This window comes from Pseudomonas sp. SDO5271_S396 (genome assembly GCF_054071795.1).
In genome coordinates this window covers 1-52,068 of sequence record NZ_JBSVWB010000047.1, presented here as the reverse complement: position 1 = coordinate 52,068, position 52,068 = coordinate 1, and the positions used below count along the sequence as shown (strand labels likewise).

The following is a 52,068-nucleotide window of genomic DNA, read 5'->3' as shown; positions in this document are numbered from 1 at the left end:
CCAGTCAACATCACGGTTGAATGTCAGACAGCATTCGCGAGCAAGCCCGCTCCCACAAAAGGCCGGTGCAATCATTGGGTCAGGTAATCTCGGCGGAGACGGGAGCATCCAGGCCCATGGCATGCAGGCGCGCGTAGTAACCGTTCTGCGCCAGCAACTCGCTGTGGGTGCCCCGCTCGACAATCCGGCCATCGTCCATGACCAGGATCAAGTCGGCCTTCTCGATGGTGGACAAGCGGTGCGCGATCACCAGGGTGGTGCGGCCCTGCATGACGTTGTCCAGCGCTGCCTGGATATGCCGCTCGGACTCGGTATCGAGGGCCGACGTGGCTTCGTCGAGAATCAGCAACGGGGCGTTCTTGAGCAACGCACGGGCGATCGCCAGGCGCTGGCGCTGGCCACCGGAAAGCAGCACGCCGTTTTCACCGACCGGCGTGTCGAAGCCCTTGGGCAACTGGTCGATGAAATCCTTGGCATTGGCGTCCGCCGCCGCCGCTTCAACGTCCGCGCGCGGCGCGCCCGCCAGGTCACCATAGGCGATGTTATTGGTCACGGTGTCGCTGAACAGGGTCACATGCTGTGTCACCTGGGCGATGTGCTTGCGCAGGTTGAGCAGCTTGTAATCCTCGATCTCCACACCATCAAGCAGGATGTCACCGCTCTCGTGGTGATAGAAGCGCGGGATCAGGCTGGCCAGGGTCGACTTGCCGCTGCCGGAGCGTCCGACCAACGCGATCATTTGCCCAGGCTCGGCGGTGAAGCTGATGTCCTTGAGCACATGACGCTCGGTGCCAGGGTAGGTGAAGTTCAGGTTGCGCACTTCGAGACGACCGCTGACCTTGTCGCGCTCGACCGTGCCCTGGTCGACCTCGACCTCTTCGTCCAGTTGTTCGAAGATGCTCTCTGCACCGGCCACGCCTTTCTGGATCGTCGAGCTGACTTCCGACAACTGACGGATCGGCTTGGGCAACAAACCGGCCAGGGTGATGTAGGCCACCATGTCACCGGCAGATGCATCGCCGCGCAGGTAAAGCACCAGGAACATCAGCACGGCCATGGCGGTGTAGATCACCAGTTGCAGCGCCGGGGTGTAGATCGCCCCGGTGCGGGTCATGCGCAGTTGCTTGTCGGTATTGCTCTGGCTGGCCTTGAGAAAGCGCTTTTCCTCGTACACTTCGCCGCCGAAGCTGCGTACCACGCGGTAGCCCTGGATGGTCTCGGACGCCACGTGGGTCACATCACCCATGGCCACCTGGATTTTCTTGCTCTGCTTGCGGAATTTCTTGCTGGCCGTGCTGACCATCACCGCGATCAGCGGCAGGATGGCGATCATCACCAGCGTCAGGCGCCAGTTCATGAACAGCAGGGAAGCAAACAGAAAGACCACCGTCATGCCTTCGCGAATCACCACTTTGATCGCATCGGTCGCCGCCCCCGTGACCATGGTCACGTTGAACGTGATGCGCGAGATCAGGTGCCCGGAGTTGTGGTTGTCGAAATAGCGGTTGGGCAGGGTCAGCAGGTTGTTGAACAACTGCACCCGCAAGTCATGCACCAGCCCCAGGGAAACCTTGGCCAGCAGGTAGTTGCCCAGGAACGAACCCAGGCCCTGCCAGGCCGCGATCAGGATGATCAGCAGCGGCACGGCCTGCAGCAATTGCAGGTCACTGAGGAAGGGCACACCGGGGAACAGCACGGCTTCCGGGTTGGACAGGCCGTCGACGAAATATTTGAGGATGTAACCCAACATCGGCTGGGTCGACGCGAAAATCAGAAATCCGATGATACTCATCGCGAACAAGCCCATGTAAGGCTTAACGTAGCTGAGCAGGCGGAAGTATATTTTCAAGCTCGAAGGGCTTGCGCTCGGACTGGAGTCGGTCATATCACGCGGCGTTTTGAAAAAGGAGGCTGACTTTAGCACAGCTTCTCTGTTGTACTTGCACCCCGCATGACCCTCAATCCGGCTCGATCCGACCGGCGACATTAAATAGCCACTACTTTAAGATGGTCGGCTCTCTCTATTCTGGAACGGCTTTTTCGTATGCATTCCAAGCGCCTGATCTATGGCTCAAATCGCGTTTTCGACTTCCTGGTCCTCTGGATTCTGCCCATTGGCTTGTTATTGCTGCTGAGCTCGCTGTTCTTCGTCACCAATCGCAATGTGTTGCACAAGTTCTATTACGCTCTTTTCAGCGCCCCGACCCTGATATTGCTGTGCCTGCGGCCCAGGGAATTCAAGGAGTTGCTGCGAGAGCCCCTGGCGATCGCGTTCCTGGTGTTTTCCGCCTGGGCATTGACCAGCCTGCTATGGAGCCCGGAGCCCACCGCCGATACCGACCTGTTCAAGCGGCCGCTGCACACCTTCATGCTGTTCGCCGGTTGCGGGCTTCTGCTGCATTACCGCAACGATGTGTTCAAACCGGTCTTCTTCAGCGCCGCGGTGATCGCATTGGTGGTCTGCGTGTTCAACCTCGTGGCATTCGTGAAAGATTATTCACCCGACATGCGCATGATCGGCGGCCGCGGCGCACTCGATAACCCGCTGCTCAGCTCCCACGTATTCGGCTTTTTCTGCGTTTACTGGCTGTACGTCTGCATGACGACACGCCGCTTGCAGGTGCTGTGGTTCAGCCTGCCGGCGTTGGCAGTGATGACCGCTGCCATCCTCGCAACCGGTTCGCGCACCCCGTTGGTGGCGCTGGTGCTGACCGTTCTATGGCTGGCACTCGTCAACCGCAACCGGCGTTCGGCGCTGCTGCTCGCCGGAATGGTCGCAGGTGCAGCAGGATTGTTGCTGTTCTACCCCGAACTCATCACCAACCGTGGCAGCTCCTACCGCTTCGAACTCTGGACCATGTCACTGCAACGCATTGCCGAACACCCCTGGATCGGACACAGCTACGACTCCGAGTTGTACTTGACGCTTTCCCAGGGTACCGAGCTTCGCGAGCCCCACAGCTTTGCCCTGGGCGTGCTGTATTACATCGGCATCATCGGGTTTATCCCATGGATCTTCATGATTGGCTGGGGCTTCTATAAAAGCTTCAAGGAGCGGGCACAACCGCTGTTCATCCTGGCTTCGTCCCTGCTGGCCTACGGCATCGGCGCCGGCCTGACCGAAGGCGGCGGCATCCTGTCACGGCCCAAGGAACACTGGTTCCTGCTGTGGATCCCGCTGGCGATCATCGCCGGCCTGAGCATTGCCCAGCGTCGTCGCAGCGTGTTGCGCCTGCCGGTGCAAAACCTCAAGCCCGAGGCGTTCGAACAGCTGTGCAGCGACGCCCATGTGATCGAAGCCGATGGCCTGGGCCCGAAAGTCCTGCGTCTGGAAGACGGCCGCTTTCTCAAGGTGTTCCGCGCGCGCCGCTGGTACACCTCGGGTAGCTTCAACCCTTATTCCGAGCGGTTTGCCAGCAACTGCGAGCAATTGCGCACCCTGGGCATCCCGACACCGCAGATTCTCGATCTCTATCGCCTGCCTGACGGCAGTAGCGCAGTCAGCTACGCGCCCCTGCCCGGCCTGACCCTGCGCCAGGCCCTGCAAAGCCTGGACAGCAGCCTGCGTGAGTCGCTGATCGAGCGCTTCGGCCGCTTCATGGCGCAACTGCATGAGCGCGGCGTGTACTTTCGCTCGTTGCACCTGGGCAATGTGCTGCTGATGGAGGATGGTGAGTTTGGCCTGATCGATGTGGCCGACCTGCGCGTCTTCCCGTCACCGCTGCGCCACGCGCTGCGCCAGCGCAACCTGCACCATATGCAGCGCTATCCGCAGGACCGCAACTGGCTGTTCGAAGCACACTTCGAACAACTGGCCAAAGGCTACGCATCGGTGGCAAGCCCAAGCGCTACCGCCAGGATTCGCGAACATGTGCTGACCCTCAGCCAGCCCGCCGCCTGAACAAAAAAGGCGACTATCACCGCTGATAGTCGCCTTCTTCATGTCTACCGTCGCCTCAACGGCGCAGCGGTTTCAGATACAACCGCACCAGTCCGCGAAAGGTCTTCTTCCCCCAGAACTTCAACGGGATCTGCTTGAGGATCTCCCGCGCCAGCGGCCGGTCACGGTCGGCGGTCTTGAGGAACATCGAGTTCAGAAAGTTGTAGCGCACGGCATCGTAGGCCGGGTGTTCGCTGAACTTTGCATAGGTCTTGAGGATGTTCTGGATCATGTAGCGGTGATTCTTGTAGGTGTTGCTGGCGTGCTGCCGATACTGCGCCATCACCACGCCGAGGGCGTCGATGGTGTAGCCGGCCGCCGTGATCTTCAGCTGGATCAGCAAGTCTTCCAGAGGAATCAGCGGGTCGAAACCACCCACCTCCTCCAGCGCCTCACGGCGAATCAACATGGTCGGCGCAGGCGGAAAAGGCTTGCGATCCATGAACATGTCGTCGAAGTCCAGGCTGCGAAACGGCACCTCACGACGCTGTTTCTTTTCCGGGTGCAGGTTGCCAGCACCGTCGATCAGCTCGATGTTACCGGCGCAGATACCGACCTTTGGCTTGTCCGCCATGTACGCCACCTGTGTGGCGATGCGGTCTGGCAGCATGATGTCGTCGGAGCCGAACGGTGCGATCAAGCTGCCCTTGGCCCGAGCGATCGCGCCGTTGAGTGTCGCCGTCAGTCCCTGGTTCTGCTGCACCTGGAAATCAAAGCCGTGTTCAGCCTGCAAGCGCTGGATGCGCTCCACACTGTCATCTTTGGACCCGTCATCCACCACCAGCAATTCGATATGCGGGTAGGTCTGGCCGAGCACGCTGAGAATGCTCTGCTCGATGTACTGGCCGTGGTTATAGGACGCGATGATTACCGAGACCAGGGGTTGTTGCTGAGTCATGCTCTACCTGCTTCCTTCAAACCGGTTTCAATCAGTTGCCGGTACTTTTGCTGGAACTCATCCAGTCCGTGGTTTTCTTCCAGATAACGGAAGACCTGTTCACCCTTTGCACGCAGCTGTTCATCGCTCATCGCCAGGTAAGTATCCAGGGCTGCCGTCAGTTGTGCGACGTCGCCAGGCTCATGGGACAAACCGCCCGCGCCCTCGACCAGCGGCAACATGGCGGGCCCGTTGGAGGCGATGACCGGCAGGCGTCCACTCATGCCTTCCAGCAGCGCCAGGCCCAGACCTTCCAGTAACGACGGCATGGTCCAGATATCGAACGCGCGCACATATTGCATGCCATCTTCTCGGAACCCCAGCAAATGCGCGCGACCGGTCAGCCCCAGGCGCTCGATGTCCCCACGCAGGTCGGCTTCCGCGCGCCCGGAGCCGATAATGCCAACCTGGGCGTTGGGGTACTTGTCCTTGAGGCGGGCGAACGCTTGCAACAAATGCGTATGCCCCTTGATCGGCACCAGGCGCCCAAGGGCCCCGATAAGGCGGGCCTCCTGGGGTAAGCCAAGCGCAAGCCGCGCCTGCTCACGCGGCAGTTGCAAGGCTTCGGCCTGGGGGATGTCGATGGCGTTGGTCACAAAGGTCGTGTTCTCGCGCGTGAAACCGCAACCGAGACCGATCAGATAATCCCTGACCGCCGCCGATACCCCGACAAACCGCCAGGCCGGGCTGACCAGGCGACGGGTCTGCCGACGGCGATAGGCGCGGTCGTACTCGCCAAAACCGTGGGAGATACCGATGCACAACGGGATCTTCAACCAGCGGTTGAGCGACAGCATCATGTTCACTGACTTGAAACGGTTGCAGATCACCACGTCGAACCGCTGCTCGCGGCAGTACTTGTAGATCTGCCACATGGCGCCCAGGCGAATACCCTTGAGGGCCTTTTCGGGAAACTCGAAATACTTGGAATGGTCCGCCACGCTCAACGGCTGGCCCGGTTGCGGACGACCGCTGAGAAAGGCAGAGGTCACCTCGAAACGCTCAGTCGGCAACGATTTGACGATCTGCTCTCCGAGATCGGCGAAGTCATTGACCTTGACGTTGTAGTCCGGCTGTAACTGCAACACTTTGAAACGAGGTTTCATAGCACTCCATGGGGCAATCAGGCTGCGGGCGGCAGCCCAACGAAAAGATAAAGACTCAGTCCTGCTTCAGGACCCAAAGCAGTTCGTGACGCCGCACAGCCTTGCGGAAGAACTCATTCTCCCCATAAGGCGATGGGCCACGACCTGCCAGCACGCGCTGCAACAGACGGCGCACACGACGCTTGAACGGCGGGCGCGGCTGCAAGTCATGCATCATGCCCAACGCCATGGCCTTGTCCTGCTGGCGGCGCAACGATAGCACCCGGCAGCACGGCTCCAGCACTTGATCAGTATCAAACTGTGGCGGCAAGGCCACTCCCGCACCGGAGTCGCCCATGGGCCAGCGGTCATTATCGTGCAGATGGTTGGCGTAACCGAGCAGCGTGCTCGGTTGCCATTCAAGCCCTTCCAGCGCCTCGACCACCGCCGTATGTGCGTAGATGTGGTCCGGGTGCGGGTCAAGCACCGGCGTCGGCAGCACAATCACCTCGGGGCGCGCCTTGAGCAGCAGCGCCCGAAGGTCTGCAATCAGATTGAGCCAGGTCGGCGCGCCATCGACATCGCCCGGCAACGGGAATGCGTTGAACCGGCGGAACAGCCGTGTATCGTCCATGCCCGCCTCGCGGGAGGCCTGCGGCTGATCCGGCGTGGCGCGCATTGCCGGCAGTTGCAGGCAAAAATAGCCCAACTGCACGCAGTGTGCCTCGGGAACCCCCGCCCAACGCGGTACGGCAATGCTGTCCCAGGCGCGCAAGAGCCCCTTGGTCCGCGCAGCGTCGGCCTTGGGCATGCCCATCTGCTGATAGTGTTCGGCCTCGATCTCACCCGCCGTCAGCGTCACGATCCAGCTTTCATCCGCCTGGCCATACAGATCGAAGGCGGCCAGCTCGGCATCATCGGCATGGGGCGCGATCACCATGACCCGCTGGCGGGCGTAATCCGGTTGACGGAACACCCACAGGGTGAGGTCGCCGACCACGCGGCAGTAACGGCTGCGCAGGCTCAACTCACCGGCGGCCAGTGCCTGCGCCGAGCCCGTGAGGTTCAGGTAACGTTTGCCAGCCACCCCACGTTCGAACACTTGCCGATCGCCGGACAACTCCACCGCAGGGTCGAGAAAACGCCCCAGCCAGGTGCTTTTAAGCTGCACTTCGACGATCAGCGTCTCATCGCCTTCCAGGCTCAGCGGCGCCTGCGCAACCAGACGGCCGGCCGCCAGGCGCAAGGGGGTCGACTGGCTGTCTGCCGGGAAGCGGTACTGGTAATCCTCCTGGGGCGAATAGAACAGATGGTCGGCAAACCAGGCTTCGTGGGCGGCCCACAACACCACCGCCAGCACCAGCGGCAGCCACCAGGCCACCAGCACGCCCACCACCACCAAGCCCAGCAAGGCGACCAACAGCGCCACACGTTTGTTGCGCCGGTGGCGCTTGAGCAATTGCTGTTTACGGCTCATAGGCTGAACACCGGCACGGGGTTGCACCACCGCTCTTTGTATTCACGGTCGGCGCGGCCAAAGGAAAAACGCAGGGGTTTATTCAGTGCGCGCGCCTGTTCCCAGGCACTTTGCGTGTTGAGGAAGCTCAACACACTGCCGGGGCTGAAAGCGCGGGTTTCAGGGTCGACTCCGCCGTTGACGTACTCGATGCTCACCCATTCGGGCGCTTCGACGCGGTACACCAGTTGCACAGCAATGGGCGCCTCGTTGAGAAACAGCACCGAGCCGATCAAAAACTCCTTGAGCAGCTCCAGCACTTCGGCCAGGCGCTCGGCACCGGTAGCCGCAAATCCCCAGCGCCGCTGGAACAAATCGCAGTAGATCGCCGCCAGTTCAGCGCTGGAAAACTCGCTCACCGCCCGCACCACGCCGCCCGCCTCTTCCAGCAAACGCAATTCGCGGCGCTGGTTGTAGCGAAACTTCTTCGACAGGTCTTCAGGGGTACGCGCCATGGCCAATTGCTCGGCCTGGGGCTTGAGGGTGCTGATGCGTCCTTCATTGAGCGCCGACAAGTAGCGCCCACGGTGGCGTACGGGCACCTGCGCCTGGGCAGCAATCGGCAGGATGATCTCGGCATTGCCCAGATCGAACAGGCCTTTCTTGCCGTTGCGCTTGAGCACGTCCTTGGACAGCGCGAGGTCGCGACCCCAGGTGGCAATCGCGCCCTTGAGTTCGCCATCCTGTTCCCAGCCCAGGTACCGCACCGGAATCTGCGCCAGGTCCGCCAGCCGCTCGACGATCAGGGGATGGGTCGCCACGCTGCCGCCAAAACGCTGCCAGGCCTGGGCGTAAACCTCGGCCTCGACAGGCGCCCAGCCACGTTCACGCCAGCCCTGGAAGCGGTTCAGCATTTAGACCACAGCGTCATAAGGGTCCACGCCGTCCTTGACGACCAGGATGTCTTCCATGATCAGGTACTGCAGGTCGGAGCCGAAGAACATGTTCAGCGCGTCGGTCGGCGAGCAGATCATCGCTTCGCCGCGACGGTTGAGCGAGGTGTTCAGGGACACACCGTTACCGGTCAGCACTTCCAGCTCTTTCATCATGTCGTAGTAGCGCGGGTTGTATTCGCGCTTGAGCACCTGGGCGCGGGACGTACCGTCTTCGTGCACCACTTCCGGCACGCGGGTCTTCCACTCTTCAGCCACTTCAAAGGTGAAGGTCATGAAGGGCGCCGGGTGATCGACCTTGATCATCTGCGGGGCCACGGTGTCGAGCATCGATGGGCAGAAAGGCCTCCAGCGCTCGCGGAACTTGATCTGGTGGTTGATACGGTCCGCCACGCCGGTGGCGCTTGGGCAACCGATGATCGAACGACCGCCCAACGCACGCGGACCAAACTCCATGCGGCCCTGGAACCAGGCCACCGGATTGCCGTCGACCATGATCTTGGCGATGCGCTGGGGCATATTCTCGATCTTGCGCCAGTTCGGCTTGCTCTCGTGCCTGGCGCACGCGGCAATCACGTCTTCGTTGCTGTAGGACGGGCCGAGGTAGACGTGTTCCATCTTTTCCACCGGCACACCCCGGGCATGGGACACATAGGCCGCCGCGCCCACCGCGGTACCGGCGTCGCCGGACGCCGGCTGTACAAACAGCTCTTTCACGTCGTCACGGGCGATGATCTTCTGGTTCAGCTTGACGTTCAGCGCGCAGCCGCCAGCGAATGCCAGCTTGCCGGTTTCCTTGAGGATGTCGCCCAGGTAGTGGTCGATCATCTGCAAAGCCAGCTTCTCGAACAGTGCCTGCATGCTGGCCGCGTAGTGGATGTACGGTTCGTCGGCGATGTCGCCTTCGCGTTTCGGACCCAGCCACTCGATCAGCTTCGGCGAGAAGTAGAACCCCTTGCCCTTCTCTTTATAGCGACGCAGGCCGATGACGTTGGCGTACTCGGTGTTGATCACCAGTTCGCCGTTCTCAAAGGAGGCGAGGCGCGAGAAATCGTATTTGCTGGCATCGCCGTACGGCGCCATGCCCATGACCTTGAACTCGCCGTCGAGCATCTCGAAACCGAGGAACTCGGTGATTGCGCCGTACAGGCCGCCCAGGGAGTCCGGATCGTAGAACTCCTTGAGCTTGTGGATCTTGCCGTTTTCGCCGTAGCCGAAGAACGTGGTGGCGTACTCGCCTTTACCGTCGATGCCGAGGATCGCGGTTTTCTCCTGGAAGCCGGAGCAGTGGTAAGCACTGGAAGCGTGGGCCAGGTGGTGTTCAACCGGTTCGATCTTGATTTTCTTCGGATCGAAGCCCAGTTGCTCCAGGCACCAGACGATCTTGTTGCGATAGCGCTTGTAACGACGGTTGCCCATCAGGATCGCGTCGAGGGCGCGGTCCGGGGCGTACCAGTAACGCTTGGCGTAGTGCCAGCGCGCCTCACCGAACAGGCTGATCGGAGCGAACGGGATCGCCACTACGTCAACGTCGGAAGGCTTGATGCCGGCCTGTTCCAGGCAGAACTTCGCCGACTCGTAGGGCATGCGGTTCTTTGCATGTTTGTCGCGTACGAAGCGCTCTTCTTCGGCGGCCGCAATCAGCTTGCCGTCGATATACAGGGCTGCGGAAGGATCATGGCTAAGGGCGCCGGACAGGCCAAGAATCGTCAATGCCACAGGGGTCTAGCCTCTTTTAGTCTGCATGCAGGCGGGTTGCGCCTGAAAAAAGTGTGCCTCTCGCCTGGGCGAGAAACAGCTAAAGGGCGGGATTATAGCGTAAACAGGCGGCGTGATGATCTAGGGAATGTAGTGGCCCGTTGTCACTGCCCCGAAGCGGCGATATCCCTCAGACAGACGCCTCCATCCATCGCGTGAGAAAAATCCGAAATGGTAAAAATCGACCCAGCCACTAAACTCGCGCCCTTTTGCGCGTTTATGACCTATGCGCCACGGACTTCGGCTGCCCATGAAAACCCTCGCCCGCCTCACCCTGCTGCTACCTGGCCTGCTCGCACTGAGCGACCCGATATGGGCCGATGACGCCCCGCTGATCCTCGACCCCAGCGTCGTCACCGGCTCGCGCAGCGCCAGCCCGACCTTTGACCTGCCGTATTCGGTGGACGGTATCGATCGCGAACAGATCAGCGACGGTCAATTGGGTATCAACGCCTCCGAAGCACTGGCCCGTGTGCCCGGCCTGGTGGTGCAGAACCGCCAGAATTATGCCCAGGACCTGCAAATATCCTCCCGGGGCTTCGGCGCCCGCTCGGCGTTTGGCGTGCGCGGCATCAAGCTGATTGCCGACGGCATCCCCGCCAGCACTCCGGACGGTCAGGGCCAGGCGGCCACCTTCAACCTCGATACCGCCGAGCGCATCGAGGTGCTGCGCGGCCCTGCCGCCACGTTATACGGCAGCAATGCCGGCGGGGTGATCCAGATGTTCTCCCGCGATGGCGAAGGCCCGCCGCGCATCGGCGCCGAAACCCTGGTGGGCAGCGACGGCCTGAATAAAAACCACCTCACCGCCGAAGGTGCGGCGAACGGCGCCGGTTTCGTGCTCGACGCTTCGCGCATGGACACCGACGGCTACCGCGACCACAGCAGCGCGCGCCGCGACCAGACCTTTGCCAAGCTCAACGTCCAGCCGGATGACGACAGCACACTGGCGCTGATCTACAGCAGCCTGGAGCAGAACGGCACTCAGGACCCGCTGGGGCAGACCTGGGCCGCGTACAAGGCCGACCCGCGCTCGGTGGCACCGGCGGCGCTGCAATACAACACGCGAAAAAGTATCGATCATCAGCAAATCGGCATGAATTACGTGCGCTATATCGGCGATGCGACCCTGCAGGTGAATGCGTACACAGGGCGTCGGAGCGTGATTCAGTACCTGTCGATCCCGAGCGGCACTGCCGCCGATAAACGCGGCGGCGTCGTCGACTTCGAGCGAAAATTCTACGGCGGTTCCGTCCACTGGCTGCAATCCATTGCCAGCGCTCCCGGCGACCTGACCCTGATCACCGGCCTCGACTACGACCGCAGCCAGGATGACCGCCAAGGGTATTCCAATACCGTCAACGGCGTGCACGGCGTCAAGGGCGCCCTGGGTCGCGATGAAATCGACACTGCCACCAGCCTCGACCCGTTCGTGCAGGCCAACTGGCTGCTCGGCGACTGGACCCTGCAAGCCGGCCTGCGCCACAGCACCATGACCATGGACGTGGATGACCACTTCCTCAGCGACGGCAATGACAGCGGCAACAAGACCTACCAGAAGAACACGCCGTCAGTCAGCGTCATGTATGCCTTCACCCCGGACCTGCATGGCTACGTCAGCGCAGGCAAGGGGTTTGAAACCCCGACCCAGGCCGAGTCGGCGTATTCCAGCACCGTCAACGGTTTCAACTTTGCGCTCAAGCCATCGGTCAGCAAACAATATGAAATCGGCTTGAAAGCGCGTGTCGGCCAGGACACACGCATCAACGCGGCGCTGTTCCAGATCACCACCGAGGACGAGTTGGTGGTGCAACAGTCCTTCGGCGGTCGTACCACCTACCAGAATGCCGGCCGCACCCTGCGCCGGGGCTTCGAACTGGGCATCGAAAGCCGGCTCAGCGCACAGTGGGCCGCCAACCTCGCCTATACGCGCCTGCAAGCGACCTACGACAGTGACTTCGTCAGCGGCGGCGCGACCGCCGTCGATAAAGGCAACGACTTGCCGGGCGTGCCGCAGACCACCTTGTTTGCCGAGTTGAGCTGGAAGCCCCGGGACTGGGTCAGTACCGCCCTCGAAGGCCTGTACCGCAGCCAGGTCTATGTCGAAGACACCAACACGCAACGCGCCGCACCCGGCTACAGCGTGTTCAACTGGCGCGCCCGCTTCGAGCAGAAGGTCGAACACTGGACCTTCCACCAGACCCTGCGCCTGGACAACCTGCTCGACCGCCAATACGTCGGTTCGGTGATCGTCGGCGACGGTAATGGGCGCTACTACGAAGCCGCGCCGGGGCGCTCGTGGTATGCGGGGGCAGGCGCCGAATACCGCTTCTGATCAGTACCGCTCCAGCAGGCGTCGACTGGCGAAGCTGAAAGTCAGCACGATAAAGATCAACACACCAGTGGCCACCTGCTGCCAGTAGAAATTCCAGCCGATCAGCAGCAGGCCGTTGGCGATGACATTGATGAACAGCACGCCGAGCAGGGTACCGGGGATATTGGCTCGGCCTTGGCGGCTCAAGGTGGTGCCGATGAACACCGCACCAATCGCGTTGAGCAGAAATGCATTGCCGGACAATGGCACATAGGCGCTGACCGTCGAGCTGAGCAACACCCCCGCCACACCGCAGGCCAGCGCCGTCGCCAGCGCCACGACGGAGACGATCCGTCGCATCGACAACCCCGAGTAATACGCCAGCAAGGGCTGGGTGCCCTGGGCCAGCAGTTCGCGGCCCAGACGACCCCGCGCCAAAGTCAGGCCGTAGAACAGCGCCAGCCCCAGCACAATGAGCAAAGGCGTCAGCCCCGTCAGCTCGGGGGCCAGGCCCTGGGCGATGTAGATCGGCTGGCCACCGTCCGACAGCAATTGCTGGGCACTGGTACCGATAAACAACGTGCCCAAGGTGGCGAGAAACGGACTTATCCGCAGCCCGGCGATCAAACCGGCGTTGATCCCCCCCACCAGCAGCGCAGCAGCCAGTGCGCCCGAAGCAGCGAGCGCCCAGCCGTGCCCGGCATTGAGCAGCACCACGAAGCTGAAACTGGCGAAATCCAGCGCGGTGCCCACTGACAAGTCGATACCGCCAGCGGCCACGGCATAGGTCATGCCGATGGCGACAATCGCCAGCAGCACAAAGTTGTTCAGCACCAGGCTCTTCAGGTTGCCGCCACTCAGGAACCCCGGTGCCTGCACGGCAAATACCAGCACGATCAGCGCAAACACCAGCGGCAAGGTCAATGGCAACAGCGTGCGCAGCTTCATGATCGGGCTCCCCGGCTTAACGCACTGGAAGCCGCCACCACCAGCAGGATCAATACGCCCTGCACGCCGTTGACCCAGAAACTCGACACATTGAGCAGTTGAAAGCCGTTGATCAAAAAACCGATCAACAACGCCGCCAACAACGTGCCCGGAATACTCGCGATCAGCCGCCGGGAAAACACCACGCCGAGAAAAGCGATGGCCACCACCGACAACAGCATGTCCCCGGAGCCCGTTGTGCTGCCGCTGAAGAACGCCGCCGAACACAAGGCCGCCACCGCCGCGCAGACACCCGACAACGCGTAACTCGACAACACGTAGCCCGGCACGCGAATACCTGCCGCTTGCGCCGCCTGCGGGTATTCACCCACCGCATGCAGGCGCAAGCCGTAGGCGGAATGCTGGATCAGCAAGGTCAGCACACCGGCGCTGATCAGCAGCACCCAGGCCAGGGCCGGTACGCCCAGCCAGGTTCCGCCACTGAGCAGGTCCAGCAGCGGCGAGTCGGTGGACACCACGGTATTTTCCGTCAGCACCAGTTCCAGCCCGGCCACGACATTCATGCTTGCCAGGGTCGCCAGCAACGGCGGCAAGCGCAGCACCACCACGGCCAGGCCATTGACCAGGCCCACCGCCAGGCCACACCCCAGGGTCAATAACACGGTGAAACCCAGCTCCAGACCGCTGTTGTTGAGGCGACTGAACACCGCCGCGCACAAGCCCAGGTTGGCCGCCAATGACAAGTCCAGCCCGCCGGCCACCGCATTCGAGCCGCCGCCGATCATCACGCACGTCAGCCCGAACGCCAGTACACCGAGGATCGCTGATTGGCTGAACACATTGGCCAGGTTGCCCAGCGACAGAAAGTTCGGCGCCGCCAGCGCAAACCCCGCCAGGATCACCAGAAAAGCCCCCGCCGAACCCCGTCGCAACAGTGCCTCAAGCATGCTCGACCTCCTGCACGGGTGCAGCCGGTACTGACACGGCACCCGTGGCGCAGGCCAGCAACCGGTCGCTGTCGACCTCCCCCGCGCGGAACTCACCGGCAATCTCGCCGCGGTGCAACACCACGATTCGATCACTGATGCCGAGCAATTCCGGCAAGTCCGATGACAACACCAACACCGCCGCGCCCTCTTCGACCAAACGCCCGATCAATCGATAAATTTCCACTTTGGCGCCGACGTCCACGCCCACACACGGCTCATCCAACAGATACACCGCCGAGCGCCGACTCAGCCATTTACCCAGGGCGACTTTCTGCTGATTGCCGCCGCTGAGCTGGCTGACCGCCGCGTAGGGCCCAGGCGCCTTGATGGCCAGCTCGTCGATCAAGCGCAGGCTTTCTGCGTGCTCCTTGCGGCGGCTCAATACGCCACCGCGACTGAACCGCGCGAGCCCTGCCAGCGTGAGGTTTTCCAGCACCGACAACACCGGAGAAATCCCTTGGCTGCGACGCTCTTCCGGCACCAGGGCAATGCCGGCCGCGATCGCCTGGCCGGGCGAACGCAGGCGCACCAACCGCCCATCGAGCTGAATGCTGCCGCTGTCGGCGTGCACTACGCCAAACAACGTCTTGAACAACGCCTTGGCCCCCGAACCCACCAGCCCTGTCACGCCAACGATTTCACCGCGGCGCACCTCAAGGTCAATCTGCCGGTAGCGCCGCGCCAGGCTCAGCCCGCGTACCTGCAACAACGGTTCGCCCAACTCGACTCTGGCCTTGGGGTACATCTCTTGCACTTCACGGTTGACCATCAGCCGCGCAATTTCTGCGCTGGACGTCTGCCGAGGCGCCACCACCGCCACATCCCGGCCATTGCGCAGCACCGTGACTTCATCGCACAGGCTTTCGATCTCTTGCAGGTAATGGGAGATGTAGAGAATCGACAGCCCTTGCTCGCGCAATCGTTTGACAATGCGCAACAACTGGTCGACTTCACGCTTGACCAGCGCCACGCTGGGTTCGTCGAACACCAGGATTTTCGGCTGGCGAATCAGCGCCCGGGTGATTTGCAGCACCTGGCGTTCGGCACTGTTCAACTCGTCCACCAAGGCGCCGGCAGGCAACTTCAGATCAAAATATTCCACCAGCAAGCGCTCTGCTTCACGCTGCTGTCGACGCCGGTCCACAAACGGCCCCCAGCGCAGTTCATGCCCGAAAAACAGCGCCTCGCCCACGGTAAAACTTGCGGGCAACAACCGTTCCTGATGGATGAACTGCACGCCCAGCGCGTCTACCTGGCGCGGTGACAACGTTGCATACGACTGCCCGTCGATACTCACCTGCCCTGCGTCTGCCTTGTGGATACCCGCCAGGATCTTGATCAGGGTCGACTTGCCTGCACCGTTCTCGCCTACCAGACCGTGGATGGTGCCGCGCTCGACCTTGAGGCTGGCATCGTCCAGCGCCAAGGTGGCACCAAAGCGTTTGTGCAGATTCTGCAGGTGCAGCGCCGTCATCAGTCACCCCGCAGTTGCTGGACCTGTGCCAGGTTGGCGGCGGTGGTCAGCAAGGTGGGGACATGGGTCTCCTTGGGCAAGTCCCGCTGACCGGCCAGGTAACGCGCCACGTTCTGCACGGCGGTCTTGCCGATCAGTGCCGGTTGCTGCGCCACCACGGCGCCGACCGGCGAATTCGCCTGCCCCAACAGCGCCAGCACTTCCGGGGTACCGTCGACGCCATAGGTCTTGATCTCGGTGCGCTTGGCATCGATCAACGCCTTGCTCGCGCCCAGTTGCGGAATATCCCAGGCCGACCAGATCGCCGACACGCTGCCCGCCGGGTATTTGTTGAGTAACGCCGACACTTGGGAGTAAGCGTCCTGCACGGTATTGGGGATGACGTCGCGCAGCTCCGGCTGGATGATTTCCAGCTGCGGGTAATCCTTGAGCGCCAGCTTCAACTGGTCATAACGGATCGCGCACACGGGTACGCCGTAAAAGCCATTGAATACCAGGATCTTGCCCTTGCCGCCGGCATCCTTGATCAACTGATCGGCCAGCGCTTTGCCAGTGGCGACGTTATCCGAGGTGGTGTTGTTGAGGCTGTATTGCGACGGCGCATCGATGGTGAACAACGGGATGCCGGCCTTGCTGATGCGCTTGAGCCAGGGGTCGATCACGCTAAGGGTGCCCAGGGTCTGGATCACCGCGTCGGGTTTCTGGGTGACCACGGTTTGCAACTGAGTCACCAGATTCTTGTCATTGCGCCCGGCATCGAGGGTGATGGGCGTGCCGCCCAAGCGCTTGATCTCATCGACCTGCGCCTGGAACGCCTTGATATCGAAGTAGTGACTGGTACCCGTCATGCTCACGGCGATGCGCTTGCCAGCCAGGGACGGCACGGCATCATCACCCTCTGCGGCGAGAGCTGCGCCGCTCAGCAAAAGGGCAGTGCCGAGGCAGATCAAACGGGAAAACGAGGAAAGGCGGGAAGGCATACAGGGCTCCTGAGCCACCGGTGAAAGGGTTCACCCGATGGCATTGCAGAGCCCGTGCCAGGATTTTTATCGTGTTAAATCAGCAGGATAAAAAGAGTGAATGAACATTGACTGTCATTCCTGAGCACAACTGCCCGATCAGTGTTGCCCACGCAACACTTGCCACTGCTAATTCACATCCCAGGTTTCACAGGGCTTATACATTGCGACTAAATCGCCTGCGTTGACACTCAAAAATCGCAAGCATAGGATCGGGCACAAATGGACTGGGGGATCCCGGTCGGCGCTATAGCCTCGGTGAGTTTCATCGGGGCTTTTCGCTTTCTGCAGCGGGGAAAACCTTCAACCCCCAATTTTCAAAACCCTCGCCGACCCTGCTTCGCCCTCCACTGCAGTAGAACTTGCGTTTGAGTACATCAAAGGCACGGTTTTCCTGGCCCCGCCGTAGAACGCTCATACCTATGGGTCTCGCGACGAGATCTGCAAGTTGCAGCCCCGTGGAGTTGACCTGCTTGGTCGCGAACACGATATCGAGCGGCAGGCAATGACCCAAGCGATTGGCTCCGGCGCACATCCGACGAAACTCCAACTCAAGCTCGTTATCTTCTTTACGTCCTCGGCGCTCGAAAATCACATGAGTCAGTGCGTTCTGCTGATTTTTCTCTTGGAGAAACTCGTGAAGGGTCTCAAGGCAAAACCCCAGCGCCAGATGGTAGGGGTTATGGACTGGGCCTTGCTGCTCCCGAAGAGCGGCCTTATCAATCACGCAACTGATCAGAACGAAATTGCTCGACTCAATGATGCTGGTCAGTTCTTCGAGGAAAGCATGTTTGTGCTGGCGAGAAACGAAAACGTTTGAGAAGGCCCCCTTTTCCTTGCGAATTTCCAGCTCATGCAGGCCAACAAGATCATGGCCCATATGATTGAACTTAAACTTTTGAAGGGCAGGGATGACCTTCTCGCAGTAATGCCGCTTATGGAAAACACAGAAGGCCAAAACAAACATGGGATAGTGGGCATCCAACGTCTGCATTCCATGATCACCACTTTCATCCACGTACACGACGAAGTCGCTGACCCCCCCTTTGGGTGGCTTCACTGCAATATCGTCTGCAACGCGCTCAGCCTCAGTCTCACTTTCAAACAGGATGAACTGAGAGAAGGTTAATTTTTCATCTGCCATGGGATGCCCAATCCTGTTGTTTGCGTGTTCTCCGAGTCACGCATCAACATTCATATTGCCCTGCGGCCTTGCTACAGAGGGCCACCAGACTGACTTTCTTTAGGCAGCCGCTGATCGATCAGTTGGTACAACGCGCTGCTCTCAGGCCAGTTGCGCATGAACCGCGCGCGGTCCTTGGCGTACGCCGGGGCGAAGCTGGCGTCGGAGCTGTGCTGACACATGGCATCCAGGTCGATCAGCGACCAGCGATCCGTATCCCAGAACAGGTTGTGGCCTTTGAAATCACCATGGCTGATGCGCTCGCGGATCAGTTCGGCGAAGAGGTGATCCAGGGCCAGCAGTTCGTTTTCCGGCGCATCACCGCTTTCGACGTAGGGCGCGAAACGCTCGATGATGTCCGGGCCCGTGATGAGTTCGGTCACCAGGTAGGCACGGCTGCGCAGCCAGAAAAAGCGCTTCTCCAGCACCGCCAGCGGCTTGGGCGTGGCGATGCCGAGAAACGCCAGGCGATTGCCTTCGCGCCAGGAATGCCAGGCCCGGCTCGGGCGCCAGAAGCGCTTGAGCCAATGTACGAAACCCTTGATGTTGTAGCGTTTGATCACCAAGGCACGCCCTGCTACCTCGGCCTTGGCCACCGTCGCGGCGCCGCCGGTCTTGAAGAGATGACCCTGATCGAGCAACACATCGGCCTGCTCGAGCACCGGCAGCATCGCGGCTTCTTCCTCGCGACGGATAGCACGCAAGGCAAACGGCCCGCGCAGCACGCTGAACAGCGTGCACTCGCGGCCAACCTTGCTCAGAAAGTCCTTCAGGCGCCAGGCACTCACCTTGCGCACCTGCTTTTCCAGGGCCTCCAGCGGCAAGGCATGTTCGCCGTTGGCCAGCAGGTAATACACCAGCAACTCTTCGGTAAACGGTTCGAGGTTCTTCGGCAACTGGGCGAAAAACACCCCGAGGTTTTCCAGCACACGGTTGCGCGACAGCGGCTTGCCGGCTTCTTCGACTCGAATCCCCGCGCCATCGATCAAATACAGCTTGCCGTCCTGGCGCAGCAGGTTGTCCAGGTGAAGGTCTTCCTGCCACAAGCCCTGGGTATGCATCCGGGCAATCGCGCCCAGCGCTTCGGCCAATACGGCCGTTTGCTCGTCAGCCAACGGCGGCAGGTGTTCAACGGCCTGCCAGGCATCGGCCAGGCTTTCGGCCCCCTCGATAAATTCGAACAACAGCCAACCGCCCTCGCCTTCCTGCAAGCCGTCGGCCAGCAGCAATGGCGTGGTCAGGCCCTGTTCGGCCAGCAGGCGCACGCCCGCTCGCTCACGCTGAAAATGCCGCGCGGCTTTATTGCCCACCAGCAGCTTGGCCAGCACCGGGCGACCGCGCCAGACCGCAGCGCCCACGTAGCGTTCGCCCGGCAACACGCGCAGCAGGTTCAACAGCTGCAACTGACCGGGGCCCGCCGCATCGGCAAGCTCCAGGGTCAAGGGCAAATGGGGGGTGCGACCGGCAGTTTTCAGCTCGGACAAACGCATCAACGGTTTTCCTTGTGGCTACGGCGGGCGTTCAGGCGCTGGTACCAGGTAGCTACCAGCGAGCTGTCCGCGGGCTGCTCCAGATAAGCGGCCAACAGTTGGCGCACCTGGGCATCCGACCATTGTGGCGCGCGACGCAACAACGGTTCCAAATCCTTGACCCGATCACGCCAGCCGAACAGCAGCGGGCGGGTTTTCTCCAGGTCGATCAACTGCGCGGCGTAACCGTCACCGCTGGCCTGCATGAAAATATGCTTGGGGTAGAAACAGCCATGCACTTGGCCCACGCTGTGCAGCCGACGCGCCAACTGGCCGCATGCCGACAGGATCGCCTGCTGCTGGGCATCACTCAGCTGCGACCACTGCTCCAACAAGGAGTCGAGGTCACTCCAGCCGTCCAGGGCACGGGTCAGCAGCATCGCGTGGCGCTCGCCATTGACCTTGCGCTCGCCGAAGAACGCCGCCTGCAACGCCGGGATACCCAGTTCGCGGTAGCGGCTGATATTGCGAAACTCGCGGGCGAAACTCGGCTCGCCAAAGGGCCGGTGCAGGGTGCGCGTCAGGTAGTTGCTCTGGCGCTTGAGGTAGTAGCCCTGACCTTCAAGCTCCAGGCGAAACACGCTGCTCCAGCCACCACGACTGGTGTTCGGCTCGTCCACCGCATCCAGTTGCTTGGCCCACAGAGCATCGAACGTAGCCAGGCCGTTGCGCTCCAGCAGAGCACGGTCATCGGCCGCCAGGAAGTCACTCATTCGCGTCCCTCGAAAAACTTCACCACATGGCGAATTCGCTGTTTGTCTGACGCCGTCAGGTGCGTGCGCTGGCGATATTGCATGTAGAAACGCAGGCGCTGGGTGGCCGACAAATGATACTTGGCGACCTTGTCCAGGCACGCCAGGTCCTTGGTAATGCGGTATTTGAGCCAGAAGCCGCGCCAGAAATCACCGTTGGGGCAATCGATCAGATACAGGGTCGACTGGTCGTCGATCAGCAGGTTGCGCCACTTCAGATCGTTATGGGTGAAGCGGTGCTCGTGCATGGTGCGGGTGTATTCGGCGAGCTGACGGCTGACCACATCGACCCACTTGGGGTCCTTGAGGCGGGCGTCATGGCGCTCGGCCAGGGCCGACAGGTCTTCGGTTTTAGGCAGTTCGCGGGTGATCATCGCCCCACGGTCGTAGGCCAGGCCCTTGCGTTCCAGCCCCCAGGCCACCACGTCGGCGGTGGGAATGCCCCATTTGGCGAAACGCTTGAGGTTCTGCCACTCGGACTTCACCCGAGGCTTGCCCAGGTAACGGCGCAGGCCCTTGCCGGCGCCGGTGTAACGCTTGACGTAGTAATTGACCCCGCCGCGCTGCACCCGGATTACTTCCGACAACGGGTCGCGGGTCAGGCGCTCGCCTTGCAGGGCGAACACGGCCTCGAGGCTTCCGAAATCATCCGCCAAGGCGGCATAGGCAGGTTCCAGGTTCCAACCCGCCATCAGATCGCATCTCCGTAGCGTTGCTTGCGTGCATACAGCTTGTCGGCCTTGCGTTGCAGCAGATTCAGGGAGGCCGATTGCTCGGCCAGAATCTGGCGCAGCGGCTGGCGGAAGTAGCCCTTGAGGAAGCGCAGCTTGTCGTGGCGGGTCAGGCCGATTTCCAGCGCCGAGTAGTACAGCGCGGAAAGGTCCTTGTCGCGCCAGCGCAGCGGCAGATGGGCACGCAACTGGGCACGGTGCAGGTCAATCACCGACAGCTTGATGCGGTTCGCGTCGATGGGCCGGGCGGTGTCCAGCAGGAAGTGGCACAGGTAGCAATCGCGATGGTTCACGCCGCCGCGATGCATCTCGCCTACCGTGTGGGCCAGCGCTGCCGTCAGCGCGTGACGCAAGGCCGGCGCAGGCCGCTCGGTGGCCCAATGGATTGTCAGGTCTTCGAGGCTGATGGTCGGTGCCAGCTCTTCGGTAATGATGAACGAATGCTGGTCCGCCGGGTTGCTGCCCTTCTCGCCAAAGGCCACGCCGGTCATGGTTGGCACACCGAGTTCCTGCAAGCGATGGATGGCAGCCCATTCCAGGCCGGCGCCCAACACCGGCAGCTTGGCGGTGATCAGGTTCTTGAAGATCTCGCCCCAGCCAATGCCCCGGTGGATCTTGACGAAATACGGGCGGCCATCCACCACGGTACGCAATGTGCGGCGCGCCGCCAGCTCACGAAACACTTCGCCTTGCAGCTTCTCGACCTCGGCGAAGGCGTCACGCCCGGCCCAGAGCGTCTTGAACGGTTCGGCAAGAATCAACTTCATCGGTTCGGCTCCGCCAGAATCACATCCGCAGCGTGCTGCGGCATGCTGTAGAGGTCGGCCGTCTCGGCGAAGGCCAACCCATTGCGGCCCCAGGCCGCGCGCTGTGCAGTGTCGGTGAGCATGTGCGTCAGGTATTGGTTGAGCTGGCTCTGTTCGAACGGCTCATCCAGCACCAACCCACTATCGGCCTCGGCGATGTAATGGGCATAACCACACACCGCAGAGACCAGCACCGGCAACCCGGCCACCAGGGCTTCGAGCAAGACGGTGCCGGTGTTCTCGTTGTACGCCGGGTGGATCAACAGATCGGCGCCCAGCAGGAAACGCGGGATATCGCTGCGCCCTTTGAGGAACTGCACGTTATCGCCCAATCCCAGGGTTGCACTTTGCAGCTGAAATACTTTGGGGTCGTCCTGACCGATTACAAACAGGCGCGTACGTTTTTTAAGCTCCGCAGGCAGCGCGGCCAAGGCCTTGAGGCTGCGGTCGACGCCCTTGGTCTTGAAGCCCGAGCCAATCTGCACCAGCAGCAGGTCATCGTCACCCAGATTGAATTCCTGGCGGAAACCTTCGCGGATTTCAGCCGCATTCGCCGGTGCACGACGATCCTGGGCAATGCCCGGCGGCAGCAGGTGGAAGCGCTCCAGCGGGGTGTCGTAGTGCTTGATGAACAAGGGCTGCTGCACTTCGGAAATCATCAGGACTTCGGTTTTGGCGTCCCGGGCGAACACCGCGCGCTCGTACTCGGCAAAGTGCTTGTAGCGACCAAAATAACGGTACAGCCCATGGCGCAGGTTTTGCGCCTTGTCTTCGAAGCAGCCGTCGGCGGCGTAGTACACGTCCAGGCCGGGCATTTTGTTGAAGCCGATCAGGCGGTCCACCGGGCGTTTGGCCAGGTCGCCTTCCATCCACGCGCTGAGTTTTTCGTTGCGTCGATGGTTGAAGAACGCCTTGACCGGTGCCACCAGCACTTCGAAACCAGGCGGAATGTCACCCTCCCAAATCAGCGTGTACACACGAATCTGGTGGCCGCGCTGCTGGCACTCCAGGGCGATGCGCATGAAGTCGCGCTGCAGGCCACCGAAGGGGAAATATTTGTACAGCACAAAAGCCAGTTGCATCAGTGCAGCTCCTCAGCCAATAACAACGTGCTCAGTCGGCTTGCCACACGCTCAGGGTTCAGACGCGTGAAGCACAGGGGCGACTCGCGCTTGATGTCGAACCGACGCAAGTCGTCGGCCGTCGGTTGATAGGTACAGGTTTTTTGCAGGCACGGCGCACAGGGAAAATCGCTGCCCAGGTGAATCTGGCCCTTGCCGTAGGCACCGGTAAGGCCCGGGTTGGTGGGGCCGAACAGGGAAATGGTCGGCACATCCAGCGCGGCCGCCAAGTGACCGAGGCCGGTGTCCACCGCCACGCAGGCGCGAGCGCCGGCCAGCACGCGGGCGACGCCGGCCAGGTTCAATTTGGGCAGCACTTCGGCATTGGGCAGGCCGCGCGCCAGGCGTTCGGCGCGGGCCTTTTCGTCGGCATTGCCCCAGGGCAGTTTCACGTCGACGCCCAAGCGTTCCATACGCTCGGCCAGCTCGCGCCAGTAGGCTTCGGGCCAGTGCTTGGTGTCCCAGGTGGTGCCGTGCAACAGCAGGACAAAGGGTTTCTTCGGCGGCAGCCCCGGCAGCTTGTCAACGCTCAAGCCATAGTCGCCCAAGGCCTTGGGCAGGTCATAACCCAGGGCCACGGCGAACAGTTGGCGCAGACGCTCCACCGCATGTTGCCCACGGGCCACGGCCAGGCGGCGCGAGTAGAAGCGCGCGGCGATGGGTTCGCGGGCAGAGTTTTTGTCGAAACCCGCCACCGGGGCCCGTACGTAGCGGGTCAGCCAGGCGCTTTTCAGCAGGCCCTGGGCATCGATCACCAGGTCGTACTTGGTCGACTGGATGCGCTGCTTGAAACGCCGCCATTCGCCGCTCTTGAGGGTCTGCCAGATATTCTTGCGCCAGCGGCGGATCGCCACCGGGATCACCTTGTCCACCGCCGGGTGCCAGGTGGGGATCTCGGCAAAGCCTTCTTCCACCACCCAGTCGAATTGAATACCGGGAATCGCCCGCGCGGCGTCGGTGAGGGCCGGCAAGGCATGGATCACGTCGCCCAGGGATGAGGTCTTGATTACCAGAACCCGCAACTTAACGGACCTCGACCACGGAGCCCTGCAACCGTTGCAAGGCATCGTTCACCGGTTGCGGCAGCATCTGGCGCAGGCAGTTGTAGTGACCGAAACGGCAAGTGCGCTCGAAGCACGGGCTGCAATCCAGCCCCAGGCGCACCACTTCGACCTTGTCGGCCAACGGCGGGGTGAACCCCGGCGAAGTGGAGCCGTACACCGCCACCAGCGGACGGTTCAGGGCGGCGGCCACGTGCATCAGGCCGGAGTCGTTGGACACCACCGAATCGGCGCAGGACAGCAAGTCGATGGCCTCGGCCAGGGACGTATCGCCGCTGAGGTTCACCGCCTCCTCGCGCAGGCCCGGGATCAGGCGCTGACGGATGTCTTCGCCCACCGAATGGTCGTTTTTCGAGCCGAACAGCCACACCTGCCAACCTTCGCGGATCTTGGTTTCGGCAACCTTGGCGTAGTGCTCCGAGGGCCAGCGCTTGGACTCGCCAAACTCGGCGCCAGGGCACAGCGCCAGCACCGGACGATCCAGGGTCAGGCCGAACTTGGCCAGGGCCGCGTCACGGGTCACCGGGTCGATCTGCAAGCTGGGACGCGGGTAAGGCGTGGGCAGTTCGGCGCCCGGCTCGTAGGCCAGGGCCATGAAGCGCTCGATCATCAAGGGGTAGCGCGCTTTGTCCAGGGTGCGCACGTCGTTGAGCAGGATGTAGCGGAACTCGCCGCGCCAGCCGGTGCGTTTGGGGATGCCGGCAAAATACGGCACCAGCGCGGATTTGAGCGAGTTGGGCAGCAGGATCGCCTGGTCGTACTGGCCGGCCAGGGACTTGCCGATACCACGACGGGTCGCCAGTTCGAGCGCGCCATGGCCGAGCGGAAAGCTCAAGGCCTTGCGGACTTCGGGCATGCGCTCAAGGATCGGCCGGCTCCACTCGGGGGCGAGCACGTCGATCTGGCAGTCCGGATGACGCTGGCGCAGGCACTGGAACAGTGTCTGTGCCATCACCATGTCACCGACCCAACTGGGCCCAACGATCAGAATATTCATGTAGTTTCCACAAACGATGCGGGGAGGCTTATGCCTCCCCGCCTCGATAATTACTGTAGGTCGCGGTGGGCCAGGGAACTGCTTTGTTTGGAACCAGACTTAATCTGGGAGCGGGCTTTTGTGGGAGCTGGCTTGCCTGCGATGGCATCACCTCGGTGCAACTGATACACCGAGGCGCCTGCATCGCGGGCAAGCCCGGCTCCCACAAAAGCCAACCTCAACATAAGCCAGGCCCACATTTAATCGAGTTTCAGCTTAACCCCAGTTCTTTCCAGATTCGCATCACCTGGCGCCGTTCATCGGCAAACTGGTCCCCGGGCACCGTACCGGCTTCGTTTTGCAAGGCCTGGCGGTGGGCGGCGGAACGGTAGGCCTTGTACACCTCACGCAGCAGGTGGGCATCGGCGGCGGACATCAGCCCGACCTGCTCCAGGCCCTCCAGGATGCGGATATTGTCGGTGTAGCGCAGCAACGAAGGATGTTGCGCAGACCACGCCAAAGCCGCGTATTGCACCATAAATTCAATATCGACGATACCTCCGGCGTCCTGCTTGAGGTCGAACGCCGCCGCGGGCTCGAAGGCATTGGCGCCGGTACCCGCCGCCGTGGCCTTGGTGCCCAGGTTGTCGCGCATCTTGGCGCGCATCTCGCTGACCTCCTGGCGCAGCTTCTCCAGGTCCCGCTGCTGCCCCAGCACATTGGCCCGCACCTGCTCGAACGCCTGGCCCACATCCTGACTGCCCACCAACACCCGCGCACGAATCAAGGCCTGATGCTCCCAGGTCCAGGCTTCATTTTGTTGATAGCGGTCGAACGCACCCAATGAACTCACCAACAAGCCCGACGCCCCGGAAGGCCGCAGGCGCATATCCACCTCGTACAACTGGCCGGAGTTGGTCTGGGTGGTCAGCAGATGGATGATCCGCTGGCCCAGACGCGTGAAGAACTGCGCCCCGTCGATCGGCTTGGCCCCGTCGGTTTCCGCCTGGGGGTCGCCGTCATGGATAAACACCAGGTCCAGGTCGGAACCATGCCCCAGTTCGATCCCGCCGACTTTCCCATAACCGACAATGATGAACCCGGGATCGCACAGGGTGCCGTCCAGGCGCTGCGGCGAACCGTGGCGCGCCACGGTCTGGCGCCAGGCCAGGGCCAGCACTTGTTCGAGGATGGCTTCGGCAAGCCAGGTGAGGTAGTCGCTGACCTTCATCAACGGCAGGCTGCCGGCGATTTCCGACGCGGCCACCCGCAGACGGTGAGCCAGTTTGAAGTGACGCAGGGCTTCCATCTGCTGCTCAAGGTCGTCCTCGGGGATGCGCGTGAGGCGCTCGCGCAGCTCGGCAGCCAGTTCCGGCGCCAGCGGAGGCTTGAACAGGCGGCCTTCGTTGAGCAATTCGTCCAGCAACAGCGGGAAACGGGTGATCTGCTCGGCAATCCACGGGCTGGCGGCGCACAAGGTCAGCAGGCGGCGCAGGGCGTCGGGGTTTTCCGTGAGCAGCACCAGGTAGGCGGAACGGCGCGCCACGGCTTCGACCAGCGGCAACACACGCTCCAGCACCAGGTCCGGGTTGGCATGTTCGACGGCCTGGGCGAGCAGGCGCGGGATAAACGCATCCAGCCGCTCACGCCCCAGGCGTTGCATGGCGCGCAGTTGCGGGCTGCTGCGCAGGCTGCCGAGCGCCTTGAGTGCCTTGGGCGCATCGGTAAAACCGCCTTCGGCCAATTGTCGGCAGGCGGCCTCTTCATCTTGGGATTCTTCCCACAAAGGCAACCACTCTCCGCCCACGACCAACTCGCTTTCTTCGCCCTCTTCTTCGTCAGGATCGGCGATCACCTGGCGGAAATGCCAGTCTACCCGGCCCCGCCAGTACATCAGGCGCTCATGAAACGCGGCCCAGTCTGCAAAGCCGAGCATAAAGGCAATACGCGCCTGATCTTCAGGGCTGTCGGGAAGCATCTGGGTCTGGCGGTCGGCGATGGCCTGGATCGCATGTTCGGTGTAGCGCAGAAACTCGTAGCCTTCACGCAGCTCGGCGATCACCGCCGGCGGCAGGTAGCCCTGGCCCTCCAGGGTGCCGAGCACCTTGAGCAAAGGCCGTTGCTGCAGGCTCAAGTCGCGGCCACCGTGAATCAGTTGGAACGCCTGGGCGATGAACTCCACTTCACGAATGCCGCCCGCGCCCAACTTGATGTTGTCGGCCATGCCCTTGCGCCGCACTTCCTGCTGGATCAGTTGCTTCATCGTGCGCAACGCTTCGATGGCGGAAAAATCCAGGTAACGCCGATAAACGAAGGGCCGCAGCATCTCCAGCAGCTGCGCACCGGCCACCTGGTCGCCAGCGACCACGCGCGCCTTGATCATCGCGTAGCGTTCCCAGTCGCGGCCCTGGTCCTGGTAATACTGTTCCAGCGCGTTGAAGCTGAGCACCAGCGCGCCCGACGAGCCGTAAGGACGCAGGCGCATGTCGACGCGGAATACAAAGCCGTCGACGGTCATGGGGTCGAGGGCCTTGATCAGTTTTTGCCCCACGCGGATAAAGAACTCCTGGTTATCCAGCGGGCGCTTCACGCCGACCGTCTCGCCGCCTTCGGGGTAGGCGAAGATCAAGTCGATATCCGACGACAGGTTGAGTTCCACCGCACCCAGCTTGCCCATGCCGAGGATGACCATGTGCTGCGGCTCGCCGCTGCGCCGCCCGGTGGGCGTACCGAACTGCACGCAATGGCGCTGGTACAGCCATTGATAGGCCTGGTCGATACTGGCGTCGGCCATGTCGGAGAGGTCGCGGCACGTTTGCACCAGGTCGGCCTGGCGCGTCAGGTCGCGCCAGATGATGCGCACTTGCTGGCGCGTGCGCTGGCGACGCAATACCCGGCCCAACGCCTCTTCGGTGTCGACCTGCTGCACAGCGCCCGCGAACTGGCCACACAACTCGCCCGGTGCATAACTGCGGTCCAGTTCGCCCCAGGCCACCAGCTCCAGCAACATCAAAGGGTCACGAACACTCTGTTCAATGACGAAATCACTGGCCGCGCAAACGCGGGCAAAGTCGCGCCACCGTTGCGGCGTCCACGCAGAAAGTCCATGATCGTCGCCCAGCGCGGCCACGGCGTCACGAAATGACTGCTCGGCCCGGCTGACGAAAGGCAGGAGAATGGCCGGTATTTCAGCCAGTGTTGGAAGGCTCATGGTCTATCCTTGATCGGCGCATAAATGGCTCGTTGCCGTGAAGGCAGAGACCACGCTTGGTGAAGGACTGTCGAACAAAAGTTAGAAATAGCTGAAAATTCATTAATTTTGGCAGGCAACATTAAACTTCTACCTTTTCTTGTTCGCAAAAGATCAACAATAACGATTATGCTCACCAGCCAGACCGAGCCATACGCTCAGTCTTGTGTAGTTTTACTACTCGTATATACATTCGAAAGGCTGAAATGGCCGACGATTTGTAGTAAAACTACAGGACGCCGAAGCAACCTTCGGCCATCCAAGAATTCATGTCGTCTGCCCACAAGGCCAGTCGCAAACTTCAGGCAACCGATTCTGGTAGCCTTTCCGCCCTGGAGCAAGCCATGCAAGACCTCGATCCCGTCGAAACCCAGGAATGGCTGGACGCCCTGGAATCGGTTCTCGACAAAGAAGGCGAAGACCGTGCTCACTACCTGATGACCCGTATGGGCGAACTTGCGACCCGCAGCGGCTCGCAACTGCCATACGCCATCACTACGCCATACCGCAACACCATCCCCGTTACCCACGAAGCACGCATGCCTGGCGACCTGTTCATGGAACGCCGCATTCGCTCGCTGGTACGCTGGAACGCCATGGCGATGGTAATGCGCACGAACTTGAAAGATTCTGACCTGGGCGGTCACATCTCCAGCTTCGCTTCCAGCGCAACCCTGTATGACATCGGCTTCAACTACTTCTTCCAGGCCCCGACCGACGAACACGGCGGCGACCTGATCTACTTCCAGGGCCACACCTCTCCAGGCGTCTACGCCCGTGCGTTCATGGAAGGCCGCATCACCGAAGAACACATGAACAACTTCCGCCAGGAAGTGGACGGTAACGGCCTGTCGTCGTACCCGCACCCTTGGCTGATGCCTGACTTCTGGCAGTTCCCGACTGTATCCATGGGCCTGGGCCCGATCCAGGCGATCTACCAGGCTCGCTTCATGAAGTACCTGGAAGCCCGTGGCTTCATCCCTGAAGGCAAGCAGAAGGTCTGGTGCTTCCTGGGCGACGGCGAGTGTGACGAGCCGGAATCCCTGGGCGCCATCTCCCTGGCTGGCCGCGAGAAACTGGACAACCTGATCTTCGTCATCAACTGCAACCTGCAGCGCCTCGACGGCCCGGTTCGCGGCAACGGCAAAATCATCCAGGAACTCGAAGGCGTGTTCCGCGGTGCACAGTGGAACGTGACCAAAGTCATCTGGGGCCGTTTCTGGGACCCACTGCTGGCCAAGGACGTCGACGGCATCCTGCAACGTCGCATGGACGAAGTCATCGACGGCGAGTACCAGAACTACAAGGCCAAAGACGGCGCGTTCGTGCGTGAACACTTCTTCAACACGCCTGAACTCAAGGCGATGGTTGCCGACCTGTCCGACGACGAGATCTGGAAACTCAACCGTGGCGGCCACGACCCGTACAAGGTCTACGCGGCGTACCACGAAGCGGTCAACCACAAGGAACAACCGACCGTCATCCTGGCCAAGACCATCAAAGGTTATGGCACCGGTGCCGGCGAAGCGAAGAACACTGCGCACAACACCAAGAAAGTCGATGTCGACAGCCTGAAGTTGTTCCGCGACCGCTTCGACATCCCGGTCAAGGACGAAGAGCTGGAGAACCTGCCGTTCTTCAAGCCGGAAGCGAACAGCGCCGAAGCCCGTTACCTGGCCGAGCGCCGCGCCGCACTGGGTGGTTTCGTGCCACAGCGTCGCGCCAACAGCTTCAGCGTACCGACTCCGTCGCTGGATACCCTCAAGGCAATCCTGGACGGCTCGGGCGACCGTGAAATCTCCACCACCATGGCTTTCGTGCGCATCCTGGCGCAACTGGTCAAGGACAAGGAAATCGGCCCGCGCATCGTTCCGATCATCCCGGACGAAGCCCGTACCTTCGGTATGGAAGGCATGTTCCGTCAGTTGGGCATCTACTCCTCCGTCGGCCAGCTCTACGAGCCAGTCGATAAAGACCAGGTGATGTTCTACAAGGAAGACAAGAAGGGCCAGATCCTCGAAGAAGGCATCAACGAAGCGGGCGCCATGAGTTCCTTCATCGCTGCCGGTACTTCGTACTCCAGCCACAACCAGCCGATGCTGCCGTTCTACATCTTCTATTCGATGTTCGGCTTCCAGCGCATTGGCGACCTGGCCTGGGCCGCAGGCGACAGCCGTACCCGTGGCTTCCTGATCGGTGGTACCGCCGGCCGCACCACGCTGAACGGCGAAGGCCTGCAGCACGAAGATGGTCACAGCCACATCCTGGCCGCCACCATCCCGAACTGCCGCACCTATGATCCAACCTACGGCTACGAGCTGGCGGTGATCATCCAGGACGGCATGAAGAAGATGACCGAAGAGCAGCAGGACGTTTTCTACTACATCACCGTGATGAACGAGTCCTACCAGCAGCCTGCCATGCCGGCTGGCGTGGAAGAAGGCATCATCAAGGGCATGTACCTGCTCGAAGAAGACACCAAGGAAGCAGCGCACCACGTACAGCTGATGGGCTCCGGCACCATCCTGCGCGAAGTGCGTGAAGCGGCGAAGATCCTGCGCGAAGAGTTCAACGTGGGCGCTGACGTTTGGAGCGTGACCAGCTTCAACGAACTGCGTCGCGATGGTCTGGCCGTAGAGCGTCACAACCGCCTGCACCCTGGCCAGAAGCCACAGCGCACCTTCGTCGAAGAGAGCCTGAGCGGCCGCAAAGGCCCGGTGATCGCCTCTACCGACTACATGAAGCTGTTCGCTGAACAAATTCGTCAGTGGGTTCCGTCCAAGGAATTCAAAGTGCTGGGCACAGACGGTTTCGGCCGCAGTGACAGCCGCAAGAAGCTGCGTCACTTCTTCGAAGTCGACCGCCACTTCGTGGTGCTGGCAGCCCTGGAAGCCTTGGCTGACCGTGGTGAAATCGAGCCCAAGGTGGTAGCGGACGCTATCGTCAAGTTCGGTATCAACCCGGAAAAACGCAACCCACTGGACTGCTGAGGAGACTTTTTGTGAGCGAACTCATTCGCGTACCTGACATCGGCAGCGGTGAAGGTGAAGTAATCGAACTGTTTGTGAAGGTCGGCGACACCGTTGAAGCCGACCAGAGCATCCTGACCCTGGAGTCCGACAAGGCCTCCATGGAAATCCCGGCGCCTAAAGCCGGTGTGGTCAAGAGCCTGAAAGTGAAGCTGGGCGACCGCCTGAAAGAAGGCGACGAACTGCTGGAACTGGAAATCGAAGGTGCCGCTGCCGCGGCCCCTGCGCCAGCGGCTGCTCCAGCTGCCGCTGCGGCTCCTGCGCCGGCTGAAAAGCCTGCCGCTGCCGAGGCCCCGGCTGCCCCGGCTGCTGCTCCGGCCGCAGCCTCTGTTCAGGACATCCACGTCCCGGACATCGGTTCCTCGGGCAAGGCCAAGATCATCGAGCTGCTGGTCAAGGTCGGCGACACCGTCGAAGCCGACCAGTCGCTGATCACCCTGGAGTCCGACAAGGCTTCCATGGAAATCCCTTCGCCGGCTGCCGGTGTGGTGGAAAGCATCGCGGTCAAGCTGGAAGACGAAGTCGGCACTGGCGACTTCATCCTCAAGCTGAAAGTACAAGGCGCCGCACCGGCCGCCGCTCCTGCTCCAGCCGCCGCTCCAGCGGCCAAGGCTGAAGCTGCGCCGGCTGCCGCTGCCGCACCTGCTCCAGCTGCAAAAGCCGAGGCCGCACCGGCCCCTGCCGCCGCACCGGCGCCAAGCGGTGCCAAGGTTCACGCAGGTCCTGCGGTACGTCAGCTGGCCCGTGAATTCGGTGTCGAGCTGAGCGCAGTCGCCGCCAGTGGCCCCCATGGCCGCGTGCTGAAAGAAGACGTGCAGGCTTACGTCAAAGCCATGATGCAGAAAGCCAAGGAAGCGCCTGCCGCTGGCGGCGCGACCGGTGGCTCGGGCATCCCGCCGATCCGCACCGTGGACTTCAGCCGCTTCGGCGAAGTCGAAGAAGTGCCGATGACCCGCCTGATGCAAATCGGCGCGGCCGGCCTGCACGCCAGTTGGCTGAACATCCCGCACGTGACTCAGTTCGACCAGGCCGACATCACCGACCTGGAAGCTTTCCGCGTTGCGCAGAAAGCCGCCGCCGAGAAGGCTGGCGTGAAACTGACCGTGCTGCCACTGCTGCTCAAGGCCTGCGCGCACCTGCTCAAGGAACTGCCGGACTTCAACAGTTCGCTGGCACCAAGCGGCAAGGCGATCATCCGCAAGAAGTACGTGCACATCGGTTTTGCGGTCGACACCCCGGATGGCCTGCTGGTACCGGTCATCAAGAACGTCGACCAGAAGAGCCTGCTGCAACTCGCCGGCGAAGCCGCTGCGCTGGCCGCCAAGGCCCGCGACAAGAAGCTCACTCCGGACGACATGCAGGGTGCGTGCTTCACCATCTCCAGCCTGGGTCACATTGGCGGTACCGGCTTCACGCCGATCGTCAACGCGCCGGAAGTGGCGATCCTGGGTGTGTCCAAGGCCACCATCCAGCCGGTATGGGACGGTAAAGCGTTCCAGCCGAAGCTGATGCTGCCACTGTCGCTGTCCTACGATCACCGTGTGATCAACGGCGCCGCCGCTGCACGTTTCACGCAGCGCCTGAGCCAACTGCTCAACGACATCCGCACCATCCTGCTGTAAGCCACAACAGGCCTCCCCTTCACCGGGGAGGCCTGGTTGCACCGATTTCCGAGCGCCACGCTCGTACCTCAACCCCGCCACTTGGCGGGGCTTTTTTTGGGATTTTTGCGCAAGAAGCTGGACAACAAAAACCGGGTTGTACACCTTCCATCAGCCCAATTGCAGAAATCCCCCACGCGGCCGATAACAGCCTTATAGCACTTAGCCTTCATCCTCTCTTGTCAGCCCGCGCCGCATGATGCAACCTTGCCGCAGGCAACAGAAAAGAGGGCGTGAGCCCGGCGCCGTGCGCGTAATTTCAAGTGAGTTTCCCCCATGAAAAGCCAACCCGATGTCGCCCGAATGGCGGCCGAGGTAGTGACGCAGTTACCGGTGCCTTCGCGCCTCGGTATGCTGCGTTTCGAGCGGCTTAATGAGGCAAGCTGGGCCCTCCTGTACCTCGACCCCAATTGCGAGCGCCAATTCGGCCTGCCGGCGGTTGAGCTGTGCGCCCTGATCGGCACCCCCTACGCCAGCCTGATGGAACCCCAGGCGCGCTATCAACTGCATGACGCGATCCAGCAGCAACTGGCCCAGAGCCCCCATTACCTGGTGCGCTACACCTTGCACACCAACGATGGCCCCCTGAGCCTGCTGGAAATGGGTGAAGCCTACAAACAACACAACCGCCATCTGCTGCGCGGCTACCTGATGGTCGTGGATGGCCTGTTCAGCGAAACGCCTTCCGCGGGCCCGACGGCTGACCTGGAGAACCAGAACAGCCGCTTGCAGATCGCCCTGGAGCTCAATCAGCGCGCACAACAGGAGCAGTTGCAGCACCTGGAACGGGTACGCGCCCAGCAAGAGCTGATCCTGCTGCTGGCTCGACAACGCTACACCACGTCCAACTCACTGCAGGAAGCGGCAGAGCTGATCACCCGCAGCGCCTGCGATATCTACCAGATCGACTGCGCCAGCCTGTGGAACCTTGAAGGCCAGCGCCTGGTGCCGATTTCCGCTTACCACCGCGCCGATCAGCAACATCACCTGCCCGAGCCGATCGACGCCAGTGGTTTTCCGGATTACCTCGAAGCCCTGCACACCAGCCGCGCCATCGACGCCACCAATGCCATGCGTGACCCGCGCACCCGGGAAATGGCCGAGAACCTGCGCGCCAAGGATGTCTACGCCATGCTCGACGCGAGCATCCGTGTGGACGGCCAGGTGGTCGGCGTGCTGTGCCTGGAACAGACCGGTAGCCCGCGCGCCTGGCAGACCGATGAAATTGCGTTTGCCGGCGAGCTGGCGGATCAGTTCGCGCAAGTGATCAACAACCATAACCGCCGCACCGCCACCAGCGCCCTGCACCTGTTCCAACGCGCCGTGGAACAAAGTGCCAACGCCTTCCTGCTGGTCAATTGCGACGGTGTGGTGGAGTACGTCAACCCCAGCTTTACCGCGATCACCCAATACAGCGCCGAAGAAGTCCACGGCCATCGCCTGGCACAATTGCCGGCGCTGGAGAATCTCAGCGAATTGCTGTTCGACGCGCCCTCGAGCCTGGCCAAGAGCAACAGCTGGCAGGGTGAATTCAAGAGCCGCCGCAAGAACCTGGAGCCCTACTGGGGCCAGCTGTCGATTTCCAAGGTGTATGGCGACAACCGCGAGTTGACCCACTACATCGGCATCTACGAAGACATTACCCAGACCAAACTCGCGCAACAGCGCATCGAACGCCTGGCTTACACCGACAACCTGACCAACCTGGGCAACCGCCCGGCGTTCATCCGTAACCTCGATGAACGCTTCGCCCGGGACAGCGACAGCCCGATCAGCCTGCTGCTGGTAGACATCGACAACTTCAAGCGCATCAACGACAGCCTCGGCCACCAGACCGGCGACAAGTTGCTGATCAGCCTGGCCCGGCGCCTGCGCAACAGCCTGAGTGCCGGCGGCAGCCTTGCACGCTTTGCCAGTAACGAATTCGCAGTGCTGCTGGACGACACCGATCTGGAAACCGGCCAGCAGATCGCCGGCCAATTGCTTGCCACCCTCGACAAACCGATGTTCGTCGACAACCAGTTGATCAGTGTGACCGGCTCCGTGGGCCTCGCCTGTGCGCCCTTGCATGGCCGCGATCCGCAGACCCTGATGCGTAACGCCGGCCTGGCCCTGCACAAAGCCAAGGCCAACGGCAAACACCAGGTACAGGTGTTTACCGAGGCGCTCAACGCCGAGGCCAGCTACAAACTGTTCGTGGAAAACAACCTGCGTCGTGCACTGACCCAGAACGAGCTGGACGTGTTCTACCAGCCCAAGCTGTGCCTGCGCAGCGGCCGCTTGCTGGGCATGGAGGCGCTGTTGCGCTGGAACCACCCGGAAAAAGGCATGATCCGCCCCGATCAGTTCATCAGCGTGGCGGAAGAGACCGGGCTGATTATCCCCATCGGCAAATGGATCGCGCGCCAAGCCTGCCGCATGAGCAAGCAACTGAGCGCCGCCGGCATGGGTAACTTGCAGGTGGCGATCAACCTGTCCCCCAAGCAGTTCTCCGACCCGGACCTGGTGGCATCGATCGCCGCCATCCTCAAGGAAGAACAGCTGCCGGCCAACCTGCTGGAGCTTGAGCTGACCGAAGGTCTGCTGCTGGAAGCCACCGAAGACACGCGCCTGCAACTGGACCAGCTGAAAAGCTTCGGCCTGACCCTGGCCATGGACGACTTCGGTACCGGTTACTCGTCGCTGAGCTACTTGAAAAAATTCCCCATCGACATCATTAAGATCGATCGCAGCTTCATCCACGAAATCCCGGATAACCAGGACGATATGGAAATCACCTCGGCAGTGATCGCCATGGCTCACAACCTCAAGCTCAAGGTGGTGGCCGAGGGCATCGAGACCGCCGAGCAATTGGCATTCCTGCGCCGGCACCGTTGCGATGTCGGTCAGGGCTACCTGTTCGACCGGCCGATTCCCGGTGCAGAGCTGCTGGCGTCGCTCAAACGCTACCCGCGCGGGCCAATCGCCTGACAGCGCTGTAACACTCGGGCACACTGGCTGTCTGATTTCTTACATTACTCACTCTGACTGAGAGGACTGATCATGGCCTTGCGCTCGGAAATTCTGGTGAACAAAAACGTGCTCCCTACTGCAGAACAAGCTTTGCCTGGCCGCGAAACCCCGATGGCGCTGCCAGAGACTCACTTCGTCAACGGCACGCCGCTGCTGGGCCCGTTCTTTGAAGACGTGGGTTTTGCGATTTTCGGCCTCGGCTGCTTCTGGGGCGCTGAACGCCGCTTCTGGCAGCGTGATGGCGTGGTCAGCACCGTGGTCGGCTACGCCGGCGGCTACACGCCGAACCCGACCTATGAAGAAGTCTGCTCGGGCCTGACCGGCCACAGTGAAGTGGTGCTGGTGGTGTATGACCAGGCCAAGCTGAAATACGAAGATCTTTTGAAAATGTTCTGGGAACTGCACAACCCGACCCAGGGCATGCGTCAGGGCAACGACATCGGCAGCCAGTACCGCTCGGTGATCTACGCCACCACGCCAGAGCAATTGGCGGCAGCGCAGGCCAGTGCCGAGGCGTATCAGGGTGAACTGACCAAAGCCGGCCTGGGCGTGATTACCACGGAAATCGAAGAAGCCCCGACGGTGTACTTCGCCGAGGCGTATCACCAGCAGTACCTGGCGAAAAACCCGCAAGGGTATTGCGGGATTGGCGGCACAGGCGTGACTTGCCCGATCTAGCGATCGGAGCTGCAAGCTGCAAGTTTCAAGCTACCAGTGGCGGGGCCTGCTTTTACTTGCAGCTAGCAGCTTGAAACTTATAGCTACTCAGCTATGAGCCAATCCATCTGCCACCCACCCTGGGTCTGGCCAAGTTTTTTGGACAGCCACGGCAGCAACTCACGCAGCTCCTCCTCCAAGCCCCACGGCGGGTTGGCAATCGCCAGGCCCGAGCCGGTCAGGGTGTTGGGGGTGTCCAGCGGGTGTACCAGCAACTCCACACGCAGCAGCTTTGGCGCACCAGTGCCGGCCAGGTCCTGGTAGAAGCGGCGCAACATGCGTTGGTCTTTCACCGGGTACCAGATCGCCGCAACGGTCTGGCGCATACGCCCCACGGCTTCCTTGAGGGATGCGGCACAGCGTTGCATCTCGTCGAGTTTTTCGAACGGCGGATCAATCAGCATCAACGCGCGTTTTTCCGGCACCGGCAGCAGGGCTCGCGGTACGTGCCAGCCCTCGCCCAGATGCACTTTGACCCGGCGATCGCCCTTCATGTTGTCCTTGAGCAGCACGCCGTCATCCGGGTGTTTCTCATTGAGCAGCACGCGATCCTGGGGGCGCGTCAGCCGACGCGCCAGTTCCGGCGAACCCGGGTAGTAGCGCAGCTGGCCATCCGGGTTCATCTCGTGCAGCACACGCATATAGTCAGCCGTCAGCGGCGGCAGCTCGCTCTCGCCCCACAGACGTGCGATGCCTTCCAGGTATTCACCGGTGCGGTTGGCCTGGTCACCCTGCAAGTCATACAGACCGATGCCGGCGTGGGTATCGAGGTAGGCGAACGGCTGCTCCTTGCGCGACATCAGGGCGATGAGGCGGGTCAAGGTCAGGTGTTTGAAGACATCGGCATGGTTGCCGGCGTGAAAGGCGTGACGATAATTCATGGTTGCTCCTGCGCAGGGGGCGAAGTTTACCTTCTACAGGGGCAAAGGTGCAGGGTTGCGTGTCGGGCCGATACCGTCGCCACAACCCGTGAGCTCAGGTCAGTTCCAGCGCCAGGTAATCGACCAGAGCATCATGGCTGACACCCGGGCTACGCGCGAAGTAGGTGATCTTGTGCTGCAACGTCTCAGGTTTGAACGCGGTGTACAAATCAGGACGTTGCTCTTCAAGCCATTGCAGCAGGTTATCGATCAGGGTTTGCGGTGACTGCTCCGAGAGATGTTTCAGCAAAGGTGCGGGAACCCGCCACCATGGGCTGGTTTTGGCCGCCGCCACCACGTCCGTCGCCACCGACAGCGATTGGCCATTGATCAGATAGCGCTGGAAAACCGGCAATATTTCAGCCCCACACTGCTGAAGGATCGGCAGAAACTGAGCGCCATCCCAAAAGCGCAAAAACACCTGTTGGCTAACCGGCAAATACACTTTGGTCAGGCTTTGCAGGTGCGCCACCACTGTTTCCAGCGGACTCGACGACACCGCCAGCCAGCCCCAATCCGTCGCCTCGGTTGTGGCTATCCAATCGAGAAAAGGACTGTCGGGGTCGATCGCCGCGACGTAGGGCATTACCTCAGCCCATTCGGCGTAGGCTGTGCCTGCCCAGATAGGTTTTGGCGACATGCCGACTGCCATTCTTTGCCAGATATCGACCGGTTTTGCATCGCTGGCATTACTGAGAATGACGAAGAGCCCCTCGGTCATCTCAAGCGGGCAATGGGCTAACCAAGTGGTTGGTAAAGATTCATTCAACATTAGAGACATCCCAGTCAAATCAAGATGCAAACAGTGATTCACTTTTCAAAATAACTGCAACTACTGGCAAAGCATCAATCATTGAATTTTCAAAAAAATCCACCTATCTAAACCAGTCAACATCCATCCACCCCACAACATCTCCAATGATAAGCAATAATAAAACACCGAGAAGAGAAGCCACTGAGCAAACACCCAGACCTCTCAGAACAACCTTGAGCTTCCTCGGAAACTCAGCATAGTCTTCAGCACTGAGAAGCCCCAACTTGATAGATTGATCGGGAAAGGCGAAAGCACCGATCACATCTCTTATGGCCCACGCTCTACTTATTGGGTCCCAACCAATGTATTCATCCTGACTTATAATCCGCCAACTACACTTTAAGTTTTTCCGTATTTTTTCGATCTTAAAGTAAGAAAGATACAAACCCCACACAGGAATAATAAAAAACAATGAACCACAGGAAAACAACAAGTATCGGTAGATAATTTCTATTTCTTTAAAGCACAAAGTCGAGGCAATTAAATCGAGCACGTCATAACCACTCACAAATCAATTTAAAACTTCATAAATTTTATCACCTAGTTTTTCGCCTCTATCGCCAGCCAGCGCACTTGCGCTTGCCGTTGCGGCACCAATGACTACAAGTCCGCAAATAAGCCCTCCGACACCGACAGTACCTGCACCAATAGCAACACAAACAAACTCTGCACTTGCGATGCCAGCAGCACCCCCCATCGCGGCGCCAACGACCTCCCCCGTGAACTTCCCATCTTCCGTAAATTTCACTTTTTTACACTCCGCAGCCGCTCCAACTCGACACGTTTCCTTCACCCTCAACGCCGAGGCCGACGCCCCCAACCCTATAAGGACGAGTATCTGCCCCGGCCTGGCGTATTGTGTGAGCTGCGGATTGAGGCTGCGAAAGCGCTCGAGGACGATAGCGCTGGGCGATTCGAACAGCGATTTTTCCAACGCATCCAGAGACATCGCGCGTTGCACGATATAAAAACCGGGCTAGACACTTGAGGCCCTACCATCAGCCCCCCCCTTAACAGCGTGTTGCGCAAGGTCACACTGACCATTCTTGCAACGCTCACACTCTTCGCAAAACGGCGCGCTTCGCTTCAAGCTGGCCACTTGCACAGGGCTCAACGGGGCCGGAATGACCGCCAGCAGCTTTTCCTTGATTCCAGGTATCAGCGGTGACGCTGGTGGAGCCAACGCTCCACCCAACTGGATGGGCACACTGCTGAAAATACCGCCCGCCGACAGTGTGATGGACTGTCCGCCCGCCTGAATCGTAACGGTGGCGCCCGCGTCGATGACCACGCTTTGCCCGGCGCCGATCTGAATCGTCCGCCCTGCACGCATCTGCTGCGAACCACCGACCACCAAGTGGTCGTCCTGCTTGAGTTCAGTCAGGCGATTGCCGTGGGTGATGCGCTGTTCTTCGCCTTGCAGCTCATGATGGGACTCGCCTCCCACGGTTAGCCGATGGTCATGCAACACATGCTGGGTCCAATCCCGCTGGGCACGCAGGTAAATTTCCTCGGCACCCTTGCGGTCTTCGATGCGCAGTTCGTTGTAGCCGCCACCACCGGGGCTGCTGTGGCTGCGGAAGATACTGCGGGTCTTTTCGGCCGGCAGGTCGAGGGGCACCGGCGTGGCCGCGTTGGGCAGGCAGCCCATCACCAGCGGCATATCCATGTCGCCATTGACGAACCCCACCAGCACTTCCATGCCCACCCGCGGAATCAGCACCGCGCCATAGCGATCATGGGCCCAGCTACTGGCGACCCGCAGCCAGCAACTGGAATGCTCGTTGCGCTCACCTTCACGGTCCCAGGCCAACTGCACCTTGACCCTGCCGTATTCGTCACAGTGAATCTCACTGTCCACGGGGCCGGTGACCACCGCATGCTGATAGCCCGCAACGCTGGGGCGCGGTTGTTCCGGCAGCGGTGGACGAAAGATCACATCCCATGGCAGCGCGACAAACTCATTGCGATAACCCTGACGAAACGCCCCGCCCGGCACTTCGGTCACGGCCTCTTCCAGCACCTGGGGTTGCTTGCCCTCATGGGTGACATGGGTCACCAGCCACAGGTCGTTCCACTCCTCGCGCAAGTGCCCGCTCAAGGTGAGAAACCGACCACTGGCCAACGCCGGTTCATCCCCTTTGCCATGCGCCTGCCGGTACTCGCTACGGTGGCGTTCCAAACCGCGCTGGGCGAGGTACTTGCCATGGGCGCGGTCGGCAAAGTGACCGGGATAGGCCTGTTGCTCCAGCAACGGAAGTTGTTCCCCGGCCACCTCACTCTCGAGAGTCAGACGCGGCTTGCGGAAGTCGTAGTCCCGCAGGTTGACGCTTGAGGGACGGGTTTGCAGTTGCACCGCAAAACGCTTGATCGCCGGGGTATCCGCCACCATTCCAGACCCGGGGCTGTAAGGCGTCGACTGATCCGCCCGGGCAAATACGGTCTGGTCGTCCCCGAATACCAGCAGATGGCGATCAGCCGCATGCTGGAAGTGATAGTGAATACCCGCTTCGGCACACAGCCGCTGAATGAAGGCCAGGTCGGTCTCGCCGAACTGCACGCAGTACTCGCGCGCTGGGTACGTGCCGCTCAGCTGGAAACGGTGCAGGTCGCTCTGAATGCCCTGCCCTACCAAGACCTGTGCAATGATCTGCGGCACCGTCTGGTGCTGGAAAATGCGCTGATGACTGCTGTGCGCCAGGTACGCCAGTTGCGGCACCAGGCTGACCTGGTAGCGCGTCAGCCGACGCCCGGAATCGCCTTGGGCCACCCGGGATATCAAGCCGTGCACGCCGTGCCCCTGATCGTCGAATGCGAGATAGGCCTGACGGTGCATCAAGCTTTCCAGGTCGATATCAGGCTGTTCACTGACCAGTTCCAGGTCAAAACAGTAGGGCTGACTGATGGCTTCCATACCGCTGAACTCGAAAACCTTGAGTTCACTGGATGCCCCGTCGAGGGTCAGGGTAAAGGCGCTTTGATTGGCAGGAGCGAACATCCGATGTTTCTCTGCGAGGAAGAGGCGGACGATTCTGCACCACTGTTTCGTCCTGCCGAACACAGACCGAGCAAATCAGTAAAACCCTACGCTCGCAGGTCGGAACCTTCTTCGGACCGATGAAAACCACGCATATAAAAAGGCCCGCTATCCGTAGGACGCGGGCCTCTTTTTCAACTCATGGGGCGCTCGGCACCCAACGAATCATTTGTTGAGCTTGTAGTCTTTTTCTGCCGCATCAAAGCGCGCAACCATACCCGCGGTCGGCGCACCCAGCTTGCTCACGAGGTAGATCGCCAGGCTGGCGAAGATGAAGCCCGGGATGATTTCGTACAGGCCGAGCAATTCGAAATGCTTCCACACGATCACAGTGATCGCACCCACCAGGATGCCGGCCAGTGCGCCGTTACGGGTCATGCCTTTCCAGATCACCGAGATCAGCACCACAGGACCGAACGCCGCGCCGAAGCCGGCCCAGGCATAGCTCACCAGGCCCAGTACGCGGTTGTTCGGGTTGGCGGCCATGGCGATGGCGATCAAGGCAACCACCAGCACCATGAGGCGACCGACCCACACCAGCTCAAGCTGCGAGGCATTCTTGCGCAGGAAGGTCTTGTAGAAGTCCTCGGTCAGGGCGCTGGAACACACCAGCAACTGGCAGCTCAGGGTACTCATCACCGCCGCCAGAATGGCCGACAGCAGCACACCGGCGATCCATGGGTTGAACAGCAGTTTGGCCAGCTCGATGAACACACGTTCGTGGTTTTCGGTGACCGGACCCGCCACTTCCGGATGGGCCGAGAAGTAGGCGATGCCGAAGAAGCCCACCGCCACGGTGCCGCCCAGGCACAGGATCATCCAGGTCATGGAGATGCGGCGCGCGTTGGCAATCGACTTCACCGAATCCGCTGCCATGAAGCGCGCGAGGATGTGCGGCTGACCGAAGTAACCCAACCCCCAGCCCATCAGCGAAATGATGCCGATGAAAGTGGTGTTCTTCAGCATGTTGAAGTTGTCGGGGTTCTTGGCTTCGATGGCCAGGAAGGTGGTATCGACGCCGCCGGTGGCCAGCAGCACGATGATCGGCGTGAGGATCAACGCGAAGATCATCAACGTGGCTTGCACGGTATCTGTCCAGCTGACGGCCAGGAAACCGCCAACGAAGGTGTAGGCGATAGTCGCTGCGGCACCGGCCCACAGGGCGCTCTCGTAGGACATGCCGAAGGTACTTTCGAACAAGCGGGCGCCGGCCACGATGCCGGAGGCGCAGTAGATGGTGAAGAACACCAGGATCACGACGGCGGAGATGATCCGCAGCAGGCCGCTTTTATCTTCGAAACGGCTGGAGAAGTAGTCCGGCAGGGTCAGGGCGTCGCCGTTGTGCTCGGTCTGCACCCGCAGGCGACCGGCCACGAACAACCAGTTGAGGTAGGCACCGACGATCAGGCCGATGGCGATCCAGCTTTCCGACAGGCCGGACATGTAGATCGCGCCCGGCAGGCCCATCAACAGCCAGCCGCTCATGTCGGAAGCGCCGGCCGACAAGGCCGTGACCACGCTGCCGAGGCTGCGACCGCCCAGGATGTAATCGGAAAGGTTGTTGGTGGAGCGATAGGCCATGAAGCCGATCAGCACCATGGCAGCGATGTAGATCACAAATGTGATCAGGGTGGGATTGGTAACGCTCATAAAAGTGACGCCCTGGCTTTGTTTTTATGTAGCGGCGGTCTGTCAGACGGCCACCCGCTGTGTAGAGGGGTAGACGAAGCTGAGTGCCGCGCATTTATGACTGACGTTTCCCCAGGAAAGCCGTCAGCCGATGAACCGAACCTTGAGTTGGTTGCACCTTGAGCGCGAATGCTATTCAACAAAGTAAATAAGGTGCAACCAGTTTCTTGAGAATAAGTTGCACCTTGGTACATTTCAGGCAAAACCCACGTTTTTTGCTCCCTTTCGGAGCAAGAACAGCCGATTTCAGAAGTAAATGCACCAAGACGAAGCGAAATCTACGTTTCCTGGATTTTTTCCCGATCACGATCAAAAATTTCATGAAGAAAATGGGTTGCACCCGGTTGCACCTCACCATTCGCAAAGCTAATCTTGCCGCCAGCTGATGCCACTCGGTAGTGGCACCCATGAGGATAAGAAAATGGCTACGACCACCCTTGGGGTCAAACTCGACGACCCGACCCGCGAGCGCCTGAAGGCTGCCGCGACCTCCATTGATCGCACGCCGCACTGGCTGATCAAGCAGGCGATTTTCAATTACCTGGAGAAACTGGAGGGTGGTGCAACCCTGACCGAACTCAATGGCCTGAGCAGCAATAGCGCTGACGACGCCGGCGAGGTCCAGACCGACCACGCCCACCAGTGCTTCCTTGAATTCGCCGAAAGCATCCTGCCGCAGTCGGTGTTGCGCGCCGCCATCACCGCCGCCTACCGCCGCCCCGAGCCGGAAGTGGTGCCGATGCTGATCGAACAGGCCCGCTTGCCGGCGCCGATGGCCGACGCCACCAACAAGCTGGCGGCTTCGATTGCCGAGAAACTGCGCAATCAGAAGAGTGCCGGTGGCCGTGCCGGTATTGTTCAGGGCCTGTTGCAGGAATTTTCCCTGTCGTCCCAGGAAGGCGTTGCCCTGATGTGCCTGGCCGAAGCGCTGCTGCGCATCCCGGACAAAGGCACCCGCGACGCGCTGATCCGCGACAAGATCAGCACCGGCAACTGGCAACCGCACCTGGGCAACAGCCCGTCGCTGTTCGTCAACGCCGCCACCTGGGGACTGCTGCTGACCGGCAAGCTGGTCGCCACCCACAACGAAGCAGGCCTGACCTCGTCCTTGAGCCGCATCATCGGCAAGAGCGGCGAGCCGATGATCCGCAAGGGCGTCGACATGGCCATGCGCCTGATGGGCGAGCAGTTCGTCACCGGCGAAACCATCGCCGAAGCCTTGGCCAACGCCAGCAAGTTCGAAGCCAAGGGTTTCCGTTACTCCTATGACATGCTCGGCGAGGCCGCCCTCACCGAACACGATGCCCAGAAGTACCTGGCTTCGTACGAACAAGCCATTCATTCCATCGGCAAAGCGTCTCACGGTCGTGGGATTTATGAAGGCCCGGGCATCTCCATCAAGCTCTCCGCACTGCACCCGCGCTACAGCCGCGCGCAGTACGAGCGCGTGATGGACGAGCTGTACCCGCGCCTGCTGTCCCTGACCTTGCTGGCCAAGCAATACGATATCGGCCTGAACATCGACGCCGAAGAAGCCGACCGCCTGGAGCTGTCGCTGGACCTGCTGGAACGCCTGTGCTTCGAGCCGCAACTGACCGGCTGGAACGGCATCGGTTTCGTGATCCAGGCTTATCAGAAACGCTGCCCGTATGTGATCGATTACGTGATCGACCTGGCCCGCCGTAGCCGCCACCGCCTGATGATCCGCCTGGTGAAAGGCGCGTACTGGGACAGCGAGATCAAGCGCGCCCAGGTCGAAGGCCTGGAAGGCTATCCGGTGTACACCCGCAAGGTGTACACCGACGTTTCCTACATTGCCTGCGCACGCAAACTGCTGTCGGTACCGGAAGTCATCTACCCGCAGTTCGCCACGCACAACGCCCACACGCTGTCGGCCATCTACCATATCGCCGGCCAGAACTATTACCCCGGCCAGTACGAGTTCCAGTGCCTGCACGGCATGGGCGAACCGCTGTACGAGCAGGTTGTGGGCAAAGTTGCCGATGGCAAGCTGAACCGCCCGTGCCGCGTGTACGCACCGGTCGGTACCCACGAAACCCTGCTGGCGTATCTGGTCCGCCGCTTGCTGGAAAACGGCGCCAACACGTCGTTCGTCAACCGTATCGCCGACCAGTCGATTTCGATCCAGGAACTGGTGGCTGATCCGGTCGCGAGCATCGAGCAGATGGCGACTGTCGAAGGCGGTTTCGGCCTGCCGCACCCACGCATTCCACTGCCGCGCGACCTGTACGGCAGCGACCGCGCCAACTCGGCCGGGATCGATATGGCCAACGAACACCGCCTGGCGTCGTTGTCCTGCGCCCTGCTGGCCACCGCCCACAACAACTGGAAGGCCGCGCCGATGCTGGGTTGCGCGTCCAGCAATCAAACCGCCGCCCCTGTGCTGAACCCGTCCGATTTGCGTGACGTGGTTGGCCAGGTGCAGGAAGCCACTGTCGAAGACGTCGACAATGCCATTCAGTGTGCCATCAACGCCGGGCCGATCTGGCAGGCCACTCCGCCCGCCGAACGCGCGGCGATCCTGGAGCGCGCCGCCGACCTGATGGAGGGCGAGATCCAGCCACTGATGGGCCTGCTGGCCCGCGAAGCCGGCAAGACCTTCGCCAACGCCATCGCCGAAGTGCGTGAAGCCGTGGATTTCCTGCGCTATTACGCGGTGCAGGCACGCAACGATTTCACCAACGACGCCCATCGCCCATTGGGCCCGGTGGTGTGCATCAGCCCGTGGAACTTCCCGCTGGCGATTTTCAGTGGTCAAGTCGCTGCTGCATTGGCCGCCGGCAACCCGGTATTGGCCAAACCGGCCGAGCAAACCCCGCTGGTCGCCGCCCAGGCCGTGCGCATTCTGCTGGAAGCCGGCATCCCTGAAGGCGTACTGCAACTGCTGCCAGGCCAGGGCGAAACCGTCGGTGCTCGCCTGGTCGGAGATGATCGCGTCAAAGGTGTGATGTTCACCGGCTCCACTGAAGTTGCGCGCTTGCTGCAGCGCAACGTTGCCGGGCGCCTCGACGCCCAGGGCCGTCCAATCCCGCTGATCGCCGAGACCGGTGGTCAGAACGCGATGATCGTGGACTCCTCGGCCCTCACCGAACAAGTGGTGATCGACGTCGTCTCCTCGGCCTTCGACAGCGCCGGTCAGCGCTGCTCGGCCCTGCGTGTGCTGTGCCTGCAGGAAGATTCGGCAGACCGTGTGATCGAGATGCTCAAGGGCGCCATGGCCGAATGCCGCCTGGGCAACCCGGAACGTCTGTCGGTGGATATCGGCCCGGTGATCGACGCCGAGGCCAAGGCCGGCATCGAAAAACACATCCAGGCCATGCGCGACAAGGGCCGCACGGTGTATCAAGTAGCGATTGCCGACGGCGAAGAGATCAAGCGCGGCAACTTCGTGACGCCCACCCTGATCGAACTGGAAAGCTTCGACGAACTGCAACGGGAGATCTTCGGCCCGGTGCTGCACGTGGTGCGTTACAAGCGCAAAGAGATCGACCAGTTGATCGGCCAGATCAACGCTTCCGGCTATGGCCTGACCCTGGGCGTGCACACCCGCATCGACGAGACCATCGCCAAGGTGATCGACAACGTCAACGCCGGTAACGTCTACGTGAACCGCAACATCGTCGGCGCCGTGGTCGGTGTGCAACCGTTCGGCGGCGAAGGCCTGTCGGGCACCGGCCCGAAAGCCGGTGGCCCGCTGTACCTGTACCGCCTGCTGTCGACACGTCCTACCGATGCAATCGAACAGTCCTTCGTTCGCGGCGACACATTGGCCGCACCGGACGTGCGCCTGCGTGATGCCATGCGCCAGCCGCTGACCACCCTGAAAACCTGGGCCGACAGCAATCAGTTCAGCGACCTGAGCGCTCTGTGCAGCCAGTTCGCCGCGCAATCGCAAAGCGGTATCACCCGCCAACTGGCCGGCCCGACCGGCGAGCGCAACAGCTACGCCATCCTGCCCCGCGAGCACGTACTGTGCCTGGCGGACGTGGAAGGCGACCTGTTGACGCAACTGGCGGCAGTGCTTGCCGTAGGCGGTTCGGCGGTATGGCCGGAGACTGAGCTGACCAAGGCCTTGTTCTCACGCCTGCCGAAGGACATTCAGGCGAAGATCAGGCGCGTGCCTGACTGGACCAAGGATGAAGTGGTGTTCGACGCGGTTCTGCACCACGGTGATTCCGATCAATTGCGCGCGGTGTGCCAGCAAGTGGCGCAACGGGGCGGGGCGATTGTCGGGGTACAGGGCTTGTCCCAGGGTGAAACGGCGATTGCGCTGGAACGCCTGGTGATCGAGCGAGCGTTGAGCGTCAACACGGCTGCGGCGGGCGGTAACGCCAGCCTGATGACTATCGGTTAACTGTAGAAACGCAGTAAACCCTGTGGGAGCTGGCTTGCCTGCGATAGCGGCGGATCAGCGACAGAGATGTCGACTGGCACGGCCTCATCGCAGGCAAGCCAGCTCCCACAGGGACCGCGTCTGTTTTGCCGCTCCATCACCCAGATCAATCTTGCTATCCAGCCTCTATTCGCGCACTTAGACTCGGCCCTATTCCCACATAGGTAACCCGCCATGTCCGAGACGCTGCTCAGTTCCCGCAATCTGGCTTTCGAGCTGTACGAAGTCCTCGATGCCGAGGGCCTGACCCAGCGCGAGCAGTTTGCCGAGCACAACCGCGAAACCTTCGATGCCGCGATCAGCACAGCGCGCAGCATCGCCGAAAAGTACTTCGCCCCTCACAACCGCAAGAACGACGAGAACGAACCGCGCTTCGAGAATGGCAAGGCGATCCTGATTCCTGAAGTGAAAACCGCCGTGGATGCCTTCCTCGAAGCCGGTTTCCTCAATGCCGCGCGAAGTTTCGACGCCGGCGGCATGCAACTGCCTACCTTGCTGTCCCAAGCCTGTTTTGCACACTTCCAGTCGGCCAACGCCGCGTCCACGTCTTACCCGTTCCTGACCATGGGCGCGGCCAACCTGATCGAAAGCTTCGGCACCGACGATCAGAAACAACGCTTCCTGCAACCGATGATCGAGGGCCGCTTCTTCGGCACCATGGCCCTGACCGAACCCCATGCGGGCTCGTCACTGTCGGATATTCGTACACGGGCAGAGCCTGCGGCCGACGGTACTTATCGACTCAAGGGCAACAAGATCTTCATCTCCGGTGGCGACCATTCGCTGTCGGAAAACATCGTGCACATGGTGCTGGCCAAGCTGCCCGATGCGCCGCCCGGGGTGAAGGGCATTTCGTTGTTCATCGTGCCCAAGTTCCTGGTCAACGACGACGGCAGCCTGGGCCGGCGCAACGATGTGCTGCTGGCCGGGCTGTTCCACAAGATGGGGTGGCGCGGCACCACGTCCACGGCACTCAACTTCGGCGATAACGGCGACTGTGTCGGCTATCTGGTAGGCAAGCCGCACCAGGGCCTGAGCTGCATGTTCCAGATGATGAACGAGGCGCGCATCGGCGTGGGCATGGGCGCGGTAATGCTCGGCTATGCCGGTTACCTTTATTCGCTGGACTACGCCCGCGAGCGCCCGCAAGGTCGCCTGCCCGACAGCAAAGACCCGACCACCGCACCGGTATCGATCATCCAGCATGCCGATATCAAACGCATGCTGCTGACCCAGAAAGCCTATGTGGAAGGCGCCTTCGACCTGGGTCTCTACGCCGCGCGCCTGTTCGATGACACCACGACGCTGGGCACCGAAGCCGAACGCAAGCAGGCCCACGAATTGCTGGACCTGCTCACGCCTATCGTCAAATCCTGGCCGTCGGAGTTCTGCCTCAAAGCCAACGAACTGGCGATCCAGATTCTCGGTGGCCACGGCTACACCCGCGAATACCCGGTGGAACAGTATTACCGCGACAACCGTCTGAACCCGATTCATGAAGGCACCCATGGCATTCAGTCCCTGGACCTGCTCGGGCGCAAGCTGGCGCAAAACGGCGGCGCAGGCTTGAAGCAACTGATCAGACTGATCGCCGAAACCGGCGCCCGTGCCCAGCAATATCCAGGCCTCACCCCACTCCGGGAGCCGCTGGAACACTTGGTCAACCGCCTGCAAACCGTCACCCTTGGCCTGCTGACGGATTTGGCCCAGGGCAAGGTCAACAGCAGCCTGGCGAATTCGGCGCTGTACCTCACAGTATTCGGGCACACGGTGATTGGCTGGCGCTGGCTGGAACAAGCCATACGCGCAGAAGCAGGGTTGGCCAACGGCAATGCGGCGGATGTGGCCTTCTATAAAGGCAAGCTCCAGGCGGCCCGGTACTTCCTGACCTGGGAAATACCGGGCTGCCATCATGCACTGGCGATTCTGGAAGCACGTGACGATACGTGCCTGGCCATGCAGGATGAATGGTTCTAAGGCTGTCCGATCGCCTTGGATATCACCTCGACCGTGGCGCTGACTTGCTCTTGGTAACGGTCGAGTTCCTGCTGGTGACGCTTTTGCATGTCGATCTGTTCGGCACACAGGTTCAAGGCGGCCAGCACCAGTAATTTGTCTCCGATCAGGGTCGGGTACTTTTTCTTGGTGGTGGCCAGGGAGGCCTTGAGCAGGGTCACGGCGCTCATCAGGGTCTGGTCTTCCCCGGCCGGAGCCTTGATCGAGTAATCCTCTCCGAGAATCGAAACGACCTTTATGCCTTCATTCATGCGCTGACAGGACCTGCGCTCACGCGCTCAACCAGGGCCTGGATACGGGCGGCGGTGGCGCCTTGTTTCTCTTCCTGCTCCATCAGGCTCAATTGCAGGCTGTCGTTCTCATCCTTGGCGCGGGCCAGTTCGGTCTTGAGGGATTCGTTGGTGCCCAGCAGGTCCTGATTCTGTTGTACAAGGTCGCTGACCAGCTGTTCCAGCTGACTGAGGGATGCTTCTAACATTTTGATTTCTCGGGCTTTTTAAAAGGGCGGTGACGATAAAGAAAATTCACCTCGGATGCCAGGGTTTATCCCCGGCGTGCGGCCCGATTTCCAAGGGCCGGGCCACACTTTCGAGCCTTAGTGACTGCATTTCCCCCATCTGGTTCCTGAAACCCTCTGCCCCCTCGTCCGATGCGACAAAAACGCACACCCCCTTAAGACTTTAGTCGCATGACCGATAGGTCATACACACCCCGTCTCATGACCGCACGGATCGCGCTTCTCCCAGGACCACAACATGTCGCTTCGTAATATGAATATCGCTCCGAGGGCCTTCCTCGGCTTTGCGTTGATTGGTGCACTCATGTTGTTTCTCGGTGTATTTGCCCTGAATCAGATGAGCAAGATCCGCGGTGCCACCGAAGACATCACACTGTCCAGCGTGCCGAGCATCCGCGCCCTCGACGAGTTCACCCAATTGACCCTGCGCCTGCGGGTGCTGTCATACCGCCTGCTGACCAACCGCGAACCGGACGTACAGCAAAAGACCCTGGAAGCCTTCGACCTGCGCAACCAGCAGATCCGCACCGCCCAGGCCGTCTACGAAAAACTGATCGACAGCCCCGAGGAGCGCGCCGCCTACGACGAATACGTGCGTTTGCTCGGGCAGTACCGCCAGATCGAAGAGCGCATGAAGAGCCTGTCGCAGGCCAATCAGATCGAAGCGCTGCGCACCCTGCTCAACACCGAACTGTTGAGCAATTCCGACCAGGTCAATTCGGTGCTCAACCGCCTGCTGGAGATCAACAACAAAATGGCCCTGGCCACCAACCAGCAAGCCGAAGACCAGTACAACCTGGCCTTCAATATGGTGGTCGGCCTGCTGGTGAGCGCCACGGCGCTGACCCTGCTGTTCGCCTGGCTGCTGACCCGCAGCATCACCGTGCCCATTGCCCAGGCACTGGAAGCGGCTGAAGAAGTCGCCGAAGGCAACCTGACCCGTCCGATCCACGTCGAAGGCAATGACGAAGCCGGTCGCCTGCTGGCGGCGATGGCCAAGATGCAGGACAAGCTACGCGACACCCTGCAACGCATCGCAGGTTCGGCCATCCAGCTGGCGTCCGCGGCAGAAGAACTGAACGCCGTCACCGACGAAAGCGCCCGCGGCCTGACTCAGCAGAACAACGAAATCGAACAGGCCGCGACCGCCGTCAACGAGATGACCAGCGCCGTCGAAGAAGTCGCGCGCAATGCGGTAAGCACTTCGCAAGCTTCGCGTGATGCCACCGCCTCCGCCGGTGATGGCCGCGACCTGGTGCAGGAAACCGTGGGTGCCATCGAACGCATGAGCAGCGATGTGCAAGCCACCGCCACCCTGATCAGCAACCTGGCCGACGAGTCCCGTGATATCGGCAAGGTGCTGGATGTGATCCGTGGCCTGGCCGACCAGACCAACCTGCTGGCCCTGAACGCGGCGATCGAAGCGGCGCGGGCCGGTGAAGCGGGCCGTGGTTTTGCTGTGGTGGCCGACGAAGTACGCGCCCTGGCCCACCGCACCCAGCAGTCCACCAGCGAGATCGAGCGGATGATCGGCAGTATCCAGGCCGGCACCGAGCACGCCGTGGATTCGATGCGCAACAGCACCGAACGCGCGGAATCGACGCTGAACATCGCCAAGGGCGCGGGCCTGTCGCTGGAGACGATCAACACCGCGATCGTGGAGATCAACGAGCGCAACCTGGTGATCGCCAGCGCCGCCGAAGAACAGGCGCAGGTGGCGCGGGAAGTGGACCGCAACCTGGTGAACATCCGCGATCTGTCGGTGCAATCGGCGACCGGCGCCAGCCAGACCAGTTCGGCGAGCAGCGAGCTGTCGCGCCTGGCGGTGGATCTGAACGGGATGGTCAGCCGCTTCCGCCTCTAGACCAAAGCCTTCCTGGCTGAAGCTGATCCCCTGTGGGAGCTGGCTTGCCTGCGATAGCGGTGGATCAGCCGACTCCTCCAGTGACTGACACACCGC

36 protein-coding genes and 1 pseudogene are annotated in these 52,068 nt (G+C 61.2%); 10 read left to right on the top strand and 27 right to left on the bottom strand.

Annotation, left to right across the window (positions count from 1 at the left end; translation table 11 throughout):
* Window positions 1-79 precede the first annotated feature (79 nt).
* Window positions 80-1,885 (bottom strand): lipid A export permease/ATP-binding protein MsbA, encoded by a 1,806-nt coding sequence (gene msbA, locus ACW9IN_RS24600; RefSeq protein WP_457368263.1) that lies wholly within the window; start codon window positions 1,883-1,885, stop codon window positions 80-82.
* 159 nt (window positions 1,886-2,044) lie between these two features.
* Here msbA and ACW9IN_RS24595 point away from each other — a divergent pair, with 159 nt between their 5' ends.
* Window positions 2,045-3,901 (top strand): O-antigen ligase family protein, encoded by a 1,857-nt coding sequence (locus ACW9IN_RS24595; protein ID WP_457368262.1) that lies wholly within the window; start codon window positions 2,045-2,047, stop codon window positions 3,899-3,901.
* A gap of 55 nt (window positions 3,902-3,956) precedes the next feature.
* Here ACW9IN_RS24595 and ACW9IN_RS24590 read toward each other — a convergent pair whose 3' ends face one another.
* The 5 genes from ACW9IN_RS24590 to ACW9IN_RS24570 are packed head-to-tail and all read right to left on the bottom strand — an operon-like array spanning window position 3,957 to window position 10,090.
* Complete coding sequence (locus ACW9IN_RS24590) at window positions 3,957-4,838, bottom strand: glycosyltransferase (protein ID WP_457368261.1); 882 nt, start codon at window positions 4,836-4,838, stop codon at window positions 3,957-3,959.
* Entirely contained in the window at window positions 4,835-5,983 is a 1,149-nt protein-coding gene (locus ACW9IN_RS24585) for a glycosyltransferase family 4 protein (RefSeq protein ID WP_457368260.1), read from the bottom strand. Before ACW9IN_RS24585 ends, ACW9IN_RS24590 begins: the two co-directional genes overlap by 4 nt.
* 55 nt (window positions 5,984-6,038) lie before the next feature.
* On the bottom strand, window positions 6,039-7,439 hold the full coding sequence (locus ACW9IN_RS24580) for a PIG-L deacetylase family protein (protein ID WP_457368259.1): 1,401 nt from the start codon (window positions 7,437-7,439) through the stop codon (window positions 6,039-6,041).
* On the bottom strand, window positions 7,436-8,332 hold the full coding sequence (locus ACW9IN_RS24575) for an antimicrobial resistance protein Mig-14 (protein WP_457368258.1): 897 nt from the start codon (window positions 8,330-8,332) through the stop codon (window positions 7,436-7,438). Before ACW9IN_RS24575 ends, ACW9IN_RS24580 begins: the two co-directional genes overlap by 4 nt.
* Window positions 8,333-10,090 (bottom strand): carbamoyltransferase family protein, encoded by a 1,758-nt coding sequence (locus ACW9IN_RS24570; protein WP_457368257.1) that lies wholly within the window; start codon window positions 10,088-10,090, stop codon window positions 8,333-8,335.
* 289 nt (window positions 10,091-10,379) lie between these two features.
* Between ACW9IN_RS24570 and ACW9IN_RS24565 the strand changes: the two genes are divergently transcribed.
* Complete coding sequence (locus ACW9IN_RS24565; protein ID WP_457368256.1) at window positions 10,380-12,464, top strand: TonB-dependent receptor family protein; 2,085 nt, start codon at window positions 10,380-10,382, stop codon at window positions 12,462-12,464.
* On the opposite strand, the gene ACW9IN_RS24560 is transcribed toward ACW9IN_RS24565, so the two are convergent.
* From ACW9IN_RS24560 to glnE, 13 genes are all read right to left on the bottom strand, one after another.
* Window positions 12,465-13,391 (bottom strand): ABC transporter permease, encoded by a 927-nt coding sequence (locus ACW9IN_RS24560; protein ID WP_457368255.1) that lies wholly within the window; start codon window positions 13,389-13,391, stop codon window positions 12,465-12,467.
* Complete coding sequence (locus ACW9IN_RS24555; RefSeq protein WP_457368254.1) at window positions 13,388-14,338, bottom strand: ABC transporter permease; 951 nt, start codon at window positions 14,336-14,338, stop codon at window positions 13,388-13,390. The genes ACW9IN_RS24560 and ACW9IN_RS24555 overlap by 4 nt, the downstream gene beginning before the upstream one ends.
* Window positions 14,331-15,854 carry a sugar ABC transporter ATP-binding protein gene (locus ACW9IN_RS24550; protein ID WP_457368253.1) on the bottom strand — a complete coding sequence of 508 codons (1,524 nt, stop codon included), beginning with the start codon at window positions 15,852-15,854 and terminating at the stop codon, window positions 14,331-14,333. Before ACW9IN_RS24550 ends, ACW9IN_RS24555 begins: the two co-directional genes overlap by 8 nt.
* Window positions 15,854-16,834 carry a sugar ABC transporter substrate-binding protein gene (locus ACW9IN_RS24545; RefSeq protein ID WP_457368252.1) on the bottom strand — a complete coding sequence of 327 codons (981 nt, stop codon included), beginning with the start codon at window positions 16,832-16,834 and terminating at the stop codon, window positions 15,854-15,856. Before ACW9IN_RS24545 ends, ACW9IN_RS24550 begins: the two co-directional genes overlap by 1 nt.
* 304 nt (window positions 16,835-17,138) lie before the next feature.
* A complete protein-coding gene (locus ACW9IN_RS24540) occupies window positions 17,139-18,017 on the bottom strand; it encodes a DUF3800 domain-containing protein (protein ID WP_457368251.1) in 879 nt (292 codons plus the stop codon).
* Window positions 18,018-18,088: 71 nt separating this feature from the next.
* A complete protein-coding gene (locus tag ACW9IN_RS24535) occupies window positions 18,089-19,546 on the bottom strand; it encodes a lipopolysaccharide kinase InaA family protein (RefSeq protein WP_457368250.1) in 1,458 nt (485 codons plus the stop codon).
* A complete protein-coding gene (locus ACW9IN_RS24530) occupies window positions 19,546-20,298 on the bottom strand; it encodes a lipopolysaccharide kinase InaA family protein (protein ID WP_457368249.1) in 753 nt (250 codons plus the stop codon). Before ACW9IN_RS24530 ends, ACW9IN_RS24535 begins: the two co-directional genes overlap by 1 nt.
* The gene (locus ACW9IN_RS24525; protein WP_457368248.1) at window positions 20,295-21,029 is read right to left on the bottom strand and encodes a lipopolysaccharide kinase InaA family protein; all 735 of its coding nucleotides are present in this window, start codon (window positions 21,027-21,029) and stop codon (window positions 20,295-20,297) included. Before ACW9IN_RS24525 ends, ACW9IN_RS24530 begins: the two co-directional genes overlap by 4 nt.
* Window positions 21,029-21,835, bottom strand: a complete 807-nt coding sequence (gene rfaP / locus ACW9IN_RS24520; protein WP_457368247.1) for a lipopolysaccharide core heptose(I) kinase RfaP — start codon at window positions 21,833-21,835, stop codon at window positions 21,029-21,031. Before rfaP ends, ACW9IN_RS24525 begins: the two co-directional genes overlap by 1 nt.
* On the bottom strand, window positions 21,832-22,956 hold the full coding sequence (locus tag ACW9IN_RS24515) for a glycosyltransferase family 4 protein (protein WP_457368246.1): 1,125 nt from the start codon (window positions 22,954-22,956) through the stop codon (window positions 21,832-21,834). The genes rfaP and ACW9IN_RS24515 overlap by 4 nt, the downstream gene beginning before the upstream one ends.
* The gene (gene waaC / locus ACW9IN_RS24510; protein ID WP_457368245.1) at window positions 22,956-24,017 is read right to left on the bottom strand and encodes a lipopolysaccharide heptosyltransferase I; all 1,062 of its coding nucleotides are present in this window, start codon (window positions 24,015-24,017) and stop codon (window positions 22,956-22,958) included. Before waaC ends, ACW9IN_RS24515 begins: the two co-directional genes overlap by 1 nt.
* A gap of 1 nt (window position 24,018) precedes the next feature.
* Window positions 24,019-25,053, bottom strand: a complete 1,035-nt coding sequence (gene waaF / locus ACW9IN_RS24505; RefSeq protein ID WP_457368244.1) for a lipopolysaccharide heptosyltransferase II — start codon at window positions 25,051-25,053, stop codon at window positions 24,019-24,021.
* A 250-nt stretch (window positions 25,054-25,303) separates the two neighbouring features.
* Window positions 25,304-28,243: a bifunctional [glutamate--ammonia ligase]-adenylyl-L-tyrosine phosphorylase/[glutamate--ammonia-ligase] adenylyltransferase gene (gene glnE / locus ACW9IN_RS24500; RefSeq protein WP_457368243.1), complete on the bottom strand. Its 2,940-nt coding sequence runs from the start codon at window positions 28,241-28,243 to the stop codon at window positions 25,304-25,306.
* Between the two features lie 383 nt (window positions 28,244-28,626).
* Here glnE and aceE point away from each other — a divergent pair, with 383 nt between their 5' ends.
* From aceE to msrA, 4 genes are all read left to right on the top strand, one after another.
* Entirely contained in the window at window positions 28,627-31,272 is a 2,646-nt protein-coding gene (gene aceE, locus ACW9IN_RS24495; protein ID WP_457368242.1) for a pyruvate dehydrogenase (acetyl-transferring), homodimeric type, read from the top strand.
* Between the two features lie 11 nt (window positions 31,273-31,283).
* Window positions 31,284-32,933 (top strand): dihydrolipoyllysine-residue acetyltransferase, encoded by a 1,650-nt coding sequence (aceF, locus tag ACW9IN_RS24490; protein WP_457368241.1) that lies wholly within the window; start codon window positions 31,284-31,286, stop codon window positions 32,931-32,933.
* A 315-nt stretch (window positions 32,934-33,248) separates the two neighbouring features.
* The gene (locus ACW9IN_RS24485) at window positions 33,249-35,942 is read left to right on the top strand and encodes a putative bifunctional diguanylate cyclase/phosphodiesterase (RefSeq protein ID WP_457368240.1); all 2,694 of its coding nucleotides are present in this window, start codon (window positions 33,249-33,251) and stop codon (window positions 35,940-35,942) included.
* 72 nt (window positions 35,943-36,014) lie between these two features.
* Complete coding sequence (msrA, locus tag ACW9IN_RS24480; protein WP_457368239.1) at window positions 36,015-36,662, top strand: peptide-methionine (S)-S-oxide reductase MsrA; 648 nt, start codon at window positions 36,015-36,017, stop codon at window positions 36,660-36,662.
* 83 nt (window positions 36,663-36,745) lie between these two features.
* Here msrA and ACW9IN_RS24475 read toward each other — a convergent pair whose 3' ends face one another.
* The 6 genes from ACW9IN_RS24475 to putP form a co-directional block, all read right to left on the bottom strand.
* Complete coding sequence (locus ACW9IN_RS24475; protein WP_457368238.1) at window positions 36,746-37,582, bottom strand: 23S rRNA (adenine(2030)-N(6))-methyltransferase RlmJ; 837 nt, start codon at window positions 37,580-37,582, stop codon at window positions 36,746-36,748.
* Window positions 37,583-37,676: 94 nt separating this feature from the next.
* A complete protein-coding gene (locus tag ACW9IN_RS24470) occupies window positions 37,677-38,393 on the bottom strand; it encodes a DUF4123 domain-containing protein (protein ID WP_457368237.1) in 717 nt (238 codons plus the stop codon).
* 103 nt (window positions 38,394-38,496) lie between these two features.
* Window positions 38,497-38,928, bottom strand: a complete 432-nt coding sequence (locus ACW9IN_RS24465; protein ID WP_457368236.1) for a hypothetical protein — start codon at window positions 38,926-38,928, stop codon at window positions 38,497-38,499.
* An 18-nt stretch (window positions 38,929-38,946) separates the two neighbouring features.
* Window positions 38,947-39,384 (bottom strand): hypothetical protein, encoded by a 438-nt coding sequence (locus ACW9IN_RS24460; RefSeq protein ID WP_457368235.1) that lies wholly within the window; start codon window positions 39,382-39,384, stop codon window positions 38,947-38,949.
* A gap of 27 nt (window positions 39,385-39,411) precedes the next feature.
* Window positions 39,412-41,433: a type VI secretion system Vgr family protein gene (locus tag ACW9IN_RS24455; RefSeq protein ID WP_457368234.1), complete on the bottom strand. Its 2,022-nt coding sequence runs from the start codon at window positions 41,431-41,433 to the stop codon at window positions 39,412-39,414.
* Window positions 41,434-41,637: 204 nt separating this feature from the next.
* Window positions 41,638-43,122 (bottom strand): sodium/proline symporter PutP, encoded by a 1,485-nt coding sequence (putP, locus tag ACW9IN_RS24450; RefSeq protein ID WP_457368233.1) that lies wholly within the window; start codon window positions 43,120-43,122, stop codon window positions 41,638-41,640.
* 460 nt (window positions 43,123-43,582) lie between these two features.
* Between putP and putA the strand changes: the two genes are divergently transcribed.
* Both putA and ACW9IN_RS24440 read left to right on the top strand, forming a co-directional pair.
* Window positions 43,583-47,536 carry a trifunctional transcriptional regulator/proline dehydrogenase/L-glutamate gamma-semialdehyde dehydrogenase gene (putA, locus tag ACW9IN_RS24445; RefSeq protein WP_457368232.1) on the top strand — a complete coding sequence of 1,318 codons (3,954 nt, stop codon included), beginning with the start codon at window positions 43,583-43,585 and terminating at the stop codon, window positions 47,534-47,536.
* A 213-nt stretch (window positions 47,537-47,749) separates the two neighbouring features.
* Complete coding sequence (locus ACW9IN_RS24440; protein WP_457368231.1) at window positions 47,750-49,552, top strand: acyl-CoA dehydrogenase; 1,803 nt, start codon at window positions 47,750-47,752, stop codon at window positions 49,550-49,552.
* Here the strand turns inward: ACW9IN_RS24440 and ACW9IN_RS24435 are convergent.
* Together ACW9IN_RS24435 and ACW9IN_RS24430 are read right to left on the bottom strand one after the other, a co-directional pair.
* On the bottom strand, window positions 49,549-49,842 hold the full coding sequence (locus tag ACW9IN_RS24435; RefSeq protein WP_457368230.1) for a cell division protein ZapA: 294 nt from the start codon (window positions 49,840-49,842) through the stop codon (window positions 49,549-49,551). The two genes, ACW9IN_RS24440 and ACW9IN_RS24435, sit on opposite strands and share 4 nt — an antisense overlap.
* Window positions 49,839-50,069, bottom strand: a complete 231-nt coding sequence (locus tag ACW9IN_RS24430; RefSeq protein ID WP_457368229.1) for a hypothetical protein — start codon at window positions 50,067-50,069, stop codon at window positions 49,839-49,841. Before ACW9IN_RS24430 ends, ACW9IN_RS24435 begins: the two co-directional genes overlap by 4 nt.
* Window positions 50,070-50,346: 277 nt before the next feature.
* Between ACW9IN_RS24430 and ACW9IN_RS24425 the strand changes: the two are divergent.
* Together ACW9IN_RS24425 and ACW9IN_RS24420 are read left to right on the top strand one after the other, a co-directional pair.
* Window positions 50,347-51,069 (top strand): annotated as a pseudogene (locus ACW9IN_RS24425) (MCP four helix bundle domain-containing protein); the annotation flags it as partial.
* A 30-nt stretch (window positions 51,070-51,099) separates the two neighbouring features.
* Window positions 51,100-51,972: a methyl-accepting chemotaxis protein gene (locus tag ACW9IN_RS24420; RefSeq protein WP_457368264.1), complete on the top strand. Its 873-nt coding sequence runs from the start codon at window positions 51,100-51,102 to the stop codon at window positions 51,970-51,972.
* The last annotated feature ends 96 nt before the right edge of the window (window positions 51,973-52,068 follow it).

Excerpts from the sequence above, each read along its gene's own strand:
- msbA (WP_457368263.1), bottom strand. The coding sequence starts at position 1,885 with ATGACCGACTCCAGTCCGAGCGCAAGCCCTTCGAGCTTGAAAATATAC.
- ACW9IN_RS24595 (WP_457368262.1), top strand. The coding sequence starts at position 2,045 with ATGCATTCCAAGCGCCTGATCTATGGCTCAAATCGCGTTTTCGACTTC.
- ACW9IN_RS24590 (WP_457368261.1), bottom strand. The coding sequence starts at position 4,838 with ATGACTCAGCAACAACCCCTGGTCTCGGTAATCATCGCGTCCTATAAC.
- ACW9IN_RS24585 (WP_457368260.1), bottom strand. The coding sequence starts at position 5,983 with ATGAAACCTCGTTTCAAAGTGTTGCAGTTACAGCCGGACTACAACGTC.
- ACW9IN_RS24580 (WP_457368259.1), bottom strand. The coding sequence starts at position 7,439 with ATGAGCCGTAAACAGCAATTGCTCAAGCGCCACCGGCGCAACAAACGT.
- ACW9IN_RS24575 (WP_457368258.1), bottom strand. The coding sequence starts at position 8,332 with ATGCTGAACCGCTTCCAGGGCTGGCGTGAACGTGGCTGGGCGCCTGTC.
- ACW9IN_RS24565 (WP_457368256.1), top strand. The coding sequence starts at position 10,380 with ATGAAAACCCTCGCCCGCCTCACCCTGCTGCTACCTGGCCTGCTCGCA.
- ACW9IN_RS24560 (WP_457368255.1), bottom strand. The coding sequence starts at position 13,391 with ATGAAGCTGCGCACGCTGTTGCCATTGACCTTGCCGCTGGTGTTTGCG.
- ACW9IN_RS24555 (WP_457368254.1), bottom strand. The coding sequence starts at position 14,338 with ATGCTTGAGGCACTGTTGCGACGGGGTTCGGCGGGGGCTTTTCTGGTG.
- ACW9IN_RS24550 (WP_457368253.1), bottom strand. The coding sequence starts at position 15,854 with ATGACGGCGCTGCACCTGCAGAATCTGCACAAACGCTTTGGTGCCACC.
- ACW9IN_RS24545 (WP_457368252.1), bottom strand. The coding sequence starts at position 16,834 with ATGCCTTCCCGCCTTTCCTCGTTTTCCCGTTTGATCTGCCTCGGCACT.
- ACW9IN_RS24540 (WP_457368251.1), bottom strand. The coding sequence starts at position 18,017 with ATGGCAGATGAAAAATTAACCTTCTCTCAGTTCATCCTGTTTGAAAGT.
- ACW9IN_RS24535 (WP_457368250.1), bottom strand. The coding sequence starts at position 19,546 with ATGCGTTTGTCCGAGCTGAAAACTGCCGGTCGCACCCCCCATTTGCCC.
- ACW9IN_RS24530 (WP_457368249.1), bottom strand. The coding sequence starts at position 20,298 with ATGAGTGACTTCCTGGCGGCCGATGACCGTGCTCTGCTGGAGCGCAAC.
- ACW9IN_RS24525 (WP_457368248.1), bottom strand. The coding sequence starts at position 21,029 with ATGGCGGGTTGGAACCTGGAACCTGCCTATGCCGCCTTGGCGGATGAT.
- rfaP (WP_457368247.1), bottom strand. The coding sequence starts at position 21,835 with ATGAAGTTGATTCTTGCCGAACCGTTCAAGACGCTCTGGGCCGGGCGT.
- ACW9IN_RS24515 (WP_457368246.1), bottom strand. The coding sequence starts at position 22,956 with ATGCAACTGGCTTTTGTGCTGTACAAATATTTCCCCTTCGGTGGCCTG.
- waaF (WP_457368244.1), bottom strand. The coding sequence starts at position 25,053 with ATGAATATTCTGATCGTTGGGCCCAGTTGGGTCGGTGACATGGTGATG.
- glnE (WP_457368243.1), bottom strand. The coding sequence starts at position 28,243 with ATGAGCCTTCCAACACTGGCTGAAATACCGGCCATTCTCCTGCCTTTC.
- aceE (WP_457368242.1), top strand. The coding sequence starts at position 28,627 with ATGCAAGACCTCGATCCCGTCGAAACCCAGGAATGGCTGGACGCCCTG.
- ACW9IN_RS24485 (WP_457368240.1), top strand. The coding sequence starts at position 33,249 with ATGAAAAGCCAACCCGATGTCGCCCGAATGGCGGCCGAGGTAGTGACG.
- msrA (WP_457368239.1), top strand. The coding sequence starts at position 36,015 with ATGGCCTTGCGCTCGGAAATTCTGGTGAACAAAAACGTGCTCCCTACT.
- ACW9IN_RS24475 (WP_457368238.1), bottom strand. The coding sequence starts at position 37,582 with ATGAATTATCGTCACGCCTTTCACGCCGGCAACCATGCCGATGTCTTC.
- ACW9IN_RS24470 (WP_457368237.1), bottom strand. The coding sequence starts at position 38,393 with ATGTTGAATGAATCTTTACCAACCACTTGGTTAGCCCATTGCCCGCTT.
- ACW9IN_RS24460 (WP_457368235.1), bottom strand. The coding sequence starts at position 39,384 with ATGTCTCTGGATGCGTTGGAAAAATCGCTGTTCGAATCGCCCAGCGCT.
- ACW9IN_RS24455 (WP_457368234.1), bottom strand. The coding sequence starts at position 41,433 with ATGTTCGCTCCTGCCAATCAAAGCGCCTTTACCCTGACCCTCGACGGG.
- putP (WP_457368233.1), bottom strand. The coding sequence starts at position 43,122 with ATGAGCGTTACCAATCCCACCCTGATCACATTTGTGATCTACATCGCT.
- putA (WP_457368232.1), top strand. The coding sequence starts at position 43,583 with ATGGCTACGACCACCCTTGGGGTCAAACTCGACGACCCGACCCGCGAG.
- ACW9IN_RS24440 (WP_457368231.1), top strand. The coding sequence starts at position 47,750 with ATGTCCGAGACGCTGCTCAGTTCCCGCAATCTGGCTTTCGAGCTGTAC.
- ACW9IN_RS24435 (WP_457368230.1), bottom strand. The coding sequence starts at position 49,842 with ATGAATGAAGGCATAAAGGTCGTTTCGATTCTCGGAGAGGATTACTCG.
- ACW9IN_RS24430 (WP_457368229.1), bottom strand. The coding sequence starts at position 50,069 with ATGTTAGAAGCATCCCTCAGTCAGCTGGAACAGCTGGTCAGCGACCTT.
- ACW9IN_RS24420 (WP_457368264.1), top strand. The coding sequence starts at position 51,100 with ATGGCCAAGATGCAGGACAAGCTACGCGACACCCTGCAACGCATCGCA.